We start from the raw sequence: 42,232 nt of genomic DNA, 5'->3' as shown, positions 1-42,232 counted from the left end.
GCACCGGATGTTTTTTGAGCGCGGCCAGCGGGCCGGTTTTGTGGGTCTTTTTCATAATTTAAGGCTGTCCTTGTAGGTTTTATGGCATCGTCCGGGTCGTCAACCCCCTAGGCACGGCCTCGTAGCATTAATTTAATTATCGATAATTAGGCGGATTTTTACAAGCACAAGGAGAATCCTGGCCTAAATTTTCTGGATTTTGCAAAATAGGTTCCGCAGGGAACATCTCATTTTATAGGCTCCCCCGCATCTTTGGCGGCCTATAGGAAAATAGGCGGCGCCCGTTTGTTTTCAGAAGCGGGATATTAGAGCAAGACTATATAGACTGTTGCTTAAGCCAAGCCGTCAAAAAGCCCGTCAATAGCCGCTTGGCAGAAGCTATATCATCATTGTCAGGTTGTACCCAAAGCACCAGCTTGAGTTCAGGGGAGGTATCGCCGCTTAAATGTTTGACCAATTGCCTGGCCTTAACCCAATAGCGGTTATTGCTGATTTCGCCGCTCAGTTGGTAACTGTCCATCACCACCAGGACTTGCCCGCTATTTTCTTTCAAAACCGTCACATTGAGCGTCACTGTCTGCTGGCCTAAAGCAAATGCCAGCGTATCGGTAGCACTGATGCGCAACCGTCTGCTTTCCACGGCGGAAACCAGGGCGTTTTCGGAATTGACCAACTCCGCCCCCTGTTCTTCCTTACCAAAGCTGGCATAATACAGGCCAACACTATTGCCATGGCTATCGCTATAAAATGCTTTGCTATGCTCGGCGGCACGCGGGAATTTCGGCTCCCACAACCATTTAGGATCGGCAGTTTGCCGCCAATCACCCAGTGCTTGGGTTGCCACATAAGCAGGCAAAGCCAATTGCCCTTGTTTGTCGAGCAAAGTAGCCGCTAATGGCTGCCAGATGCCAAATCCCGCCAGCAACAGCACACTGACCGCCAATTGTTGCGGCGTACTGGAAACACTCGCTTTTCTAGGAACAATGGCAATCGGGGTAAATGGCGGATCCCGCCAAAACGAGCCCAAATAAAATAGCAGCAGCATCACCACACCAAAAAATACCCCCCCATAAACCAGATGGTCAACCCCGACCGCCAGCGTCATGTCGCTCAAATGTCCGATCATGACAATCATATAGGCACGGAAGCCATTGGCAACAATCGGCACGACCACGCTTAACAGCATGAACAAGATACGTTTCCAATAGTGGCTGTAATTCAGATAGGCAAACACAAAGCCCAAAGTGACGGAGGCAATCAGATAACTGATGCCGCTACAGGCCTCAATGACCGACCAACTCCCCGAAGTCAAGGTAAAATAATGGCCGTCACGATAGACCGGCAAACCGGTCAAGCGGATCAGCTTCACGGTAAAGGTCGTAGTAAATTCTATCAGGGCAGGAATCAACTCCTCACCCATGGGCACCATAAAAAATAGGAACAGCAAGGGGAAAGACAGGCTCAACGTCACCGTATGGCCTAATACCACCCAAATCCCCGCCACCAGCATCGCCACAGCCGCCACTTGTTTAATGATCACAATATGGCTCAGGTCACCGCACAACCACAAAAAGCCTCCGGCCAAAACCGCCAGCAATGGGCTATAAGCGACTGTCGGCACTAACCGGAGATAATAATCGCGGCGCGACCAAATCAGCCAAAGACTAATCGGAACGATGACAAAGCCATGGGTATAGGTCTTAGAGCGTGCCCAAATTTCAATGATTGACGACCAAGTACCAAAAAAACAGCCACCCGATAACAGCACTAACAACAGCAAATAGCCTAAGGTACGGCTCCAGCCGTTCGGTAAATGACGGAGGCTATTAGCGTGCGCCCTTACCCCATAAAACCACTTCGACGGTATTGAACATAATAGATAAGTCCAAGAATAAGCTGTAGTTTTTGACATAGTACAAATCGTATTGAAGTTTTTGGATAGTATCGTTTTCATTTGCACCGTAGGGGTAACATAACTGCGCCCATCCAGTGATACCCGGTTTAACACGATGCCGTTCCCGATAATAAGGAATTCTTTCTTCAAAACCATAGACAAATTCAGGCCGTTCCGGACGGGGGCCGACAAAGCTCATTTGGCCGTTAAAGACATTAAAAATCTGCGGCAATTCATCAATGCGGCACTTTCTGATAAACGCCCCCACCCGGGTGACGCGGCTATCTTGAGCCTGCGCCCACTGTGCCCCATCTTTTTCGGCATCGGTGCGCATACTGCGGAATTTTAACACCTCGAAATTTTTATTGTCCTCACCGACACGCACCTGCCGATACAATATCGGCCCTGCGCAGCCACTTTCAAGATAAATGGCCAAGGCGGTGATTAACATCGCCGGCCAAGTGACCAGCAACAGCAACGTGCTGGCAAACAAATCAAACAGCCTTTTTTCTAGTGCCCTGAAACCGCCTTGGGTAAATCCGTCGCAAAAAATCAGCCAACCCGGATAGGTGTTTTCCAGCGAAATAATACCTTGCTCCCGCTCGTAAAAGTTGACCATATCAATAACCCTCAGGCCTGACATCTTACAGTCCAACAAACCCTTCAAGGGCATAAAGCGGCGGTTATCATCTAAGGCCACCACCAACTCGTCGGCCCTTAGGTTTTCGGCGATCGCACGGATATTAACGCTGTCGGAATAGATCAACTGCTGGCTATCGACCTGCACATCCTCGCCCGGCAAACTGACAAATCCCACCACCACAAAGCCTTTATGGATAAACGAATTATTGATTTCGCCCAATTTACTGGCTTTAATGCCGCTGCCGATCACCAACATGCGTTTTTTAAACTTTTCCAAATTGGCAAATTTATAAAAAAACTCGCGGGTCACCACCATACCAACCAATGCCAACACCATAGCGATAGCCAAAACGCTACGCCCTATTAACAAGGTAGGAATAAAATAATAAATGACAATCAGAGCCAGCAATGCCAAAACAAAGCTGGCGCTAGTACGCGCCAATAAATTGTAGTCCTGCAAACTTAAACTACGCCGGTACAAGCCCATCGCCGAGCAGGACAAGGTCATGGTAGCGGCAAAAATAGCACTGGAAATAAGACTTTCCTCAACACTATACCAGTCTGGGCCAGCCAGGAAACGGATGCCGATACCAAAATACATAGCAGCGAAAAATACCAAGGACTCAATTATCAGCAAAGACAAATAAGCCCTAGAGATATAATGTCGGAATATACGGATCACAATTCTACCTTTTTCAAAAATCGCACGGCCAAAAAATCAACGCAACTGCTTATCTTTAAGCAAATTATCCAAATGGGTGACAGGGATAGCATAACTGATGCCGCTAGGATGGGAGAGCACGCTCTCCTTGCTTTCTTGGACAAACACCTTATCGATCACCCCGACCACCTTGCCGCTATCCGCATCATAAAGCGGACTGCCGCTGTTGCCCGGATAGGCGGTCGCATCCAACTGAAACACCTTATAAGGCGTTTCCAAACGCGAAATCAGCTTCGGATTAATTTGTCCGGCGTTTATGGTCGGGATTACATTGGGCGTAATAGCAGAAATCATGCCCCTATGCGTTACCGGAAACAAACCCAGCACCATACCGATGGGATAGCCGGTAAACGCATAAACTTGCCCTTCCCTGACGGCGGCGGCATCACCTAATGGCAGCGCGGTTAAGGTTGCGCTAATTTTTAACACCGCCAAATCATGCGCCTTATCGGTAGCGGCCACGGTGGCGGGCAGCATCCGCTCTTCATCGCCTTGGCGATAAAAAACAGCCACTTCTTCAAGATGCTCGCGATCTAACAGTTCCGGGATGACATGTGCATTAGTGACCACCAGATTACCCGGCGCTATCACAAATCCCGTTCCCATAAAACTGGCCCGCGGGTTGCGTTTAGGCAAGTAAGTGCCTACCGCCACAATGCCGGGCTTTATTTTCGCCAAGGTATCGGGTAACTTTGACTCCGCCTGCACGGTAGCCGCGCCCACCGCCAGCCAGCCGCTTAACAATACGCCCAGTAACTTTATCATAGTGTGACCTATTTCATCTTTTAAAAACGGATAATAATTGCCCATTTTTTTGGGTATTATTAACTTGAATTCACTGCCTATAAGCGTTCGGGGCAGTATAAAGGTTGCAGATGGTCGTTTAATGACAAACTTTGTCAGAAAAACGCAAAGCTGGGGGGCGCGCTTTCACAAAGGGCGGATACCTTACCATTCTTTTTCAGGCAGAGTGCTTGGCTGCCCGCCACGACCGTATTGATATTTGAATTTGCGTTTTAACAATCCCGCCGGATCATCAGGAATACGCTTTAGCCACTGCTCCTCAGCTTGGTGTTGCTCGGCCGATTCGACCGAGCCGAGATCTTTGGCCTGTTTAGACTGTTCGGCATCCGGTTTAGGCGCCGCTGCTTTTGAGTCTGGCACAGTTTGCCCTTTAGCATCCTGGTTAGGGCTTTTTTGCGGCTTTTGGTCTGGCTGCCCAACTTCTGGCTGGTCCGGGTGTTCCGGCTTTTGCGGCGGCTTTTGTTCGTTCTCGGTGCTGCCTTGCTTTTCTTGTCCTTGATCTTGACTTTGTTCTTGATTCTGGCCTTGGCTTTGGCTTTGCTGGGATTTATCTTGTGGTGACGATTGGCCGTCCTGCTTATCCTGCTTATCCTGCTTATCCTGCTTATCCTGCGGGTTCTCTGGCTTAAGTTTAGCCAATTCTTTGGCCACCAGATCCTTAGCATAGAGGGTATCGGCATCATCAGGCTTGATGGCTAAGGCTTGCTCATAAGATTTAAGGGCGGCTTCCAATTGCCCTGATTGCGCCAGCGCATTGCCTAAATTATAAAAATAATCGGCATTACCCGCTTGCGGGTCGGCCTGGTAAGCCTCCACCGCCTTATCGTATTCCCCGGCCTGATAATGTGCCGCCGCTTGCCATTGCTTATCGGTAAATTGCCGGGCGGCTTCCGAATAATGCTGTTGCCGATACTGCGCTTGTGCCTGTTGGTCAGGGCTTTGCCATGCATCTTGCCAGCCGCCCGCATAACTGTTTTGCGGTAGGGGCAACAGTGCCAACATACCGATAGCCAACACACCTTTCCTAAAACCTAAGGCCACCACCGGCAAAATCAACAGCAACAGCCATGGCCCCTTATCATCCCAGACCGGAATGGTACCGTTACTGGCTTTACCATCCTGTTGGCTGGCTTGTCCTAACAACGCCTGCAAATTCTTAATGTCGCCGTCATCAGCACTGATGGTCTGATAAATGCCCTGCCCGGCTTGCGCCAACTCCGCCAGTGGCCCCGCCGCCAATTTTGGGATAATAATCCCGCCTTGCCGGTCTTTGACAAAACCGCCGCCCGCCTCTGGAATCGGTGCGCCATCCGGCGTACCCACCCCTAATACCGACAACTGATAGCCGCTTAAGGCCTTGACCATTTGTGGGATAGTACGTCCGTCAATGCCGTCGGTGACCAGAACAATCTGCCCTTTTGGCAAACCAGCCTGCTTAAGCAATTCGACCGCCTTAGCGATTGCCGCTGGCGTATCGCTGCCCGCACTGGGCATAATGTCCGTAGTTAAGGCCGACAATTGGCTGGCGATAGTCTGGACATCATCCGTCAGAGGAGTCACTGTAAAAGCTGCCCCCGCATACACCAGCAACGCGGTCTGCCCGTCTTGGCGCTGCTTTAACAAATCGGCGATTTTGTAACGCGCCCTCACCAAACGGCTGGGCTTAATGTCTTGGGCATCCATAGACAACGACAAATCCAAGGCGATCACCACCGCAGAGGCATTTCTAAACACCGGCATAGGCAATTGCCGCCATGTCGGCCCCGCTAAGGCAAACACCGCCAAAACGCCCGCCAAAACGCCTGCACCGAATAAGCCTTTGGCTGGCTGCACGGCCTTATGCTGCAACAAATACGGCAACAAAGCTTCATCACAAACCGCCGACCAAAGCCCTTGCTGCAATTTGCTGCGCCACAACAAAACAGCCAACGCCATAACCGGCAATAACGCCAACAACAGCCAAGGCCTAATAAAATGAAAAGCCGCCCAATCCCAATCCATCACAACCTCACCCGCCGGACACACAACCCCGCCGCCAACGCCAACGCAAAGCCCAGAGGCCAATAAAACAGTTCGCTGTGTGGCCGATAATACTGCTTGTCTTTTTCGACCGGTTCCAACTCATCCAGCAAACGGTAAATATTGTTCAGCTCATCGGTGTTACGCGCCCGAAAATACCGCCCGCCCGTGCTTTCGGCAATTTTTACCAAGGTACCCTCGTCCAAATCTGTCGACGGGTTCACTTTACGGCTGCCAAACCAACTGCGCACCAGCATTTCATCCGCACCGATACCAATCGTATAAATCTTCAAATGTTTCGATTCCGCCAGTTGCGCCGCCTTTAACGGCGAAACTTCACCCGCCGTATTGGCACCGTCGGTCATCAGCACCAAAACACGGCTATTTTCCGGCTGCTGACCCAATCGCTTGACCGCCAAACCAATGGCATCGCCGATAGCGGTATTATCGCCTGCCAAACCCAATTGCGCCTCGTCCAACAAGGTCATGACCGTTTTTCTGTCAAAGGTCAGCGGGGTTTGCAAATACGCTTGGCTACCGAACAAAATCAAGCCGATACGGTCGCCAACCCGACGGTTGATAAAATCATTCGCCACCGACTTAGCGGCAGTCAACCGATCGACCGGCTCCTTATTTAAAATAAAATCCTGCGCCTCCATACTGCCGGACAAATCCACCGCCAGCATCAAATCCCGGCCACTGACCGCCTGTTCAATCGGCTCGCCCAACCACTGCGGACGGGCGCAGGCCAACACTAACAGACCCCAAGCCACTGCCGCCAACCACAACGGCCATTTTTTTTGGCTAATGACCAAGGTATGCCCATCGTCGAAGTCTTCCAGAAACGGGACTTTCAAGGCCGCCTGCTCCAATACCCGATGACTGGGCAGCAACCAATAGACCGCTAGCGGCACGGGTAAGGCCAACAATAACCAAGGCCATTCCAAATGGATCATAAGGATTTTTTTTGTCGTTTGGCGCGGCGGTAGGCTGGGACACAGTCTTTCAGCCAAGCCTCGCAAAGGGTGAAAAGTTGCGCTATCTGGGCATCGCCCAGAACGCTGCGCCGATAAGGGCCATCGGCAAGAGCCGCCCCGACCCCTAAACTAAAAGGCGCGTCGGGCAAACCTTGGTCGAGAAACGCCAACCACCGCGCTCCGGTTAACCCCGCGACTTGGCTAGGGTCAGGCGCGATACTGATCGCCACTCGCCTTAGCAAGACGGACAGTTCGCGTAATTTTTGGCCATTATCCAAGTCAGGATTCTGTTTTAGTGCCGCCAGCAGTTTTTTCGCGGTTTTAACCGCCGTTTGGCGGGTCAACCGCCGATACCAGGCAAACAAGAGCGCCGGCACCAACACAGCGGCGGCCGCCACCAGCCACCAGCCCCAAGCGGGCGGCCACCATGACAGGGCTTCGGGCAAATGTAGCCCTTTCAGTTCCAATTGCGTAGGCTGCATAATAGGCTCAGGAAAAAACCAACAGGGAAATCATCGTAAACAGGCTAGCGGGTCGTCGGTGGTACTGCATTGGATTAAGGCCAAACCGGGCTTTTTTGCCAATTGTTCCAAGCGCTGTTGGCGGTCGGCAAAATGCTGCTGATAAGCCTGCAAACGCGGGCTATCGGCACTGTCGATAACGACTTCGCGGACTTGGTCGGTAAAGCGGTAACGGCCTTGATAAGTGGGCAGGGCTTTTTCCAGCGCGTCATAAACAAATACCAGCACCACATCGCAATGCTCCGACAATTTGGCGAGATGAATCTCCGCCTTCGCATCCAAGCCGCGAAAATCACTGATAACATACACCAAGCTGCCCGGGCGGGCATGATGGGTGAGCCGTGCCAACACCTGCTCCAGCGAGACAATCGCCGCACTCGCCCCACAAGTGCCTTTCACCAGCAAATCCAAAAACCGCAATACCGCTGGCCGCCCGTTTTGCGGCTTCAGTTCGCAGCAAAACTGCTCGGTAAACAACTGCCCGCCTATCCTGTCGCCTTGCTGCTGTGCCGTCCAAGCCAACAGCCCCGCCAATTTAGCGGCCAAAACCGATTTAAACACGCCTCGCGTGGCAAAGTGCATCGCCGCACGGTTATCCACGGAAATAAATACCGGTTTTTCACGCTCTTCACGGAAGACTTTGGTATGGGTCGTCCCTGTCCGTGCCGTCACCCGCCAATCGATGCTACGGATATCATCACCCGCCTGATAAATTCTCGCCTCTTCAAACTCCATACCCCGGCCTTTAAAGCGCGACACATAACCGCCGCTTTGGCGGGCCCGAAACTGCGGATGGTGCAGCTTAATGCGCACGGCAAAGCCCGCCAGCTCAATAAGGCTGGTTAGGGTAACGGTTACCCTAGGCTCGACCGTGCTGGGAAAGGCTTTGCTTATCATCAAGGGACAGGGATTCTGGCAATCAGTTCGGCAATCAGGCCATCGGTGGTCACGCCTTCAGCCTCGGCTTCATAAGATAAAATCAAGCGGTGGCGCAACACATCAAAAGCCATACCCTGAATATCTTCCGGGGCGACGTAATCACGTTGCGCCAACCAGGCCTTGGCCCTGGCACAACGGTCTAGGGCAATGCTGGCACGCGGGCTAGCCCCGTATTGCAGCCAGCCGGCCAAATCATCACCGTATGCCTGCGGATTGCGCGTCGCCAAAATAATTTGCAACAGATAGGCTTCCAAATTGTCCGCCATGTACAAGTCCAGCACTTCGTTGCGGGCGGTAAACAACAGTTCTTGGCTGAGGGGGGCAAACACTGCCGCCTTACGGGTGGCGACGGCTTGCCGCGCCTCTGCCCGCACCAAATGCAAGATCGCCTTTTCATGCTCGGCACTGGGATAATCCACCTTCACATGCAGCAAAAAGCGGTCTAATTGCGCTTCTGGTAACGGATAAGTGCCTTCCTGCTCAATCGGGTTTTGGGTCGCCATCACCATAAACAACATCGGCAAGGGATAAGTGGCTTTGCCGACGGTAATTTGCCGCTCCGCCATCGCCTCCAACAAAGCCGCCTGTACTTTAGCGGGGGCACGGTTGATTTCATCGGCCAAAATCAGGTTATGGAATAACGGGCCTTTTTGGAATTCAAACGTGCCTTGTTGCGGGCGGTAGATTTCTGTACCGGTCAAATCGGCGGGCAACAAATCCGGGGTAAACTGCACCCGATGGAAATCGCCTTGGATACCTTTGCTCAGGACATTAACCGCGCGGGTCTTGGCAAGCCCCGGCGCACCTTCGACCAGAATATGGCCATCCGCCAGCAAAGCCACCAGCATCCTTTCAACCAGCACCTCCTGACCGATCACCTGCTGGTTAATAAACTCTTTTAACCCGCCTACTGCGGCTTGTGCATCACTGTTTTGTTCAGACATAAGGGTTCAGTCATTGTTAAGAAAATAAGGGCGGCGGATAGCGTTTAAATCCCTTAACCCAAAATCGGGTTTTCAGATTACTTAGGAATGTGCATGTATAATCTCGGCATAACCGCCTAGTTTTGGGCATTTTCATATTTTTCAAGCCCCCTACCCTTATAATTCACGGGTCGAGCTAAACCTAATATCCGGCCAACGCTCTTCGGTCAGTTGCAGGTTGACGCGGCTGTTCGCCACATAGACCAAATAGCCGCCGCCGTCTTCGGCCAGATTATCAAAGGCCTTTTTCTTAAACTCTTCAAGCTTGGCGGCATTATCCGAACTGACCCAACGCACCGTGGAAATCGGCACAGCATCGTAAACGCATTCGACATTATATTCCGCTTTCAGGCGGAACGCCGTCACATCAAACTGCAACACCCCCACCGCGCCTAAGATCAGGTCATTATTTTTTAAAGGCCGGAATAACTGCGTCGCCCCTTCTTCGGTCAACTGCACCAAACCCTTTTGTAAGGCTTTGGCGCGTAACGGGTCTTTCAGCACCACGCGGCGGAACAATTCCGGGGCAAAATACGGGATGCCGCCATATTTCAAAACCTCGCCTTGGGTAAAGGTGTCGCCGACTTGGATAGTGCCATGGTTATGCAGGCCGATAATATCGCCAGGATAGGCTTCTTCGACACTTTTGCGCGTGTCGGCTTGGAAGGTGATGGCATTGGATACCTGCACCGATTTGCCCAAACGGACATGATGGATTTTCATGCCCTTGTCGAATTTGCCCGAACACACCCGCAAAAACGCCACCCGGTCACGGTGCGCAGGATCCATATTGGCCTGCACCTTAAAAACAAAGCCGCTAAACTTATCCTCATCGGGCGCGACGCTGCGTTGCTCAGCTTCGCGGGGCCGGGGCGACGGCGCGTATTCAGCAAACGCGTCCAACAATTCCAAAATCCCGAAATTATTGATCGCCGAACCAAAAAATACCGGACTCAGCTTGCCCGCCAAATAAGCCTCCAACGCAAACTCATGGCTGGCCCCTTTGACCAACTCAATTTCATCGCGCAACTCCGCCGCCTGATCGCCCAGCAACGCGTCGAGTTTGCTGTTATGCAAGCCTTTGATAACCTCAGCCTCGGCAATCCGCCCGCCATGCTGGGCACTGAACAAATGGATTTCGTCCTTATATAAATGATAAACGCCTTTAAAGCGTTTGCCCATACCAATCGGCCAGGTAATCGGGGCGCATTGGATCTTCAGCACGTTCTCCACTTCGTCCATCAGCTCTATCGGCTCGCGGCCTTCACGGTCAAGCTTATTGATGAAGGTCAGGATAGGCGTGGTACGCAAACGGCACACTTCCATCAGATTGATCGTCCGCTCCTCAACCCCTTTCGCCACGTCGATGACCATCAGTGCCGAGTCGACCGCCGTCAGGGTGCGGTAAGTGTCTTCCGAAAAGTCTTCATGGCCGGGTGTGTCCAGCAAATTGATAATGGCATTGTTATGCTCAAACTGCATCACCGACGTGGTGACCGAAATGCCCCGCTCCTTTTCCATTTCCATCCAGTCAGACGTGGCATGACGCGCCGCTTTGCGGCCTTTGACCGAACCCGCCAACTGGATCGCGCCACCGAACAGCAAGAGCTTTTCGGTAATCGTGGTCTTGCCTGCGTCAGGGTGGGAAATAATGGCGAAAGTGCGCCGCCGTTGAAGTTCTGAACGTATTTCTGACATGCCTTGTTTGACTGTTTTAATGCGGAAATAACGGATTATAACTGATTCGCCCGTCCGTGTGGGGGGATTATCTTCATCTACGTCAAAACCACCCCACCCTGCCCTGCCCACCGCCCTACCATCCATTACTGATTGTCGGCACACTTGACAGCGGGGTCGCCTGCTTAAGCATACCTTGCCCTGCTTGCCAGAGACTGTCAGGTTTATTTACATGACACAGCACCATACTTCAGAATCCACTACCAGTACCCCCCGACAAATTGCCCCATACCACTTCCTACCCTTAAATGCTAACCCGCTTACCAAAGCATGAAACGGTTTGGCACACTAACCCCTTCGCTTTCGCCAATAGATCCAACCCGCTTAACGTCCTTAATTCTTCATGGCATTTAAGGACAGGTGTATACAAAAATCCGCCTATCAGGCAATTCATAACCCACCTATCATGGTAAAACCTACTTAAAAGGCACCGGACGGACGAAACCACTTAGGCTAAAACACCATTCGGTGACAATAGCAAGCCACTACTTTACTTTCAAAACTAGCAGCAGGAATTGCTGTCAATTTATTTTACAATCAATACTGCCATTAAAGTAAGCGCGTTGAAAATCAGCCTGTTATCGGCAGAATATTATTGGTATGGATATTGCTAAAACCATATTGCTATTGGGTAATATTTAAAGTTCTACATTGGCTTCATCAAGGCGGTCTCTGATTGGCTAAAGATATTTAAGTAATGTGCGGGAACAAACCCAGCATAAGTTTTTAATTTTATTAAACGAGTCAACAACATGAAAAAAAATATTCTTGCTTCAGCTTTGGTTGTAGGCGGATTGGCGCTTTCTTCGCTGGCCAGCGCCGCGACAGTGACCACCTCATTTAGTTTGGGCCCCACAACCACCGAACTAAACAATGGCAACTCAACTGGGATTTTTAACCAATTCAACTCCAGTTTAGGCACACTGACCGGCGTCACCATTGACCTGACCGGCCTTTCAGTCAGCACCACATCCTTGCATAACAATGCCTCCGGATCGCAAACGTTCAAATATACATCAACCTTAGATTGGTCTTTTGACATTTTTGCAGGTTCAGGCAACATTTACGATGCGTTCACCACCGTTCTTGCCACTACCGGTAACAACACCGCTTATCTAAAAACAGTAGGCACAAATGTCACTTTAGCGGCAGGGGGCAACCTTAACTTAGGCACACGAACAGAAACTTACGATTACAGCACTAATGACACTCTGCTGACTGGCGTAACGTTAAGCGACTTCATCGGTACCGGCACATTGGGCATCGGCTGTAACACCGCAACCACCAGCTCGTTCACTGGCGGCGGCGGTAACATCCTCGCCAACCAAACCACTACTGGCTCTTGCTCCGGCTTGATCACCTATACTTATACCGAAGGCAGCCCAGTGCCTGAGCCAGCCAGCCTGATCATTATGGGTATCGGCTTTTTTGGCATGGCGGCTTTGCGTAAAAGACGCTATTCTTAAGGCATAGCGGCGGTATCCCCCTATCCCATCGGCCATTATTGGCCAGAGCCGTTCAGGATTACCGCCAAGCATCTATTGGATGCAAAAAAAACCGCTTATAAAAGCGGTTTTTTTTTGCCTTCCTTACGCCAATTTTTTATACTTCAGGCGCTTGGGGTTATCCGCATCACTACCCAAACGGCGATGCCTGTCAGCCTCGTAATCTTCATAGTTACCCTCAAACCACACCACTTGGCTATCGCCTTCAAAAGCCAAGATATGCGTGGCGATACGGTCTAAAAACCAACGGTCATGCGAAATAACCACGGCGCAACCAGGAAAAGACAACAACGCCTCTTCCAACGCCCGCAAGGTTTCCACGTCCAAGTCGTTGGTCGGTTCGTCCAACAACAGCACGTTGCCGCCGGTTTTCAGTAATTTCGCCAAATGCACCCGGTTACGCTCACCGCCCGACAAATCGCCGATGCGTTTTTGCTGGTCGCCGCCTTTAAAGTTAAAACGCCCCAGATAGGCGCGTGACGGCGTTTCGTACTTGCCGACCGTAATCACGTCCAACCCGTCGGAAACTTCTTCCCATACCGTCTTGGTATTGTCCATATCATCGCGCAACTGGTCGACATAGGCCAACTGCACGGTTTGCCCCATGGTCAGCGTACCCGAATCCGGTTGTTCTAGCCCTGCCATCATACGGAACAGCGTCGATTTACCCGCCCCGTTCGGCCCGATAATGCCGACAATACCGCCAGGCGGCAATTTAAAGCTCAGTTCATTAATCAGCAGCCTATCGCCGAAACCCTTGCTGATGTTGTTAGCCTCGATAACCACATCGCCCAGACGCGGCCCCGGCGGGATATAAATTTCTTGGGTCTCATTACGTTTTTGCACATCCACCGCCGACAGCTCTTCAAACCGAGCCAATCGTGCTTTACTTTTGGCATGACGGCCTTTCGGGTTGGTGCGCACCCACTCCAACTCCGCCTTCATGGTCTTTTGCCGGGAAGACTCCTGACGCTCCTCCAACAGCAACCGGGCACTTTTTTGCTCCAGCCAACTGGAATAATTGCCTTCCCACGGAATGCCGGAACCGCGGTCCAATTCTAAAATCCAGCCCGCAACGTTATCCAAAAAGTAACGGTCATGGGTGACGGCCACTACCGTCCCGGTATAATCATGCAGGAAGCGCTCCAGCCAAGCCACCGACTCGGCATCCAAATGGTTGGTCGGCTCGTCCAGCAACAGCATATCGGGGTTGGACAACAGCAAACGGCATAAGGCGACGCGGCGTTTTTCCCCGCCCGATAAGGTCGTGACCTCGGCATCCCAATCCGGCAAGCGCAATGCGTCCGCCGCCACTTCCAGCTTGCGGTCGATATTATGCCCGTCCAGCGCGTTGATAATATCTTCCAACCGCGCCTGATCCGCCGCCAATTTGTCAAAATCGGCATCCTCTTCGGCATAAGCGGCATATACCGCATCCAAATCAGCCAAAGCGGTTTTAACATGTGCCACCGCCTCTTCGACGTTACCGCGCACGGTTTTATTCGGGTCTAACTGCGGCTCTTGCGGCAAATAGCCGATATAAATGCCTTTTAGCGGTACGGCTTCGCCTTCGATTTCCTTATCAATACCCGCCATAATTTTCAGCAACGTCGATTTACCGGAGCCGTTCAGGCCCAGCACACCGATTTTCGCGCCAGGGAAAAAAGACAACGAAATGTCTTTCAGAATGTATTTTTTCGGCGGGACGATTTTACCGACCCGGTTCATGGAATAGATATATTGCGCCATAATGTCCGTCTATATCGTGGTTAAAAAGTTGCCGGACAAACGCCCCGCGCCTGCCCTATACTACAAAAATGCCTTGCTATACTCTGAACGGTCAAGTTTTCGGTTTTTTTGGTAGGGTACGCTGTGCGTACCTTTAAAAAATCCTCATAAAAATCAGTGTAAAAGGTACGCACAGCGTACCCTACATTGTAAAAGCCGAAAACTTGGCCGTTCACAGTATATATTTGCCCTAACGCAACACCGGCAAGCCCGAAGCCACCGCCAGATTCTGCGCCCGATGGCGCAAATAATGGTCCATCAGCACTATCGCCACCATCGCTTCGGCAATCGGTGTGGCACGGATGCCGACACAAGGGTCATGGCGGCCTTCGGTAATCACCTCGGTGGCATCGCCGTGGGTATTAATCGTCCGCCCCGGCAAACGCAAGCTGGAGGTGGGTTTTAAGGCGATGCTGGCGGTGATGTTTTGGCCGCTGGAAATGCCGCCCAAAATGCCGCCCGCATGGTTGCTTAAAAAGCCTTCGGGGGTAATTTCGTCACGAAAGCGCGTGCCTTTGGTATCGATACAGGCAAAGCCGTCGCCAATTTCCACACCCTTCACGGCATTAATGCTCATCAGCGCGTAAGCCAGCTCAGCATCCAAGCGGTCAAAAATCGGCTCGCCCAAACCGGGCGGCACATTGCTGGCGACCACCTCAATCCGCGCCCCGATGGATTCGCCTTCTTTGCGCAAGGCATCCATATAGCTTTCCATTTCCGCCACCTTATCGGCATCCGGGCAGAAAAACGGATTGCTGTCGATGACCGACCAATCCACTTTAGCGATTTTTATCGGCCCCAATTGCGACAAATAACCACGGATTTCGATACCCGCCTGTTCAAACAAAAACTTTTTCGCAATACTGCCCGCCGCCACCCGCATCGCGGTTTCCCGCGCCGACGAACGGCCACCGCCGCGATAATCGCGGAAGCCGTATTTTTGCTGGTAAGTATAATCGGCATGGCCGGGGCGGAAAGTCTCGGCAATTTTGCCATAATCTTTCGAACGTTGGTCGGTGTTTTCAATCAGCAAACCTATGGGCGTACCCGTAGTTTTGCCCTCAAACACGCCGGAGAGGATTTTTACCTCGTCGGCCTCACGGCGTTGCGTGGTATGCCTGGAAGTGCCGGGCTTGCGGCGGTCCAAATCATGCTGGAGATCGGCTTCGCACAAGGCCATACCCGGCGGGCAACCATCGACGATACAGCCGATGGCAGGCCCATGGCTCTCGCCAAAACTGGTGACGGTAAAAAGTTTTCCTATGGTGTTTCCGGACATATTATCTGATGTTACGCAGACATTTTCTGCGATTTGAAAAATAAATGATGAGTCGCTGTCGCGACGGCTTTTTAATCGGGTTCTCGCACCCGAAGGCGAGATACTTTCTTTTGCTCCGCCAAAAGAAAGTATCCAAAGAAAAGGCGGCCCGATTACCGCTTGATCCTGCGCTTCTCGGTTTTGCCGGGGGTCGGCAGAGTGGGCTCCTGCCTTTATGCCCTTGGGTGCACCTGCCGACGCGCGGCATCCCTGCCGCGCCCCTTTATGCCCTATGGGTATTCGGGCTTATCCCGACAAAACCTGCGATGCTCGGCGCGGCAAACGGGGGCAAAACACGTTACTGCGTAACGTCAGATATTATGACAAAGCGGCTAAAAATTGTTTATGGTAAAGGTTGACTTGTTCGGCGGTGAGCAAGAACACGCCATCACCGCCCCGCGCAAATTCTAGCCAATAGAACGGCACTTCGGGGAAAGCGTCTTGCAACGCGGCGGCACTATTGCCGACTTCAACGACCAAAATACCCGTATCGGTCAGATAGTTATCGGCATCGGCGAGGATACGCAACACAATATCCAAACCCTCCGCCCCGGCGGTCAAGCCCAATTGCGGTTCGGCATGGAATTCGGCGGGGAGCTGCTGCCATTCCTCTATACTGACATAAGGGGGGTTACTGACAATAATGTCGTAGCGGGTTTCCGGCAGTTCTTCAAACAAATCCGATTCATACAAGGTCACTGCGTCACCCAATTGGTGCTGGCTGACGTTCACTGTGGCAACGGCGAGCGCGTCAGCAGACAAGTCTACGGCATCGACATAAGCCTCTGGGAACGCATAAGCGCAGGCAATGGCGATACAGCCGCTGCCCGTACACAAGTCGAGGATATTCATTACTTGGTCTTCGTCCACCCACGGGTCAAACCGTTGGGCAATCAGCTCGGCAATCGGCGACCGGGGTACCAGCACCCGCTCATCGACATAAAAAGCCAAGCCGGCAAAGATGGCCTCATGGGTCAGGTAAGCGGCAGGAATACGCTCGTTAATGCGGCGGCTTATTATATCAAGGATTTTTTGCCGCTCATCCAAGGCCAACACGGTGTCCAAATAAGCCTCGGCCAGATCATAAGGCTGATAAACCGTGTGCAAGATAAGTGCCGCCGCCTCATCAAGAGCGGCTACTGTGCCGTGGCCAAAACTGACTTGATGCTCGGTAAAGCGGCTGGCGGCCCAACGGATATAGTCGCGTAAGGTTTTTAAGGTAGTTAAGACTTCAGAAGGGGTGCTGTGCATGATGTCAGGAAAATTAAAGGGGTAAATTTTTAGCGCCGGAAATGCCGCCATTAAGAAAATCAGTTACGCGCAGCTATACTCTGAACGGTCAAGTTTTCGGTTAATCCGTCCGTGGTCTGGAGACAGCCGAATGGTTAATCCTAAAACCGAAAACTTGACCATTTGAAGTGTATGCAAAACCTCAAAACTTCTCGGCCTGTTTACGCGCTTTTTCCGCACCGTCCATATCGTTCTGCATTTCTCTGGCGCGGGCAATCAGTAACCAACTATGTTTTTTCAGCGGCTTGTCGTTAGTCGCCATCAGCGCCGATTTTTTTGCCAAATCTTCCGCCAAAACGGGTTTGGATTGCTTTAACCGTAACAACGCCAATTTATATAATAAGGTCGGATTTTTCGGCTCAATCCGCATCGCCCGCTCTATCGTCGCCGAGGCCGAATCAATATTGCCCCGCGCGACACTCTTGTCCGCCGCCAACACCAAGGTTTGCGTCACTGCCGATAACGGCGCAAACGTCTGCAATGGCTCGAATACAGGCGGCGGCGGTGGCGGTGCGGGCGGCGTGACCATGGCGACGACATCCGGGGCGGCTACCGATGGCGGCACGGCGGCGGACGGTTGTGGGACAATAGTGCCCGGCTCCATACTCGGCACAGGCAGAACGGATTCGGCAGGTGCTGGCGGCGGAGCCGGTACTGCATTCATCGCCATAGTCAAAGGTGCAGGCTGGGGCGGCTGCGCGACCGCCGACGGCGACGGCAACAGCGATGTGCTGCTGGGGTCTAAGCTAGTCGGTTTCTCCAAAGCATTGAGCGCTTGCTCTTGCTCTGGGGTCAGCATTTGCCGGGTCTGTTCCGGCGTTAACGGCTCCGGCTCCAAAGGCGTGACTGCCGGGGCGGGCATATCCGGCATCTTATTAATTTCGATGGTCTGCACAGGTGCGGGCGCAGGTGCCGGCACCGGTTCGGGTGCTTGAACGATAACAGGCCGCTCTTGATAAACAGGCGCGGGCTCTTTCTCCCCGAACGGGTTATAAGCACACCCCGTGACAAACACAGGCAACAGTAGGAAAAAAGATCGTTTAATTGACATGGTATCCGATGATCTAAAAAAACCGCCCCAAACAGGCTAAAGCAACCGCCCAATAACGTTCCGGCAGCCTATGGGCATACAAAAAGACCTGATTATAAAGTCCTTAAGCCGTTTCTGCCAGTAGTGCATGACATTTACTGGCTTTAGCCTAATCAGCCTAAAATGGAATATCATCATCAAAATCATCATAAGTCGGCGGGGCAGGAGGCATGGCCGGACTGTTATATTGCGGCGCGGGTGATGGCGCCTGCGGGGCTTGGTAAGCCGGACGGGCGGGCGGCGGGGCGGCTTGGGCGGGGGCTTGGGTGTCAAACTCACCTGTGCCGCCAGTGCGGCTACCCAGCATCTGCATCTCTTCGGCGACAATCTCGGTGGTGTAACGGTCTTGGCCGTCTTGGCCTTGCCATTTCTGGGTACGGATACGCCCCTCCACATAAACTTGACTGCCTTTTTTTAAATATTCTCCGGCAATTTCCGCCAGACGCGCAAAAAACACCACCCGATGCCATTCGGTCTCTTCGCGGTTTTCATTGGTCTGCTTATCTTTCCAGCGCCGACTGGTCGCCAAGCGGATAGTCGTAATCGCCGCACCCGACGGCATATAACGCACTTCCGGGTCAGCGCCAAGCCGCCCGATTAACATGACTTTATTCAGCATAACACTCCATAATATATAAGGCCTAAAAGTTGCGGTTATCTTCGCATCATTTGCCGATATTTGCCATGTAAAGCCAGACTTTTCGCCCCAAAAGTTCCACCCATCATGATAACGTTTTACCATAAAATAGCTTTTGGCCATTTGCATACCTCGCCCTGGAGACATGATGCTACCGTTTTGCACCCCGTTAAACTTTACCGACATCCAAAAAATTTTATTCCTGCGCAAGGACAATCTCGGTGATTTACTGTACACCCTGCCCTTAACCACCCTGCTAAAACAACACTATCCGCAGTTGCGCATCGATTTTCTCGTCCCCGCCTACAGCGCCCCCTTAGCGCAATGCTATGCCGATGCCGACCAAGTGCTGATCCTGCCAGACAGCATCAAGCCTTCCGGCGACGCTTACCGCAGCACTGTCGACGCAATCAAAACCCAACACTATGATCTGGCCTTTAATCTCCATCCTAAGTTCGTTTTAGCCAAATTGGCTTTTGCCGCCCGCATCCCGCACCGCCTGACCCGCACCGAACGCCTCTATGCCTTATACGCGAACCACTGGGTTTGGCAACAGCGCAAACACCAACGCCAACACGAACTGGACTATAACCTTGACCTGCTGCACGGCTGGATTAATCCCCCTGACCGCCAAGCCATCCCCTTTAACTTCCAAACCAGTGCAGCGGCGGCGGCCAAAGTCGAAACCTTCTTACAACAGCACCAGATCCGCCACTTTACCCTCATCCATCCCGGCAGTAACGGCAGCGCCATCGATCTGCCCCTTAACCTGTACGGCGACCTGATCGACGCTTACCCTTTACCCGGCACGGTCATCATTACCGGCACCGCCAAAGAAAGCCCTTTGTACCAGCAGTTAAGCTGCCACTGCCGCAAACCCCTCATCGATGCGACCGGGCAGTTTTCTTTAGAAGAACTGCTGTGCCTGATCCAACGCTGCACACTGCTGATCAGCAACAGCACCGCCCCCCTGCATATCGCCCGCGCCTTCAACAAACCCTTATTGGGGTTTTACTCCACCTTAAAAAGCACCCATCCGCGCCGCTGGGGGCCGTATGGGCAAGAACAAAGCCATACTCTCATCCCCGCCAATGAAAACTTCGCCACCTTCCAGACCAACCTCAAGCAATGCCGCGCCAATATGGCGGCGATAAAAGTCACGGACATTATGCGGAAATTGGATGCGATCTTGGCAGAACCTACTAGGTGCCAGCCAACATAGCCGAGCCGGACAAGCGGTAAAAATGCCACGCTTTTCGGGCGGCATATTCGGTTGCCAGTAAGCTTTTAGCCTTACCGACAAACAGCACTTGCTTGACTACTGTTGTCACAGCAACACCATTACCCGCCCTTGCTCAACAGAAACAAAGCAAATACAATAACTTACATATTGGCATATAAATTGACTATTGAAAAGTACACAACAGTAATGACCGGACGTTACTGTCGGTGTTGTGCATTATGCAGACTTTCAAAATTCAATAGAGGTTTATATGAAAAATAATACAGCCACCCCATTACGCCTGACGACACTGACTGTGGCTATTGCCGCTTCCTTATTCACCGTTTCCGCAACCGCCGATACCGTCACCGATTGGAACAAATACACCGTCTGGGCGACCAAAGCCGCCACGTCACTGACCACCGGCACCGCCAGCTTGGCACAAAACTCCAATGTCGCCACCCGTATCGAAGCCATCGAAGCCCGCGCCGTTTTCGATGCGGTCAACGTTTTCGATCATTTTAACCCCACCAGCTATTACTACAACGCCGCCGCACCCACCGGGGCAACCGCTAAATCGGCGGCGGCGGCTGCGGCACAAGCGGCACATGACGTATTACTGGGGGCATTGCCTAATCCGGCCAGCGGCAGTTGGAACCCCACCCGGGATTGGTTAAACACGCAACTGGCCAGCGATTTGGCGGCTTTGGGCGTAACGGCTGCCGATCCTGGCATTGCCGTCGGCCAAGCTGCCGCCGCAGCAGCCTTAGCGGCCAGGGCGGAAGATTTTTCCGCCATCAGAACCACCTATACCCCCTCCAGCAACCTGAGCGTTTCCACCACCAATACGGTCATCCCTAATGCCACCGGCAATCCAGGGATTGGCCTATGGCGACCCAGCAACGGCGCGGCAGGCGTTAACGACCCCATCACCGGCGCACCGACTGGCTTTGACGCGTCTGGTGCCATCCAAGCGGCGGCAGGCATTGATTTTAACTGGAAAAACGTCACGCCATTTAGCTTGACCACCGTAAAAAAACAACTGCTGGTCGCCACCGTCCCTCCCGCCCTCACCATCGGTAGCGACGAATACAATGCCGAGTTGGATTTTGTCAAAACCCACGGGCAAGACTCGGCCAATCCGGGCAACCGTAGCCACGATCAAACCTTACAGGCACTGTTTTACAAGTCCGACGCGGAACTCTTTGTTAACGAAGCCGCCCGGCTTGCCTCGGCCAGCCGAAACCTGACCCTAGACCAAAACGCCAAATTATTTGCCGTGTTGGCCAATGCCTTGGCCGATGCCCGTATTGCCGCCTTCCAATCCAAATACGACCTGACGTTTTGGCGGCCTATTACCGCCCTCAACGCCAACCCGGACGGCAGCGTCAGCACTTATACTTGGAAACCTCTGGCAACCACCCCTTCCCATCCTTCCAACACGGGCGGACATAGCGCGACCGGCGCGGCGGGGGCAGAGATACTGCGGGCTTTTTTCAAGTCCGATAATATCCAGAAAAATGGCACACCTGTAACCCTGACCACTTTACCGTGGCTAATCGGCACCAATAACGGCACAGGCCAAGTAGACCCCTTAGTGTTTGGTGGCGATGCCACCACCCGCACCGTCAGCAGCTTTTCTAAGCTACAGCTAGAAAATGGCCGGAGCCGCATTTACTTGGGCGTACATTTTGGTAATGACGACTACCAAGGCCAAACCCTTGGCCTGACTGTGGCCGATGCCATCATCAATACCAAAACCGATCCGGCGGCGGCAGGCCTGAGCGTGTTCTGGGGCAATGCCAACACCCCTAACAACAAATATTTAAAAGCCATTTTAACCGCCAACTCCGCCACTTCCGGATTTTTTGGCCTATAGCCGGACATCTGCGGGATGGCGCTTTCCTATCAAGGTGATAAGCGCTTCATCCTGCAACTTGTTATGGTTAACTGCCTTAACCACCTAATAGCCTAGAGGCTGGGCCATTTATTTTAATGTTAAAAAATCTGACATCACGGCGCCTAAGGGAAACATCATGACTTTTACCACCAAACTCACCATAGCAATCTTCGCTGGCCTGTTCGCCGCTAATGCCGCCACCGCCGACCAGACGTTGCTCAACGTGTCTTACGATCCTACCCGTGAGCTTTTTCAAGATTTTAATAAGGCCTTTATCAGTTACTGGAAAACCAAATCCGGCGAAACCGTCAAAATAGAACAATCCCATGGCGGCTCCGGCAAACAGGCACGCTCAGTGATTGAAGGGCGGGAAGCCGATGTGCTGACTCTGGCAATCACTTATGACATCGATAAAGTGGCGGAAAAAGCCAAGTTATTGCCCAACGGCTGGCAAACGAAACTGCCTAACAATAGCATCCCCTACACCTCCACCGTGGTCTTTTTAGTACGCAAAGACAACCCCAAAGGCATCAAAGACTGGGATGACTTGGTGAAGGCCGACGTTACCGTGGTCACCCCCAACCCGAAAACCTCCGGCGTGGCGCGTTACAACTATCTGGCCGCCTGGGCATTTGCGGAAAAAAAATACGGCGGCAAAGAAGCGGCGAAACATTTTTTAAAAGAACTCTATAAAAACGTCCCCATCCTAGATTCCGGCTCGCGTGCCGCCACCACCACCTTCTTGCAACGCGGCGTGGGCGACGTGTTGTTGACCTGGGAAAACGAAGCGTTTTTAGCGGTTAAAGAACTGGGCGAAGGCCAAGTGGAAATCGTCGCGCCATCTACCAGTATTCTTGCCGAACTGCCGGTGGCCGTGGTCGACAGCATCGCTAAAAAACATGGCACCGAAGAAGCGGCAACCGCCTATTTACAGTATTTGTATACCCCTATCGGGCAAAAATTGGCCGCCAAACATTATTTCCGCCCCATCTCCCCCCAATATGCCGATGCGGCAGACCTGAACCGCTTCTCCAAAATGAAGCTCTTTACCGTTAAAGAAGGCTTCGGCAGTTGGGAGCAAGCCCAAAAAGAACATTTTGACGATAACGGTATTTTCGACCAACTCTATGTGCCGTCTTTTCTGAAATGGAGCGGTTCCTAAACCGCGTTATCCCTACACAGGCTTCATCGTTAACCCCATAGGAGTATTGCCATGTACCCAAACAGTCTGCACCAAGACGCTCCCACCGTTGCCGAACCCAGGCCGCAAACCCGCGTGGCGGTGGCCACCATCGGTTTCGGGGCGGCATGGGAGGAAAAGCTCAAACCCTTATTCCAACAACAGCCCCGCCATAAAAACCTCTATGTGCTGGTACCTCCCACCGAGCCCGTCCTGCATGTGCTGCTGGTCAATTACGACAACCCCTTGGCGTTAAGAAAAAAAGACCTGATCCTGAGCAAAAAGGTCGGCGTTGAAGTCATCGCCATCAGCCAAGGGCCAATAGACCCTCCTCCTGCCCACCATCTCAGCGGCCTGTTGACCACCGCCAGACTGATAACCGCACTCGACAGGCTAAGCCCGCTTGCCGGACTATCGGAACGGGTATTACCGCAAACCATGGCCGCACCACCATTACCGCAAATACCGCCGATAAGCCCGGCTCCGGCAGTTGCCACGGGTGGTTATCGGGTATTAGTGGTAGATGACAGCTTACCCGTCCAAAAAGACTTGGAACACAAACTATCCACCTTAGAACAAATCACCAGCATCGCCTTTGCCCAAGACGGCGCGACCGCTTTGGCAATGGCGCAACAGCAACACTATGACTTGATTTTCTTAGACGTGATTATGCCGGATATCGACGGTTATGAAGTCTGCACCCAATTACGCCGCAATCCGCAGTATAAAAAGACCCCGATTATCATGGTGTCCGGCAAAACCTCGCCGCTGGACGAAGTAAAGGGGGTAATGGCGGGCTGCACGACTTATTTGACCAAACCCGTCCAAGAAGAGGCCTTTAAAAAACTCAGCACCCGCATCGTCGCTTGGCTAACGGCCCGCCGACAAGAACAACGCCAACCCGTGACCCATTAGACGGCCACCAACAGCCCTCTTTTTATGCGTTACGATCCCCCCTGCAAATACCAAACCGGCAAGGCGTGGCTTTAACGGGTATCTTTTTCGGCAGCGGCATAGCCTAAACACAGGCCTTGCCGCCGACATTGACAATGACATTAATCATGGCGACCAATTTCAATTCAACGGCTACAGCACCCATCGGCTATGCGGACACCGCCCCAGCCAACCCTTTAGGCTTCCGTGTCGGCGGCTTGGGGTTTTTGTTGCCCGCCCAGGGCAATTGCGAAGTCTTAGGGGCATTACCCGTCAATCCGATTCCCAAAACCGCTCCTTGGTTCAGCGGCCTGTTAAACAGGCGCGGCACTATCGTGCCGGTTATCGACTTACACCGCTTATTTGACAGCACCGCCCACCCGCCGCAAAAACGCCATTTGCTTGCCATCGGCCACGGCGACAAAACCCTGTCCTTGTGGATAGACGACTACCCGCAGCCAGTCGCCGACATAGACGAAGCCCCAGCCAGCCCCTTCGCTTTGCCCGATAGCATCGCGCCGTTTATCCGTCAGACCTATATACAGGGTGGCCAAACATGGTTGGAGCTTGATTTTGAGGCTTTCTTCAATGCGCTAGGCGGCTTATCGTTCTGCCCGGAGGCGGGATTATGAACACAGTCATCGCCAACACCGCTTTAGGCACAAGCATTGCAGACCTAAGCGCAGACGGGTATGCCGAAGATTACCTGTTGGCGATTGCTCTGGATGATACCTTATCGCCCACCGCGACCCTCTTGGAACACGCGGAATTATTGGCGATGGAGGCGGCGTTTATTGGGCAGCAGCTAACCGCCATTACCCTGGATACACCCGACCATTACGCCGGACATTTAGCCGAACTCAGCACCGCCCTTGACAGCTATGAACAGGCCGCCAGCATAGCCGAGTTTAACGGCTTAGCCTTGAGCTGTGCGCATGTCCAGCATAACATCAGACTATGCCTTGCTGACCCCAGCCTGTTTGCCGTCCCCCAAGTAGAGGCCTTACAGGGCTGGATTGGCGCCGTCCAAGACTATCTGGCGGACATCGGTGACCGGGATGCCGGCATGCCCCTGCTCGCGCAACTGGGCAACCCCGATTGGCCGCTACCCCTGGATATGGAAGCCGCCGGGCTATTGCTGGCGCAATTGCAAGGCATCGGCGGCGTTAACGCGCCAGCAACACCAACGGCGCATAAACGCACCGCCAGCGCCGAAGATGCCAGCTTAGCCTTACCCGAAGACGTTAACCAAGAACTGCTGGACCTGCTCCTGCAAGAGTTGCCCATCCAAACCCAAACCTTATCCGCCGCCCTGCACGCCTTACAGGCAGACGGCAGTTTGGCGGATGTGGACACCGCACAACGCCTCGCCCACACCGTCAAAGGCGCGGCTAATACGGTCGGTATTAAAGGTATCGCCCAGCTCACCCATTATCTCGAAGACATCTTAGTCGCCTGCGCCCAACTACAAAAACAGCCCGGCCACAGCCTGCTGCACGCCTTAATCGCCGCCGCCGATTGCTTAGAAGCCATGAGCGAATCGCTGCTCGGACTTAGCCCGCCGCCCGATGATGCTTTGGCCGTTTTACAAAACATCTTGACCTGGGCAAATCGGCTGGAGAGCGAAGGCTTAGACAGCCTGACGGCTTTGCCCACGACCGGGCAAACGCTTGCTGAGACCGCTGCCGAGGCTTCATCGCCCGCACCCGCCACCGCCAACGCTGAGAAAGCCCAAGCGGCCATGGTCAGAATCGAAGCCGAACAACTCAGCCAACTGTTCGGGCAAGCGGGCGAAAACCTCATCCTCAACAGCCAAGCCAACCAACGCCTGCGCCGCGCCAAAAACTTGCTACAAAACCTGCTAGAACAATTCGAGCTGTTACGCGGCCTAGGCGACGAACTGGAGCAACTGATAGACCTAAAAGACCTGTCAGGCCGTAACGCCACTAGCCCGGCAACCCCGCACGACGCGCTAGAAATGGACGAATACAACGAACTGCACACCGCCAGCCGCCGACTGGTGGAAGCGGCGTTCGATGCCCGGACAATCGGCTTGGATGCCCGCCAAGAATTGGACGCAATGAAGCAGATACTGGACGAACAACAACAATTGATGAGCGAAACCCAAGAAGCCATTATGGCGACACGATTGGTGGCCGCCGCTACCCTGATCCCCCGCCTGCAAAGAAGTTTACGGCAAACCTGCCGCCTTACCGGCAAGCACTGTGTGCTGAGCTTTTCCGGCGAACACCTCAGGGTAGACGGCGACACCCTCAATACCCTGACCGACCCTCTCATGCACTTATTGCGCAACGCCGTCGACCACGGCATTGAAAGCCCCGAAGAGCGCTTACGCCTCAACAAGCCCGAACACGGCACCATTCACCTGAGCTTTGCCCATGAAGGTAACGGCCTCCTGATCCAACTGCGTGATGATGGGCGCGGTTTGGATTTTACCGCCATCCGTGCCGCCGCCGAACAGCGCGGCGTTTTATCGCCCGATCAAGCCGCCAGCGAAGACGACTTAACACAGTTCATCCTCCGCCCAAACTTTTCGACGCGCAGCCAAGCCACCCAAACCTCCGGGCGCGGGGTCGGCATGGACGTGGTGAATTACCAAGTACAGGCGCAAGGCGGTAGCCTCACCTTACACTCCGAGCCAGGCCAAGGACTGACCGTGGCCTTACAAATCCCCCTACCACTCAGCCGCGCCCATGCTTTGCTGACCGCCATCGGCCCCTACCATCTGGCACTCGCCAACCACGGTATCCGGCAAATCGTCTTGGCGGGTACAAACCCGCTCAGTATCACCGAAGACGGCCAATACGCCGAACTGGACGGCCACCGCTATCCTGCCCAGACCCTAGACCAACTGCTAGGCCTACCCGGCTACCGCAAACCCGACCAAGTGCCGCGCCTCGCCTTATTGGTCGAACATCAGCAAACCACCACCGCCATCTTACTGGATGGGGTAACCGATGGCCTGGACATCGTCATCAAAAATTTTGGTGCTTACATTAAAAAAACGCCCGGCTTTATCGGCACGACCATTCTCGGTGACGGTAGTGTCGCCCCCGTGCTGGATCTGCCCGAACTGCTGCGGCTGGCCGAAGGCGGCGCGGCGGCTTGGCAAGACACCGCCCTACCCCTAACCGCGCCCACCTTACCGAGCATCTTGGTGGTAGACGACTCGCTCAGCCAACGCCGCGCCCTCGAACAGCTCTTACAAGACTCCGGCTTTCAGGTCAGCACCGCCCGCGACGGCGTAGAAGCCGCCGAACACTTGGCCGTAACCCTCCCCGACCTGGTGCTGACCGACTTGGAAATGCCGCGCATGAACGGCATTGAATTGACCGGACACATCCGCATCAGCTCCGCCACCGCCGCCCTCCCCGTGATCATGGTCACCTCAAGAACCACCCAGATGCACCGCACCCTGGCCAGCGATGCCGGGGTCAATGCCTATATGGTCAAGCCCGTACGCGAAGACGACCTGCTGGCGACGATACATCGCCTAATCACCGCCCCTTCGGCTTGACTATCGACGGCAAAACCCCTTAATCCACACGAGTTAACATTATGGCACAAGCACACATTACGCCGTTTAGCGGCTTATTATTACGGCAAAAATTCGCTATTTTAGCCTTACTGGCCTTAGTTCTGGTCGGTACCGCCTTCTATTCCGTCATTGATAGCCAATGGGATAAAATCAACGAAACCAAACGCGAACAACAAGGCCTGCGCTTAGCCAAAGAACTGCTCGCCCTCAGCCAATTATTATCCAAACACCGCGCCTATTCGGTCGGCTTTATGGGTAACGGTGCCGCCGAAAGCCAAGCCGCCCAACATGCCATTGAGCGAAAAATAACTGACATCGATACCTTAAGCCAAACTATCGGCGACACCGAAGTGCAGGAACTTTGGGAAAACTTTAAGCAAGAATGGCCGAAAATCGCCCGCAAAGCCAGAGACCACTCGGTAACGCCGCCGGAGCTGTTCCGCTCAGATGCATGGCTGATCGCCAAGGTGCGAGATATTTTAACGGTCATCATCGACCATTACGGCCTAGCGCTAGACCCCAACCCCGAATCATACTTCTTAATCCGCGCCATCCTTGTCGATGCCCCCCTTATCGCCGAGTACATAGACCAAGCAAACGGCTGGGGTACGGGCTTATTGTTACAAGCCGCCGAACGGGCCACCAAAAAAATCCCAGCCGACACCCTAAGCGGCAACCTGCCCCGCGACCGGGGCCGCCTGATCCTGATGCTCAGCATCGCTAATGAGCATTTAGACACCGCCGAGCAGAACTTTAACCATTTCCTCAACGCCGAGCACAAACAAGCCGACCCGAAAGCCCAAGAATCCCTAAATAGCCAATTCAACACCACGACCGCCTTAATCAAAAAGGCCATCGAACTGGCCGACACCCAAATCATCACCCAAGCGGCCTTAGATTACCCGCCCGCCAACTACTTTTCGCGGCATAGCTTAGCGATTAACGAAATGTATAACGAAATCACCCTCGGCGTGAATGAACTGGATGCTATATTCAGCCGCCAAATCCAGTCCGCCAGCCTGACCCTGCTCGCCTTAGCCGTGGTCATCATCACCCTCATTGCGGGCTGTACCCTGGTCGCCCTCTACATCACCAACTCCATCACCCGTCCCGTCGGCCTATTAGTGGACGTTATGCAAAAACTGGCGGCAGGTGACAACAGCGTCCGCGCCCATTTACAAACCCATGACGAGATTGGCCTGTTAGGCCGCCAGTTCGACCTGATGGTCGACCAGCGCGAAGCCGTGCGCCGGAAAATAGAACAGGAAAAAGAATGGCTCAACAACTCCATTGTCGAACTGCTGGTGTCAGTAGGGAAACTCGCGCAAAAAGATTTGACCGTCCAAGCCGTAGCGGCGGGCGACGTTACCGGTCCGCTGGCGGAGGCCTTAAACCTGCTGACCTACGAAACCGCCCACGTCTTGCAACGGGTGACGCAAATCGCCGACGAAGTCGCCCACGTTTCCCAACAAGTGCAAAGCCAATCGGCACGGGTGATTGATGTCGCCGCCGATGAAAAACGCGAAGTCGAACAAGCCGCCCACGAACTGGGCGCCGCCTCCAAAGCCATGCTGGAAGTCGCCAAACTGGCCGCCTCCTGCAACCTTGCCGCCGAGAAGGCCATCAACAATACCGATAAAGCCCAAGCCACCGTTTCCGACACCATCAACGGCATCACCAGCATCCGCACCACCATCCGCGAAACCGAAAAACGCATCAAACGCTTAGGCGAACGCTCACAAGAAATCGGCGGCATCGTCAACATCATTAACGATGTCGCCGAACGCACCCATGTCCTCGCCCTAAACGCCACCATGCAAGCCTCCTCAGCGGGCGAAGCCGGACGCGGCTTTGCCGTGGTGGCCAACGAAGTACAAAAACTGGCGGAAAGCTCCCGCGAAGCGACCTCAAAAATCTCCTCGCTGGTCAACAATATCCAAGCCGAAACCGCCAACACCATCACCACCATGAACAACGCCATCAGCCAAGTCGTCCGCGGCACCGAACTGGCGCAACAAGCAGGCGACGAAATGCAGGCGACCCGCGACACCACCGCCATTCTGGTGCATCTGGTACAAACTATCGCCAGCAGTTCCACCCAACAATCCGAAGTCTCAAAACGGCTGGTGGAACGCGCCCGACAAATCCAAAACAGCACCGAAGAAACCTACAGCCAACTCCAAGACCAAAGCCGCCAAACCGAATTATTGGTCAACCTATCCGGCGACTTGGTGTCATCGGTAGGCATTTTCACCTTACCCGAAGTCGCGGCTTAATGCCTAACTTTACTTTTGGAGCGCGGGCATCTTGCCCGCAACAGCGGCTTAGTCAGCCCAGCCAAACGCCGCTGGGCATTATCACGTTGCGACTGGGGCAGCACAAATTTTGTCAATAAAAATCGATAATAATAGATTTTATGATAACTTCCCCTTGTAGTCGCCCTGTCAAATCAATTTGAACAATCTGTTAAACACCTGTCAACTATTGCGCCCCACTAAAACACTACTGACACCACGCTGTCAGTAGGCCTGTCATACCATAGCCGCTCCTTAACACTTAACCCCCGGAGACAACAGATGAACATTAATGTAGCAAGCTGGTTTGATATTCCCGTAACCGATATGCAACGCGCGAAAAACTTTTACCAAACCCTATTGGCAACCACCTTCAAAGACGATGAAATGAATGGCCTGCAAATGGCAATTTTTGCCAGCGAAGAAGGGGCGGTCAGCGGTATGCTGGTACAGGGCGAGTGCTACCAACCCAGCTCAACCGGCACCGTAGTCTACTTCAACGGCGGCGAAGACTTAAATCTGCCGCTGGACAGAGGCCTACAAAACGGCGGTAGCCCCATCCTCCCCAAAACGCCGATTCATGACGGCGAATGCGGCTACTTCGCACTGCTGTCAGATAGCGAAGGCAACCGCATTGGCTTATACTCCCCTTCCTAACCACTCTTAAGCTACGGGTGGCCGACGCGTCGGCCACCTAGGCAAACCACACCATGCGCCGCGCCGACCGCCTCTTTCAAATAGTCCAACTCTTGCGCAACAAGCGCTTAGTCACCGCCAAACAACTCGCCGAGCGTCTGGAAGTGTCCGAGCGCACCATTTACCGCGACATCCAGGATCTGAGCCTATCCGGCGTACCCGTTGAAGGAGAAGCCGGGGTCGGTTATCGCTTGTTGCATACCATCGACATCCCGCCGATCATGTTCACCTCCGACGAAATCGAGGCCTTGGTCATCGGAGCGCGGATGAGCAAAACCTGGGCAGGCAACGAACTGGGCCACTCCGCACAAACCGCCCTGGACAAAATCACCGCCGTGATGCCCGCCGGATTACGCCATAAAATCGAAGACAGCAAACTGTTCGCGCTGCGCTTCAGCCACCGCCAAGACATAGATAGTCATCTGGATATTTGCCGCAAAGCCATCGATAACAAACGCATGTTACAACTGGCTTATTGCCGTGCAGACGGCGAACACAGCCTACGCCGTATCCGTCCATTGGGATTGTATTTTTGGGGCAGCACTTGGACCTTGGTCGGTTGGTGCGAACTACGCGACGATTTCCGCAACTTCCGCCTCGACCGGATTCAAAGCCTCCAAGCGGAAAATGAGACTTTTGCCGACAGTGAAGGCCAAAGCTTGCAGGATTTTATTCAGCGGATGACTTGCCAGTGAGGTAAGCCCATAGGGTTTTATAAAATAACTAGCGGAATATGCGCTTATCTCGAATTTAATTCCGTTCATTTCTAAATTCTTGCAACTTTTTGCAACATAGATCAACGATGCTATCCAACTGGTTTTCTATATTTATGCTTCGTACAAAACTAATTCCGCCTACTCTTGTAGTTTCATCAAACAATCCCGGCTGAACTTCATCGAACCAAATAGGTATAACTGATTTTTCTTTAAACCTCTGTTTAAAGTTATCTGATTCGAATTTACACCAAATTTTCTTAGGATAAGACAGACTCAATAATACAACTACAAACTCCGCATCCGATTGATAAATCGGACGGAGATAATCCTCAACATCTTGCGCTAGTATTCGATGCTGCTCATTTTTATCATAGAATACATGGGTTTCACGTTCTTCAAATTTGTCAAAAAGCATCTTGGCTATTTCCCTATCTTCCCCTGCAAAAGACAATGCAAAATCATAAGGAGTTGTAAATCCAATTGAGTCAAATCCGATGTCTTTAGCAAACTTATTCCATGATAAGTTTTTTATGTAATACATGAATTGCGGATCTTCGACAGTTAATAACTGAGACACGCTATCGTAATGAAGAACAGATGAAATTTCTGGGTTAGTGTTAATTAGACTAGCCAAATATCCTTTTTCTGCCACTTGAATAATGCTCCCCCTATGTTCAGGGTGCTGTCGTAGTATGTGTTTAATTGATACTGTCCAATCGTCTGATTGCGCCAACCAATAAAGTAAATGTAAATAGGGAGCTCGGCCTTCTGGTCGGACACGTGTTCCTTGGCAAAAAGCCGTAGCACAATCCTTAAAGCTTCTCGACAATCGGTCAAATACTTTGCCTCTGCTGAATTCAAAACTTACTTCAACTGACTGTATTTCTTGACTTGATTCCAAAATATTAGCATCTATACAAATTTGGCTAGCCAACATTTGAGCAATATAAAAACTACCATTTGATTCAGAAACAATATCATCAATAATGTTAATATTAATTTTTAAGGCATCCTGACCCTTATTTAGAAGCTCCCTTACTTTTTCATCCGGATTCTTTTCAAAGCTTATGACTTCAAGTCGATTATTGAGATCCTGTGCGAATTTGATCAAAGTTTGTCCAGCTTGATTTATCCCAAGAACAATTATCTTGCTTCCTGTGGATTCTTCATCAGCAAGAAGCTTTAAGTGATCGGCGATATCCTGCTTTATTTTATTATCTAACCGATGAAAATCATCAATAAGAACAATTCCAACATCACCCATATTGGGAAGTTCTTTTATTAGATCAATATCTTGCGTTCGACGACCCGAAAGATTTATAACATCCTCCTTTATGCAAAGTTTATCAATAGCTCTCATCAAAGCTGTAGTTTTACCAATACCGGAAGGCCCCTCGACAACTATTCCCCGACCCGGAGTTCTCAGTGCCACAATTAGCTGATTGTATTCAACAGGCTCTACGAATGTATGGGTGGGAACACCACCAACTTTAAAAACCTCCTCTAACTTAACTCCGCTCATTTAAATCCTACAAATCAAGATAAAGACATCAGTATAGTTTCTGAAATCATCCGACACCTATACTCAACCACATTATTCACCGTTCACCATCAACAAAGCTGATATTTCCATAATCCAAAAAAATTCCGTGATGCCTGTAAGACGAATGGTTTATTAACTTAACAACATTCAATACCCTCACCAATTTGGATTTTAAATTAAATAACGTAGATAACTATAAAATTAATGTGTTACATTCATTCAAAACACTTATTTCAGATATAGCTAATATAGATCCTTTCAAGAACTCTTTACTTTTTCCGCTAAAGAAAGAGATTATTTTGTGTAACTCATATGCAAAAGCCCAGCTTAAATTGACAGTAAACATCGGGCAGAAACCTGCCCGACATTCAAGACCGATAAGATAACGGATAACGCAAAAAAGCCTAGTTCTCCCCCGCCCTCACATCAAACTCAATCTTCCAGCGGCTATCATCTTTCTGCGAGACCGCGTGCAGCTCTAAGGTGCCGACTTCGGTCACTGCCGCGCACAAATGCACGGGGATAACTTCGCCCGGCCTACGTCCTGCATCCGACAAGGTAATCTCAATTTCCGCCAGTTCCGACAATTCATCATCATTCCAGAAATCCAAGCGGGTACCGACGCGGTCGTCGCGGCGGCTGTTGGAGGCGAAGAAGCGGAAGCGGACGGGTTCACCGATCACCAAGCCGAATTCATCATCAGGCAACTCTTCTTGGGTACCTTCTTCCATACCGAACGGGGCGATACACAAGGCTTCCAATTCCGGCGGCAAACCGGGTACGGCGGGCATGGAGCTTTCCACGCCGACGTAATAGGACGCGGCAGTACCGCCTTTGATACGGACACCCCGGCCTTTGCGGACGAAACCGTAGTAAGCCGCGCCCCGCGCCACCGCCAAGTCCAAATCCGCACCCGCCAATAAGCGGGCTTCGGGGGCTTGTTCGGCGATCAGCCAAGAGTTAAGGACTTGCATCAATCGTTCGGCCAACGCCCCCGCTTTTAACACCCCGCCGTTAAACAGCACAGCGGAAGGGTGCAGGAAGGTGGCGTGGGCGGGCAAGTTAATATCCGCCAAATCGTTAGTGGCATCTTGTTGTTTCGCCAAAAACGCCGCCAAATGACGGGTAATGCCCGCATCTTGCGCGTATGGCAACCCGGCGGTGCGCAAACCGGAACGGGTGCGGCTGACCGGACGGTCGGTAATGGCGACTTTCGGCAAGAAGCCTTCCACCAAAACGCGGTTGACTTCGTCGCGGGTCAGTTCGGTGCGCAAAGAGCCACCGATTAACGACGAACTGCGGTTGGCGATGACCAGCGGGATGGTGTCCAAGCTATAGTCGGTGAAGAGCTTTTCTTTGGCATCGCGGCAACTGTGGGTCAGGGCTTGGATTTGCCAAGGCTGCAAACGTTGGCCACCGTCTTTTTCCAGTTTGGCTTTGACGGTGTAGGCCAAGGCCAAGTCCATATTGTCGCCGCCCAGCAAGATATGGTCGCCGACCGCCACCCGCGTCAGTTCCAGATTACCGTTTTGTTGGGTCACGGCAATCAGCGACAAGTCGGTGGTGCCGCCGCCAATATCGACGATCAGGATAATATCGCCGCAGTTGACTTGCTTACGCCAGTCGCCGTGGCTTTTTTCAATCCAGCTATACACGGCGGCTTGCGGTTCTTCTAACAGAATAGCTTGGCCTAAGCCGACCGAACGTGCCGCTTCCACTGTCAATTCCCGCGCCGCCGGATCAAACGAAGCGGGTACGGTAATCACCACATCCTGTTCGGATAAAGGCGCGTGTGGATGCTGATATTCCCAAGCATCGCGCAAATGCTGCAAATACGCGACACTGGCTTGGAACGGCGACACGCGGGTAACTTCGTCCGGTGCGTCGGCGGGTAAGATAGCCGCCTTACAATCGACCCCGGCATGGCATAACCAGCTTTTCGCGCTGGAGACCAGACGGATGGGGGTTTTGCTGCCCAAGTTGCGGGCGATTTCCCCGACCAGATAATCCGGTTTGGCTGTCCATGGCAACGACGTGGAACCTTGCGCCAATTCGGATTCATGAGCTTGATAGAGAAAAGACGGCAATTGATAGCTGTCTTCGACCATGCCGGGTGAAGTCAGTTGCGGAACCGCCATCACCTGTTGGACAAATTCCTCATCTTCATCACCCGTTTTTGAATACGACAACACGCAATGGGTCGTGCCTAAGTCGATACCGACCGTAAAACGTTGACCTGGGCTATCCTCGGTACTCGGTGTGGGCGCGGCGGCAGGTGCTGGTGCTGTGTCGCTAACAGCCTCAGTAACAGCAGGTGCAGTGTCGCTAGCCGCCTCAGTCTCAGTAACGGCAGCAGGCTCGGCCACCGTTTCAACGGCTGTTTCGGGCCCTTCTGCCGCCATTTGTGGGGCTTCTTGTACAGGCGTTTCGGCAACCAAGGGTTCTAACGCTAACGGCTCAGGAACGGCCACAGGTGCAACGGGCTGCTCTGGTTTTTGGGGTTCTTGGGACTTGCCCGGAATTTTTTTAAATTGATCAAACAAACTCATAATTCAACCTCAGCGGCGGCGACGATAGCGGCGTTATAGCCTTGTGTTAATTTGGGCAAACGGATCTGGGTCACTTGCCAGCCTTTATGGATCAGCGTACCCGTAAACGGGGCATTGCCGACAATATTGCCAGTCAAACGCACCGCCCCGGCATCAAAGCCCGCAGGCAAAGTCAGGCGGCTACCTTCGGCTTCGTTACGCACAGGGGCTAAGGTAAAGTGTTCGTTCAGTGCCTTATTGCAGCCTTCATGGACGACCCGTGCGGCAATGCCGATGTCGGCATCGCTGTACACGGTGATGTCTTCTTTAACAAAATCCAAGAAACGCGCTTCTTTTTGCAACAGGCCGAGCAATTGCAGGGCGGCATCGGGTGTGGCTTCTTTTAAGACCACGGGCTCTGGAGCCGGGGCTTGGACGATTTTTTCCACTTCAACGATTTTCTCGACTTCGACAAGCTTTTCCACTTCGACGATTTTCTCGACCTCCACGACTTTAACAATCGGCTCGGCGATGGTTAGCGGGGCTTCGGGGCGGCGGCGTGACAAGCGGATGACCATCGCCAACAGCACAGTGACTAAAATGAGCGCTAACGCGACCACGGCAGCAGCCAAGCTGACATGCCATAAGTCTAAGGTGGTCGGTTGCAGGGTTAAATCTACGGTATATTGACTATTCATAACTGGAATGGGTTTTATTATTTTGATTGTTGACCCGATTTACGCGCCGCTTCGGCAAACATCATCGTTTGCAATACGCTGCGGGTGACATTAAGGCGCAGTTGCTTTAAATGGCGGTCGGCGACAATGCCAGGGATTTTTTGTGCCAGATAAATATCGCGCATTTTGCCTAACACCGGCTCACACATCCGCGTGATGGTGTCAGTCGCCAAGCGCGTGTCCATCAGCGCATAGGCAGGTTTTTGCATTTCGTCAGAAACGCATTTTTTATATTTGTAGGTGGCTTGGTTAATTTCACCAATCGTCGCATCCGACAACACAGTGTTATGCCACTCGTTTTTGGCATCATCCGCCCCTGCACCGAAACTGGCCAGCATCAGCACCAACAAGAAAAGTATTTTTTTCATGGTCTTCCTTAAAAGATAGATTAATCGAATCTAAGAAATGTGGATTTTACGCTATCGGCCTGAAAATGAATAACCGATTTGGCAAGCTATGCACTACCTTAAACAACAACCGCCCTAAACGGGCGGTTGCTGGATGGTCTTATTGGCTATTGCGCAAAGCGGCGATACGCTCTTCCAAAGGCGGGTGGCTCATAAACAAACGGCTGAAACCGCCGCCAGTAATACCAAACGCCGCCAATTGTTCAGGCAAAGCGGGCGCTTCGTGGGCGCGTTGCAACGCTTGCAGGGCGGCAATCATCTTATGGGTTCCCGCCAACCGCGCCCCGCCCGCATCGGCGCGGAATTCGCGGCGGCGCGAGAACCACATCACCAAAATAGAAGCCAACACCCCTAAAGCCAGTTGCGCCACCATTTGGGTGACGTAATAAGCCGGGCCATAGCCGCGCTCGGTCTTAAACACCGCGCGGTCAACGACATAGCCGATCACCGTGGCAAAAAAGTACACAAAGGTATTGACCACACCCTGCATTAAGGCCATAGTCACCATATCGCCGTTAGCAACATGGGTCAGTTCGTGGCCGATGACCGCCGCCACCTCATCCTGATCCATATTGTGCAGCAGGCCCGTGCTGACCGCGACCAACGCACTGTCACGGCTCATGCCCGTAGCGAAGGCATTGGGTTCGGCAGCATCAAAAATGCCCACTTCCGGCATCCCGATGCCCGCCGCCGCCGCTTGGCTACGCACAGTGTCCAACAGCCATTGCTCAGTGCCGTTACTGGGGGCTTCTATCACAAAAACGCCCATCGCACGTTTGGCCGACCATTTTGACGTCGCCAAGGAAATAAACGAGCCGGTCATGCCGATCACGGCAGACATCAGCAATAAGCCTTGCAGGTTAAGGTGCACCCCTTGGGCATCCAGCGCACCTTGCAGGCCAAATATATTGAAAATCAAGCTGACGACCAGTAATATCGCCGCATTCGTTGCTAAAAACAGAAAAAGCCGCATCATAAATAGTGCCTTTTAATAGGTGGAGTATATTATTGACGATATAGGGATTGAATCGCTAAATTCAATGGCTTAACAGACTGCAAATAACAAGAAAAAGTTTATCGGGAGGGTATCATTATGCAAGCACATCGTAGCAAAAAACTATTGGCGGCCTTATGTTCCGGCACGGCCTTAGCCGTATCGGCGGCTGACGACCATCAAGACGTATTGGCTAAACTGCACGTTCCGGCAGGCTTTAGCGTCTCCGTCTATGCCGACGGCTTGCCGAATGCCAGAAGCCTGGCCTTGGGCGATCAAGGCGTAATCTATGTCGGCACAGGCCGCGAAGGCAAAGTCTACGCCGTCGCCGACCGCAACGGCGACGGCAAAGCCGAACCGCACCAACTCATCGCCAGCGACCTGACCATGCCCAACGGCGTGGCCTATAAAGACGGGGCGCTGTATGTCGCCGCCATCAACCGCATTCTCCGCTACGATGCCATCACCACACGCCTAGACCATCCACCCGCCCCGGTCGTGGTCTATGACCAATTCCCCAGCGACAAACACCACGGCTGGAAATACCTGCGCTTTGGCCCAGACGGCAAACTCTATACCGCCGTCGGTGCGCCGTGCAATATCTGCAACCCAGACCAAGACATTTACACCTCTCTAGTCCGGTTAAACGCCGACGGCAGCGGCTTGGAAATCCTCGCACGGGGTATCCGCAACACCGTCGGCTTCGACTGGCAACCGCAAAGCCACGCCCTGTATTTTAACGACAATGGCCGCGACTACCTCGGCGACGACGCACCACCCGACGAACTCAACCGCTGGAGCCACGCCGGCGAGCATTTTGGCTATCCGTACTGCCACGGCGGCGACATCCCCGACCCGGAATTCGCCGCCGGCAAACACTGCGCCGACTTTACCCCACCCGTATGGAAATACGCTGCCCACATCGCCCCGCTAGGGATGCGCTTTTATACAGGCGGACAATTTCCGGCCAGCTATAACAACCAACTGTTCGTCGCCCAGCACGGCTCATGGAACCGCACCGACCCGCAAGGCTACCGCGTCGTACTGGTGAAATTCGGCGCAGACGGCCAACCCATCGCCGAAGAGGACTTTATCAGCGGCTGGTTAGACAAAGACGGCGCCGTCTCAGGCCGCCCCGTCGACATCCTCACCCTACCTGACGGCAGCTTGCTGATTAGCGACGATAAAAACGGCTTGATTTATAAAGTGACTTATCAGGGCAAAGGGCATTAAGCGACACAGCAACAAGCTTTGGAGCGCGGGCATCTTGACCGCCATCTAAAGCTATTGAAAGAACCTTAATACATTATTTGGAGTTTAACTATGTCTTTTGTAAGAGAAAGAGTATCTGATGCTGATGCTGAAAAATATGGCTTTGAAGCGTTAAGTAAAGTTTTACGCACGCCTGTGTTTCATTTAAAGCAGTGTTGGACAATTGACCGTGAACAAAATATTTTTTTAAGTTGGCTACGCAGCGGTAGGGAAGACTATTTCGCTGAGCAAGATTTTTTATTGTGGTGGGATGGCGCGCCTATAAAAATTTTCATACTAGGTTCATCCAAAGAAGCCTCACCTGGAAAAACTGTAACAACTTGGGAATCACCCGGCTTACAAATTCCAGAAAACTTCCGGCACACCCGAGAGGAAGTCATTTGTGTGCTCAAAGACGCACTTAAAGTATTTAAAACCGCTGGATACTATGGTCAACAAGAAGATCGCACTGTGGTTTTTAAATTTTAGCGGGCGATTATTATGAACGCGGCATTACCACTCACTGCGGATCAAGCAATAAGCTTGCTTCAATACGCAACAAAATAAAACTTGATGAATTTGGTTAATCAGGTTGACATTACGGCAACAGGTAAAGCTATGATATGCGTGGCCGCCTGCAAAGCATCACCGTCAATAGCCGCACCACCAGCCTGACTTACTTCAACAACCAGCTCTGGAATATCACCACCCCCGACCAAGGTCTCATCCAATACGGCTATGATGCCGCCCACCGTCTGGTCAGTATCACCAGCCAAACAGCCAAAGTGGACAGCAACACCGCCAACGTCCAAACCGCCTTCACCACCCTGATCGACACCATCAGCTACCAACCGCTAGGCGGCGTAAAAAGCTACCGCCAGCGGCGGCCTCGCCAGCAAAAGCCTCATCCGCGACCTGCTCGGCAACATCACCACCCTAGGCGACACCGGCAACACCAGCAACGACCAACACTACAGCTACGATGCCCTCAACCGCCTGACCGACTACAGTGCCGCCACCCTAGGGATTAGCCAAAGCTACAGCTACGACGCGCTCGGCAACCGCACCAACCTGACCGCCAACGGCAACAGCACCGCCCTAGTCGTCAACCCCGGCAGCAACCGCCTGGACATGGTCGGCAGCACCAGCTACACTTACGATAGTTCCGGCAACACCACCAACAACGGCAGCCAAAGCTTCACCTACGATGCCAAAGGCCGTTTATCCGGCACGACCAAAAACAACATCGCCTACAGCTACGGCATCAACGGCCTAGGCCAGCGCGTCAGCAAAACCAGCACCGCCCTCAGCAGCGGCGGGCGGGTCTATGTCTACGACGAACCCGGACACATGCTCGGCGAATACGACACCAGCGGCGCCACACAACGCGAATACCTGTACCTGGGCGACCGCCCCGTCGCCGCCTTCGCCGCCGACGGCAGCGCCTACCCCATCATCAGCGACCACCTGGGCACACCCCGGCAAGCCGTCAACAGCCAAGCCCAAACCGTCTGGCAATGGGGCAACACCGACCCCTTCGGCAACGCCGCCGCCAACACCAACCCGCAAGGCTTGGGTAACTTCTACGTAATCCATTAGGAAATCGCGCGGCAACAATATACTTTCCATCAGAAGAAAGAGGAATTTGGATTAACGGAACTAGATATGGAGGAAAACTGAATGTATTTCAAGCGGGAGATCTTTTAGAAGTAGCGTCACATGAGGCTTGGCATTGGAACAATGGAGAAATAGGTCGGTGGTATACTATTGATAATCTTGACTATGAAGGAAGCGGTCGGCCATATGATGAAGGTAAAAACAGAACCCCTACCTCAGTAAGAAACGAATTTAATACTTTCAGGAGAAAATGTGGTTGCTAATAAAATCAAAAATTACTTAAAAAATAGCATCTTTTTATTCCTTATTCTACCCATTGCTTTTTTTATGAAAAATGCGTACGCAATAGAACAATGCGTGTTAATTAGTAACTTTAGCCATTTACAAACTAATGCCTGGTGGTTACAACAGGCATCATTTGGAGAATTTACCTTACATCAAAGATACATGTCACTACTTAAAAAACACAAAAATATAGATTGGAATGCGGAGCTGTTTCCTTTGGCTGGGCATCAACTTTCTGTCGGTAAAGGGGACGCACTTACCTATAGGAGTTTTTTTTCTGGCTTCCCCCAAATAACCGACTCTTCTAGCATTATTTTGATTACCATAACCACCTTAAAACCACTTATAGGAGAAGGGGAAATATCTCTAGGGGGAGCAGATGCCACGGCTTTTGTCACAACTGGTAACCCCAGCCTACATGATTTTTGTACAGGATATGCTGTAAGCGGTTATGTCCGTTATGCTTCCAGTTCCATTAACAACGCTAACTTTAACCCACCTTCCCAAAAATCCCTTACGTTAAAATTATTGGGAATTGAAGAAGGCGTATATGCTCAAATTTCAATCGAAGTTGATAGGGTAGACCCCGAAAACTTATGGCCAGAAAAATGTAAACGCTGTATTTTTGATGCCAACCTAGTGTTTAACCCAAACAACATTCAATTTGTTAACAAAGCTTTTTTTAACCCATAATGCAATGGTGAATTCAAGTCATATAGTCATCTAGCGTGGTTCCAACAAACCCCAACTGGATACAACTATGAACTATCCTATGACGCTTGATGAAAAAAATAAAATAACCGTTATGCTGATGCAGGCACTACAAGGTGCTATTTCAGCTAATTTTAGAATGGTCGCTATTTCACTCGAAAATCCCATTTGGAAACTCCAATTCGTATTAGCGGAAGAAAATGCCATTGACCGCGAAGAAATCGAGGATATTATCACTGAATTTGATGCCCTTCTTGGAAGATTCGTAAAATATGATGTCGAAACGCTTATCAGCAATGACAAAATTTTAGCAACAGAACCGACAACACGAATTGTCTTTCTCCGCCGTGAAGACTAACGGACAAAGACCGCACTAATGCTATTATTAATAGGCGGCAAAGTGTGAAATGGTTCCGAGATAAATAAATCATTTGCGCAAAGCTTGGCAACCCCAAGCTTTGCCTATCCGACAAACATAAGCCATAAACTATTATCCGTAAAGTACATTAATCACCCTAATACTTTTTTCCGCAGTCTGCTACGCAAAAGCAGCCTATAGATCCTACTTTTTTTGGGGTCTTGGATTAAGCGACTCCAGTACCTATCAATATGATGGTTGGATTTTCTTGGAATCAAATTGAAGGAAATAGCTCCACCATATATCGAAGATATACAGAAGAGCAATACTATGATTACCAGGATTTTATTCCTTCTTTTTACCTTTAATCTGTCTGGATGTGTAAGTCAGGACGATATAACCTACGTTTATCTGTCGTCTGATCTAAATAAATTAG

General features: G+C 52.1%; 36 protein-coding genes. 16 read left to right on the top strand and 20 right to left on the bottom strand.

The window, feature by feature from the left end; all coding sequences use genetic code 11:
- Window positions 1–316: 316 nt before the first annotated feature.
- The 9 genes from xrtA to AADEFJLK_RS10860 all read right to left on the bottom strand — a co-directional run bounded on the left by xrtA (window position 317) and on the right by AADEFJLK_RS10860 (window position 11,198).
- A complete protein-coding gene (gene xrtA / locus AADEFJLK_RS10900; RefSeq protein WP_103974277.1) occupies window positions 317–1,912 on the bottom strand; it encodes an exosortase A in 1,596 nt (531 codons plus the stop codon).
- Window positions 1,827–3,218, bottom strand: a complete 1,392-nt coding sequence (locus AADEFJLK_RS10895; RefSeq protein WP_088620273.1) for a TIGR03013 family XrtA/PEP-CTERM system glycosyltransferase — start codon at window positions 3,216–3,218, stop codon at window positions 1,827–1,829. Before AADEFJLK_RS10895 ends, xrtA begins: the two co-directional genes overlap by 86 nt.
- Before the next feature lie 36 nt (window positions 3,219–3,254).
- Window positions 3,255–4,022 (bottom strand): S1 family peptidase, encoded by a 768-nt coding sequence (locus AADEFJLK_RS10890; RefSeq protein ID WP_088621659.1) that lies wholly within the window; start codon window positions 4,020–4,022, stop codon window positions 3,255–3,257.
- A 183-nt stretch (window positions 4,023–4,205) separates the two neighbouring features.
- Window positions 4,206–6,062, bottom strand: a complete 1,857-nt coding sequence (locus AADEFJLK_RS10885) for a VWA domain-containing protein (protein WP_103974276.1) — start codon at window positions 6,060–6,062, stop codon at window positions 4,206–4,208.
- Window positions 6,062–7,036: a vWA domain-containing protein gene (locus AADEFJLK_RS10880; RefSeq protein ID WP_103974275.1), complete on the bottom strand. Its 975-nt coding sequence runs from the start codon at window positions 7,034–7,036 to the stop codon at window positions 6,062–6,064. The genes AADEFJLK_RS10885 and AADEFJLK_RS10880 overlap by 1 nt, the downstream gene beginning before the upstream one ends.
- Window positions 7,033–7,539, bottom strand: coding sequence for a DUF4381 domain-containing protein (locus AADEFJLK_RS10875; RefSeq protein WP_088620270.1), 507 nt, complete (start codon window positions 7,537–7,539; stop codon window positions 7,033–7,035). Before AADEFJLK_RS10875 ends, AADEFJLK_RS10880 begins: the two co-directional genes overlap by 4 nt.
- A gap of 30 nt (window positions 7,540–7,569) precedes the next feature.
- A complete protein-coding gene (locus tag AADEFJLK_RS10870; RefSeq protein WP_088620269.1) occupies window positions 7,570–8,475 on the bottom strand; it encodes a DUF58 domain-containing protein in 906 nt (301 codons plus the stop codon).
- Window positions 8,475–9,461, bottom strand: a complete 987-nt coding sequence (locus tag AADEFJLK_RS10865; RefSeq protein ID WP_103974274.1) for an AAA family ATPase — start codon at window positions 9,459–9,461, stop codon at window positions 8,475–8,477. Before AADEFJLK_RS10865 ends, AADEFJLK_RS10870 begins: the two co-directional genes overlap by 1 nt.
- A gap of 156 nt (window positions 9,462–9,617) precedes the next feature.
- Window positions 9,618–11,198: a peptide chain release factor 3 gene (locus AADEFJLK_RS10860; protein ID WP_088621658.1), complete on the bottom strand. Its 1,581-nt coding sequence runs from the start codon at window positions 11,196–11,198 to the stop codon at window positions 9,618–9,620.
- A 791-nt stretch (window positions 11,199–11,989) separates the two neighbouring features.
- Between AADEFJLK_RS10860 and AADEFJLK_RS10855 the strand changes: the two genes are divergently transcribed.
- A complete protein-coding gene (locus AADEFJLK_RS10855; protein WP_088620267.1) occupies window positions 11,990–12,703 on the top strand; it encodes a PEP-CTERM sorting domain-containing protein in 714 nt (237 codons plus the stop codon).
- Between the two features lie 123 nt (window positions 12,704–12,826).
- On the opposite strand, the gene ettA is transcribed toward AADEFJLK_RS10855, so the two are convergent.
- The 5 genes from ettA to ssb all read right to left on the bottom strand — a co-directional run bounded on the left by ettA (window position 12,827) and on the right by ssb (window position 18,847).
- Window positions 12,827–14,491, bottom strand: a complete 1,665-nt coding sequence (ettA, locus tag AADEFJLK_RS10850; RefSeq protein ID WP_088620266.1) for an energy-dependent translational throttle protein EttA — start codon at window positions 14,489–14,491, stop codon at window positions 12,827–12,829.
- Window positions 14,492–14,720: 229 nt separating this feature from the next.
- Window positions 14,721–15,809 (bottom strand): chorismate synthase, encoded by a 1,089-nt coding sequence (aroC, locus tag AADEFJLK_RS10845; protein WP_088620265.1) that lies wholly within the window; start codon window positions 15,807–15,809, stop codon window positions 14,721–14,723.
- A gap of 357 nt (window positions 15,810–16,166) precedes the next feature.
- On the bottom strand, window positions 16,167–17,099 hold the full coding sequence (prmB, locus tag AADEFJLK_RS10840) for a 50S ribosomal protein L3 N(5)-glutamine methyltransferase (protein WP_103974402.1): 933 nt from the start codon (window positions 17,097–17,099) through the stop codon (window positions 16,167–16,169).
- Window positions 17,100–17,280: 181 nt separating this feature from the next.
- Window positions 17,281–18,189, bottom strand: coding sequence for a hypothetical protein (locus AADEFJLK_RS10835; protein WP_103974273.1), 909 nt, complete (start codon window positions 18,187–18,189; stop codon window positions 17,281–17,283).
- A 157-nt stretch (window positions 18,190–18,346) separates the two neighbouring features.
- Window positions 18,347–18,847, bottom strand: a complete 501-nt coding sequence (ssb, locus tag AADEFJLK_RS10830) for a single-stranded DNA-binding protein (protein WP_088621656.1) — start codon at window positions 18,845–18,847, stop codon at window positions 18,347–18,349.
- Between the two features lie 163 nt (window positions 18,848–19,010).
- On the opposite strand from ssb, the gene AADEFJLK_RS10825 reads away from it, so the two are divergent.
- Entirely contained in the window at window positions 19,011–20,087 is a 1,077-nt protein-coding gene (locus tag AADEFJLK_RS10825) for a glycosyltransferase family 9 protein (protein WP_103974272.1), read from the top strand.
- Here AADEFJLK_RS10825 and AADEFJLK_RS25875 read toward each other — a convergent pair.
- Window positions 20,068–20,196 carry a hypothetical protein gene (locus AADEFJLK_RS25875; RefSeq protein WP_269766558.1) on the bottom strand — a complete coding sequence of 43 codons (129 nt, stop codon included), beginning with the start codon at window positions 20,194–20,196 and terminating at the stop codon, window positions 20,068–20,070. The genes AADEFJLK_RS10825 and AADEFJLK_RS25875 overlap by 20 nt on opposite strands.
- A 162-nt stretch (window positions 20,197–20,358) precedes the next feature.
- On the opposite strand from AADEFJLK_RS25875, the gene AADEFJLK_RS10820 reads away from it, so the two are divergent.
- From AADEFJLK_RS10820 to AADEFJLK_RS10785, 8 genes are all read left to right on the top strand, one after another.
- Window positions 20,359–21,966, top strand: a complete 1,608-nt coding sequence (locus AADEFJLK_RS10820; protein ID WP_103974271.1) for a vanadium-dependent haloperoxidase — start codon at window positions 20,359–20,361, stop codon at window positions 21,964–21,966.
- Window positions 21,967–22,123: 157 nt separating this feature from the next.
- On the top strand, window positions 22,124–23,149 hold the full coding sequence (locus AADEFJLK_RS10815) for a sulfate ABC transporter substrate-binding protein (protein WP_088620261.1): 1,026 nt from the start codon (window positions 22,124–22,126) through the stop codon (window positions 23,147–23,149).
- 51 nt (window positions 23,150–23,200) lie between these two features.
- Window positions 23,201–24,082 carry a response regulator gene (locus AADEFJLK_RS10810; protein ID WP_088620260.1) on the top strand — a complete coding sequence of 294 codons (882 nt, stop codon included), beginning with the start codon at window positions 23,201–23,203 and terminating at the stop codon, window positions 24,080–24,082.
- A 134-nt stretch (window positions 24,083–24,216) separates the two neighbouring features.
- Complete coding sequence (locus AADEFJLK_RS10805; protein WP_103974270.1) at window positions 24,217–24,732, top strand: chemotaxis protein CheW; 516 nt, start codon at window positions 24,217–24,219, stop codon at window positions 24,730–24,732.
- Complete coding sequence (locus AADEFJLK_RS10800; protein WP_103974269.1) at window positions 24,729–27,638, top strand: hybrid sensor histidine kinase/response regulator; 2,910 nt, start codon at window positions 24,729–24,731, stop codon at window positions 27,636–27,638. The genes AADEFJLK_RS10805 and AADEFJLK_RS10800 overlap by 4 nt, the downstream gene beginning before the upstream one ends.
- Window positions 27,639–27,679: 41 nt before the next feature.
- Entirely contained in the window at window positions 27,680–29,935 is a 2,256-nt protein-coding gene (locus AADEFJLK_RS10795) for a methyl-accepting chemotaxis protein (protein ID WP_103974268.1), read from the top strand.
- A gap of 300 nt (window positions 29,936–30,235) precedes the next feature.
- A complete protein-coding gene (locus AADEFJLK_RS10790) occupies window positions 30,236–30,610 on the top strand; it encodes a VOC family protein (protein WP_103974267.1) in 375 nt (124 codons plus the stop codon).
- Window positions 30,611–30,663: 53 nt separating this feature from the next.
- On the top strand, window positions 30,664–31,344 hold the full coding sequence (locus AADEFJLK_RS10785; RefSeq protein ID WP_103974266.1) for a helix-turn-helix transcriptional regulator: 681 nt from the start codon (window positions 30,664–30,666) through the stop codon (window positions 31,342–31,344).
- A 55-nt stretch (window positions 31,345–31,399) separates the two neighbouring features.
- Here the strand turns inward: AADEFJLK_RS10785 and AADEFJLK_RS10780 are convergent, their stop codons facing one another.
- The 5 genes from AADEFJLK_RS10780 to htpX all read right to left on the bottom strand — a co-directional run bounded on the left by AADEFJLK_RS10780 (window position 31,400) and on the right by htpX (window position 37,556).
- A complete protein-coding gene (locus AADEFJLK_RS10780; RefSeq protein WP_103974265.1) occupies window positions 31,400–32,887 on the bottom strand; it encodes a TIR domain-containing protein in 1,488 nt (495 codons plus the stop codon).
- A 425-nt stretch (window positions 32,888–33,312) separates the two neighbouring features.
- Window positions 33,313–35,457, bottom strand: a complete 2,145-nt coding sequence (locus tag AADEFJLK_RS10775) for an Hsp70 family protein (RefSeq protein ID WP_249028018.1) — start codon at window positions 35,455–35,457, stop codon at window positions 33,313–33,315.
- Entirely contained in the window at window positions 35,454–36,134 is a 681-nt protein-coding gene (locus AADEFJLK_RS10770; RefSeq protein WP_088620250.1) for a DUF2760 domain-containing protein, read from the bottom strand. Before AADEFJLK_RS10770 ends, AADEFJLK_RS10775 begins: the two co-directional genes overlap by 4 nt.
- Window positions 36,135–36,151: 17 nt before the next feature.
- The gene (locus AADEFJLK_RS10765; protein ID WP_088620249.1) at window positions 36,152–36,541 is read right to left on the bottom strand and encodes a hypothetical protein; all 390 of its coding nucleotides are present in this window, start codon (window positions 36,539–36,541) and stop codon (window positions 36,152–36,154) included.
- A gap of 139 nt (window positions 36,542–36,680) precedes the next feature.
- Window positions 36,681–37,556 carry a protease HtpX gene (gene htpX, locus AADEFJLK_RS10760; protein WP_211299195.1) on the bottom strand — a complete coding sequence of 292 codons (876 nt, stop codon included), beginning with the start codon at window positions 37,554–37,556 and terminating at the stop codon, window positions 36,681–36,683.
- Between the two features lie 117 nt (window positions 37,557–37,673).
- On the opposite strand from htpX, the gene AADEFJLK_RS10755 reads away from it, so the two are divergent.
- The 6 genes from AADEFJLK_RS10755 to AADEFJLK_RS10730 all read left to right on the top strand — a co-directional run bounded on the left by AADEFJLK_RS10755 (window position 37,674) and on the right by AADEFJLK_RS10730 (window position 41,796).
- Window positions 37,674–38,807, top strand: coding sequence for a PQQ-dependent sugar dehydrogenase (locus AADEFJLK_RS10755; protein ID WP_103974264.1), 1,134 nt, complete (start codon window positions 37,674–37,676; stop codon window positions 38,805–38,807).
- Window positions 38,808–38,897: 90 nt separating this feature from the next.
- Entirely contained in the window at window positions 38,898–39,314 is a 417-nt protein-coding gene (locus AADEFJLK_RS10750; RefSeq protein ID WP_103974263.1) for a hypothetical protein, read from the top strand.
- 134 nt (window positions 39,315–39,448) lie between these two features.
- A complete protein-coding gene (locus tag AADEFJLK_RS10745) occupies window positions 39,449–39,856 on the top strand; it encodes a hypothetical protein (RefSeq protein WP_103974262.1) in 408 nt (135 codons plus the stop codon).
- On the top strand, window positions 39,741–40,424 hold the full coding sequence (locus tag AADEFJLK_RS10740) for a hypothetical protein (protein ID WP_487246525.1): 684 nt from the start codon (window positions 39,741–39,743) through the stop codon (window positions 40,422–40,424). Before AADEFJLK_RS10745 ends, AADEFJLK_RS10740 begins: the two co-directional genes overlap by 116 nt.
- A 270-nt stretch (window positions 40,425–40,694) precedes the next feature.
- The gene (locus AADEFJLK_RS10735; RefSeq protein ID WP_103974260.1) at window positions 40,695–41,420 is read left to right on the top strand and encodes a hypothetical protein; all 726 of its coding nucleotides are present in this window, start codon (window positions 40,695–40,697) and stop codon (window positions 41,418–41,420) included.
- Window positions 41,421–41,487: 67 nt separating this feature from the next.
- Complete coding sequence (locus AADEFJLK_RS10730; RefSeq protein WP_146054558.1) at window positions 41,488–41,796, top strand: MafI2 family immunity protein; 309 nt, start codon at window positions 41,488–41,490, stop codon at window positions 41,794–41,796.
- Window positions 41,797–42,232 lie beyond the last annotated feature (436 nt).

Source organism: Methylovulum psychrotolerans (assembly GCF_002923755.1).
In the GTDB taxonomy this organism is placed as follows: Bacteria; Pseudomonadota; Gammaproteobacteria; order Methylococcales; family Methylomonadaceae; genus Methylovulum; species Methylovulum psychrotolerans.
This window is presented reverse-complemented; position numbering and strand designations above follow the sequence as displayed.

Bases quoted from the DNA above. Each gene is read 5' to 3' on its own strand.
- xrtA (WP_103974277.1), bottom strand. From the start codon at position 1,912: ATGTCAAAAACTACAGCTTATTCTTGGACTTATCTATTATGTTCAATA.
- AADEFJLK_RS10890 (WP_088621659.1), bottom strand. From the start codon at position 4,022: ATGATAAAGTTACTGGGCGTATTGTTAAGCGGCTGGCTGGCGGTGGGC.
- AADEFJLK_RS10885 (WP_103974276.1), bottom strand. From the start codon at position 6,062: ATGGATTGGGATTGGGCGGCTTTTCATTTTATTAGGCCTTGGCTGTTG.
- AADEFJLK_RS10880 (WP_103974275.1), bottom strand. From the start codon at position 7,036: ATGATCCATTTGGAATGGCCTTGGTTATTGTTGGCCTTACCCGTGCCG.
- AADEFJLK_RS10875 (WP_088620270.1), bottom strand. From the start codon at position 7,539: ATGCAGCCTACGCAATTGGAACTGAAAGGGCTACATTTGCCCGAAGCC.
- AADEFJLK_RS10870 (WP_088620269.1), bottom strand. From the start codon at position 8,475: ATGATAAGCAAAGCCTTTCCCAGCACGGTCGAGCCTAGGGTAACCGTT.
- AADEFJLK_RS10865 (WP_103974274.1), bottom strand. From the start codon at position 9,461: ATGTCTGAACAAAACAGTGATGCACAAGCCGCAGTAGGCGGGTTAAAA.
- AADEFJLK_RS10860 (WP_088621658.1), bottom strand. From the start codon at position 11,198: ATGTCAGAAATACGTTCAGAACTTCAACGGCGGCGCACTTTCGCCATT.
- AADEFJLK_RS10855 (WP_088620267.1), top strand. From the start codon at position 11,990: ATGAAAAAAAATATTCTTGCTTCAGCTTTGGTTGTAGGCGGATTGGCG.
- ettA (WP_088620266.1), bottom strand. From the start codon at position 14,491: ATGGCGCAATATATCTATTCCATGAACCGGGTCGGTAAAATCGTCCCG.
- aroC (WP_088620265.1), bottom strand. From the start codon at position 15,809: ATGTCCGGAAACACCATAGGAAAACTTTTTACCGTCACCAGTTTTGGC.
- prmB (WP_103974402.1), bottom strand. From the start codon at position 17,099: ATGCACAGCACCCCTTCTGAAGTCTTAACTACCTTAAAAACCTTACGC.
- AADEFJLK_RS10835 (WP_103974273.1), bottom strand. From the start codon at position 18,189: ATGTCAATTAAACGATCTTTTTTCCTACTGTTGCCTGTGTTTGTCACG.
- ssb (WP_088621656.1), bottom strand. From the start codon at position 18,847: ATGCTGAATAAAGTCATGTTAATCGGGCGGCTTGGCGCTGACCCGGAA.
- AADEFJLK_RS10825 (WP_103974272.1), top strand. From the start codon at position 19,011: ATGATGCTACCGTTTTGCACCCCGTTAAACTTTACCGACATCCAAAAA.
- AADEFJLK_RS10820 (WP_103974271.1), top strand. From the start codon at position 20,359: ATGAAAAATAATACAGCCACCCCATTACGCCTGACGACACTGACTGTG.
- AADEFJLK_RS10815 (WP_088620261.1), top strand. From the start codon at position 22,124: ATGACTTTTACCACCAAACTCACCATAGCAATCTTCGCTGGCCTGTTC.
- AADEFJLK_RS10810 (WP_088620260.1), top strand. From the start codon at position 23,201: ATGTACCCAAACAGTCTGCACCAAGACGCTCCCACCGTTGCCGAACCC.
- AADEFJLK_RS10805 (WP_103974270.1), top strand. From the start codon at position 24,217: ATGACATTAATCATGGCGACCAATTTCAATTCAACGGCTACAGCACCC.
- AADEFJLK_RS10800 (WP_103974269.1), top strand. From the start codon at position 24,729: ATGAACACAGTCATCGCCAACACCGCTTTAGGCACAAGCATTGCAGAC.
- AADEFJLK_RS10795 (WP_103974268.1), top strand. From the start codon at position 27,680: ATGGCACAAGCACACATTACGCCGTTTAGCGGCTTATTATTACGGCAA.
- AADEFJLK_RS10790 (WP_103974267.1), top strand. From the start codon at position 30,236: ATGAACATTAATGTAGCAAGCTGGTTTGATATTCCCGTAACCGATATG.
- AADEFJLK_RS10785 (WP_103974266.1), top strand. From the start codon at position 30,664: ATGCGCCGCGCCGACCGCCTCTTTCAAATAGTCCAACTCTTGCGCAAC.
- AADEFJLK_RS10780 (WP_103974265.1), bottom strand. From the start codon at position 32,887: ATGAGCGGAGTTAAGTTAGAGGAGGTTTTTAAAGTTGGTGGTGTTCCC.
- AADEFJLK_RS10775 (WP_249028018.1), bottom strand. From the start codon at position 35,457: ATGAGTTTGTTTGATCAATTTAAAAAAATTCCGGGCAAGTCCCAAGAA.
- AADEFJLK_RS10770 (WP_088620250.1), bottom strand. From the start codon at position 36,134: ATGAATAGTCAATATACCGTAGATTTAACCCTGCAACCGACCACCTTA.
- AADEFJLK_RS10765 (WP_088620249.1), bottom strand. From the start codon at position 36,541: ATGAAAAAAATACTTTTCTTGTTGGTGCTGATGCTGGCCAGTTTCGGT.
- htpX (WP_211299195.1), bottom strand. From the start codon at position 37,556: ATGATGCGGCTTTTTCTGTTTTTAGCAACGAATGCGGCGATATTACTG.
- AADEFJLK_RS10755 (WP_103974264.1), top strand. From the start codon at position 37,674: ATGCAAGCACATCGTAGCAAAAAACTATTGGCGGCCTTATGTTCCGGC.
- AADEFJLK_RS10750 (WP_103974263.1), top strand. From the start codon at position 38,898: ATGTCTTTTGTAAGAGAAAGAGTATCTGATGCTGATGCTGAAAAATAT.
- AADEFJLK_RS10745 (WP_103974262.1), top strand. From the start codon at position 39,449: ATGCGTGGCCGCCTGCAAAGCATCACCGTCAATAGCCGCACCACCAGC.
- AADEFJLK_RS10730 (WP_146054558.1), top strand. From the start codon at position 41,488: ATGAACTATCCTATGACGCTTGATGAAAAAAATAAAATAACCGTTATG.